The 57,101-nt window shown below is 43.4% G+C and carries 58 protein-coding genes, 2 tRNA genes, 1 other RNA gene and 2 pseudogenes; 35 read left to right on the top strand and 28 right to left on the bottom strand.

The features are described 5' to 3' along the window. Nucleotides 1-157: 157 nt before the first annotated feature. From C6H00_RS04195 to C6H00_RS04250, 12 genes are all read right to left on the bottom strand, one after another. Nucleotides 158-706, bottom strand: a complete 549-nt coding sequence (locus C6H00_RS04195) for a YtfJ family protein (protein ID WP_104749788.1) — start codon at nt 704-706, stop codon at nt 158-160. Between the two features lie 100 nt (nt 707-806). Then, on the bottom strand, nt 807-1,685 hold the full coding sequence (locus C6H00_RS04200) for a DNA adenine methylase (RefSeq protein ID WP_104749789.1): 879 nt from the start codon (nt 1,683-1,685) through the stop codon (nt 807-809). After that, entirely contained in the window at nt 1,666-2,742 is a 1,077-nt protein-coding gene (locus tag C6H00_RS04205) for a DNA adenine methylase (RefSeq protein WP_104749790.1), read from the bottom strand. The genes C6H00_RS04200 and C6H00_RS04205 overlap by 20 nt, the downstream gene beginning before the upstream one ends. After that, complete coding sequence (locus C6H00_RS04210) at nt 2,739-4,685, bottom strand: AlwI family type II restriction endonuclease (RefSeq protein ID WP_104749791.1); 1,947 nt, start codon at nt 4,683-4,685, stop codon at nt 2,739-2,741. Before C6H00_RS04210 ends, C6H00_RS04205 begins: the two co-directional genes overlap by 4 nt. A 28-nt stretch (nt 4,686-4,713) precedes the next feature. Further along, nucleotides 4,714-5,337, bottom strand: a complete 624-nt coding sequence (locus C6H00_RS04215; RefSeq protein WP_104749792.1) for a MotE family protein — start codon at nt 5,335-5,337, stop codon at nt 4,714-4,716. Further along, nucleotides 5,330-5,755 carry a flagellar FliJ family protein gene (locus C6H00_RS04220; RefSeq protein WP_104749793.1) on the bottom strand — a complete coding sequence of 142 codons (426 nt, stop codon included), beginning with the start codon at nt 5,753-5,755 and terminating at the stop codon, nt 5,330-5,332. The genes C6H00_RS04215 and C6H00_RS04220 overlap by 8 nt, the downstream gene beginning before the upstream one ends. Then, nucleotides 5,752-6,963 carry an adenylosuccinate synthase gene (locus C6H00_RS04225; protein ID WP_104749794.1) on the bottom strand — a complete coding sequence of 404 codons (1,212 nt, stop codon included), beginning with the start codon at nt 6,961-6,963 and terminating at the stop codon, nt 5,752-5,754. The genes C6H00_RS04220 and C6H00_RS04225 overlap by 4 nt, the downstream gene beginning before the upstream one ends. 18 nt (nt 6,964-6,981) lie before the next feature. Continuing rightward, complete coding sequence (locus C6H00_RS04230; RefSeq protein WP_104749795.1) at nt 6,982-7,917, bottom strand: ribose-phosphate pyrophosphokinase; 936 nt, start codon at nt 7,915-7,917, stop codon at nt 6,982-6,984. Nucleotides 7,918-7,928: 11 nt separating this feature from the next. Beyond that, nucleotides 7,929-8,420, bottom strand: coding sequence for an HIT family protein (locus C6H00_RS04235; RefSeq protein WP_104749796.1), 492 nt, complete (start codon nt 8,418-8,420; stop codon nt 7,929-7,931). 9 nt (nt 8,421-8,429) lie between these two features. Then, nucleotides 8,430-9,890 carry a Mur ligase family protein gene (locus tag C6H00_RS04240; protein WP_104749797.1) on the bottom strand — a complete coding sequence of 487 codons (1,461 nt, stop codon included), beginning with the start codon at nt 9,888-9,890 and terminating at the stop codon, nt 8,430-8,432. Then, on the bottom strand, nt 9,890-10,609 hold the full coding sequence (locus C6H00_RS04245; protein ID WP_104749798.1) for an alpha/beta fold hydrolase: 720 nt from the start codon (nt 10,607-10,609) through the stop codon (nt 9,890-9,892). Before C6H00_RS04245 ends, C6H00_RS04240 begins: the two co-directional genes overlap by 1 nt. Then, nucleotides 10,609-11,688, bottom strand: coding sequence for a D-alanine--D-alanine ligase (locus C6H00_RS04250; protein ID WP_233704411.1), 1,080 nt, complete (start codon nt 11,686-11,688; stop codon nt 10,609-10,611). Before C6H00_RS04250 ends, C6H00_RS04245 begins: the two co-directional genes overlap by 1 nt. Nucleotides 11,689-11,806: 118 nt before the next feature. Here C6H00_RS04250 and C6H00_RS04255 point away from each other — a divergent pair, with 118 nt between their 5' ends. The 5 genes from C6H00_RS04255 to C6H00_RS04275 are packed head-to-tail and all read left to right on the top strand — an operon-like array spanning nt 11,807 to nt 15,636. Beyond that, complete coding sequence (locus C6H00_RS04255) at nt 11,807-12,673, top strand: class 1 fructose-bisphosphatase (protein WP_104749799.1); 867 nt, start codon at nt 11,807-11,809, stop codon at nt 12,671-12,673. A 3-nt stretch (nt 12,674-12,676) separates the two neighbouring features. After that, complete coding sequence (locus C6H00_RS04260; protein WP_104749800.1) at nt 12,677-12,862, top strand: hypothetical protein; 186 nt, start codon at nt 12,677-12,679, stop codon at nt 12,860-12,862. Then, on the top strand, nt 12,852-13,517 hold the full coding sequence (locus C6H00_RS04265) for an outer membrane protein (RefSeq protein WP_233704412.1): 666 nt from the start codon (nt 12,852-12,854) through the stop codon (nt 13,515-13,517). The genes C6H00_RS04260 and C6H00_RS04265 overlap by 11 nt, the downstream gene beginning before the upstream one ends. A 6-nt stretch (nt 13,518-13,523) precedes the next feature. Further along, nucleotides 13,524-14,450 carry a DMT family transporter gene (locus C6H00_RS04270; protein ID WP_267891993.1) on the top strand — a complete coding sequence of 309 codons (927 nt, stop codon included), beginning with the start codon at nt 13,524-13,526 and terminating at the stop codon, nt 14,448-14,450. A gap of 49 nt (nt 14,451-14,499) precedes the next feature. Then, nucleotides 14,500-15,636, top strand: a complete 1,137-nt coding sequence (locus C6H00_RS04275) for a hypothetical protein (RefSeq protein WP_104749869.1) — start codon at nt 14,500-14,502, stop codon at nt 15,634-15,636. On the opposite strand, the gene prpB is transcribed toward C6H00_RS04275, so the two are convergent. From prpB to C6H00_RS04310, 7 genes are read right to left on the bottom strand one after another with little or no spacing between them, the layout of a single operon-like run. Continuing rightward, a complete protein-coding gene (prpB, locus tag C6H00_RS04280; RefSeq protein WP_104749801.1) occupies nt 15,633-16,505 on the bottom strand; it encodes a methylisocitrate lyase in 873 nt (290 codons plus the stop codon). The genes C6H00_RS04275 and prpB overlap by 4 nt on opposite strands. Before the next feature lie 8 nt (nt 16,506-16,513). Beyond that, nucleotides 16,514-17,980, bottom strand: coding sequence for a 2-methylcitrate dehydratase (prpD, locus tag C6H00_RS04285; protein ID WP_104749802.1), 1,467 nt, complete (start codon nt 17,978-17,980; stop codon nt 16,514-16,516). 45 nt (nt 17,981-18,025) lie between these two features. Next, nucleotides 18,026-18,682, bottom strand: coding sequence for a YggS family pyridoxal phosphate-dependent enzyme (locus C6H00_RS04290; protein ID WP_104749803.1), 657 nt, complete (start codon nt 18,680-18,682; stop codon nt 18,026-18,028). A 1-nt stretch (nt 18,683) separates the two neighbouring features. Beyond that, nucleotides 18,684-20,504, bottom strand: coding sequence for a menaquinone biosynthesis decarboxylase (locus tag C6H00_RS04295; RefSeq protein ID WP_104749804.1), 1,821 nt, complete (start codon nt 20,502-20,504; stop codon nt 18,684-18,686). Further along, nucleotides 20,505-22,082 (bottom strand): phosphoglycerate dehydrogenase, encoded by a 1,578-nt coding sequence (gene serA / locus C6H00_RS04300; RefSeq protein ID WP_104749805.1) that lies wholly within the window; start codon nt 22,080-22,082, stop codon nt 20,505-20,507. A gap of 8 nt (nt 22,083-22,090) precedes the next feature. Beyond that, on the bottom strand, nt 22,091-22,564 hold the full coding sequence (locus C6H00_RS04305) for a hypothetical protein (protein WP_104749806.1): 474 nt from the start codon (nt 22,562-22,564) through the stop codon (nt 22,091-22,093). A 10-nt stretch (nt 22,565-22,574) separates the two neighbouring features. Continuing rightward, on the bottom strand, nt 22,575-24,245 hold the full coding sequence (locus tag C6H00_RS04310) for a 30S ribosomal protein S1 (RefSeq protein ID WP_199769183.1): 1,671 nt from the start codon (nt 24,243-24,245) through the stop codon (nt 22,575-22,577). Between the two features lie 82 nt (nt 24,246-24,327). On the opposite strand from C6H00_RS04310, the gene C6H00_RS04315 reads away from it, so the two are divergent. Then, nucleotides 24,328-25,176: a glycosyltransferase gene (locus tag C6H00_RS04315; protein WP_104749808.1), complete on the top strand. Its 849-nt coding sequence runs from the start codon at nt 24,328-24,330 to the stop codon at nt 25,174-25,176. On the opposite strand, the gene C6H00_RS04320 is transcribed toward C6H00_RS04315, so the two are convergent. Both C6H00_RS04320 and C6H00_RS04325 read right to left on the bottom strand, forming a co-directional pair. Then, on the bottom strand, nt 25,173-26,099 hold the full coding sequence (locus C6H00_RS04320) for an LPP20 family lipoprotein (RefSeq protein ID WP_104749809.1): 927 nt from the start codon (nt 26,097-26,099) through the stop codon (nt 25,173-25,175). The genes C6H00_RS04315 and C6H00_RS04320 overlap by 4 nt on opposite strands. A gap of 34 nt (nt 26,100-26,133) precedes the next feature. Further along, complete coding sequence (locus tag C6H00_RS04325; protein ID WP_233704413.1) at nt 26,134-27,480, bottom strand: COG3014 family protein; 1,347 nt, start codon at nt 27,478-27,480, stop codon at nt 26,134-26,136. Between the two features lie 87 nt (nt 27,481-27,567). Here C6H00_RS04325 and ffs point away from each other — a divergent pair. From ffs to C6H00_RS04450, 26 genes are all read left to right on the top strand, one after another. Then, nucleotides 27,568-27,665: signal recognition particle sRNA small type (gene ffs, locus C6H00_RS04330), an RNA gene on the top strand. Between the two features lie 33 nt (nt 27,666-27,698). Then, the gene (fmt, locus tag C6H00_RS04335) at nt 27,699-28,601 is read left to right on the top strand and encodes a methionyl-tRNA formyltransferase (RefSeq protein WP_104749810.1); all 903 of its coding nucleotides are present in this window, start codon (nt 27,699-27,701) and stop codon (nt 28,599-28,601) included. After that, nucleotides 28,601-29,230 (top strand): biotin--[acetyl-CoA-carboxylase] ligase, encoded by a 630-nt coding sequence (locus tag C6H00_RS04340; protein WP_104749811.1) that lies wholly within the window; start codon nt 28,601-28,603, stop codon nt 29,228-29,230. Before fmt ends, C6H00_RS04340 begins: the two co-directional genes overlap by 1 nt. A gap of 44 nt (nt 29,231-29,274) precedes the next feature. Then, nucleotides 29,275-29,700: a F0F1 ATP synthase subunit B family protein gene (locus tag C6H00_RS04345; RefSeq protein ID WP_104749812.1), complete on the top strand. Its 426-nt coding sequence runs from the start codon at nt 29,275-29,277 to the stop codon at nt 29,698-29,700. A 9-nt stretch (nt 29,701-29,709) separates the two neighbouring features. Next, nucleotides 29,710-30,222, top strand: a complete 513-nt coding sequence (locus C6H00_RS04350) for a F0F1 ATP synthase subunit B family protein (protein WP_104749813.1) — start codon at nt 29,710-29,712, stop codon at nt 30,220-30,222. Beyond that, nucleotides 30,219-30,737: a F0F1 ATP synthase subunit delta gene (locus C6H00_RS04355; protein WP_104749814.1), complete on the top strand. Its 519-nt coding sequence runs from the start codon at nt 30,219-30,221 to the stop codon at nt 30,735-30,737. The genes C6H00_RS04350 and C6H00_RS04355 overlap by 4 nt, the downstream gene beginning before the upstream one ends. A gap of 18 nt (nt 30,738-30,755) precedes the next feature. Further along, nucleotides 30,756-32,261, top strand: coding sequence for a F0F1 ATP synthase subunit alpha (gene atpA / locus C6H00_RS04360; protein ID WP_104749815.1), 1,506 nt, complete (start codon nt 30,756-30,758; stop codon nt 32,259-32,261). Nucleotide 32,262: 1 nt separating this feature from the next. After that, on the top strand, nt 32,263-33,156 hold the full coding sequence (gene atpG / locus C6H00_RS04365; protein WP_104749816.1) for an ATP synthase F1 subunit gamma: 894 nt from the start codon (nt 32,263-32,265) through the stop codon (nt 33,154-33,156). Nucleotides 33,157-33,165: 9 nt separating this feature from the next. Continuing rightward, on the top strand, nt 33,166-34,590 hold the full coding sequence (gene atpD / locus C6H00_RS04370; protein ID WP_104749817.1) for a F0F1 ATP synthase subunit beta: 1,425 nt from the start codon (nt 33,166-33,168) through the stop codon (nt 34,588-34,590). Between the two features lie 9 nt (nt 34,591-34,599). Further along, on the top strand, nt 34,600-34,962 hold the full coding sequence (gene atpC / locus C6H00_RS04375) for an ATP synthase F1 subunit epsilon (protein ID WP_104749818.1): 363 nt from the start codon (nt 34,600-34,602) through the stop codon (nt 34,960-34,962). 2 nt (nt 34,963-34,964) lie between these two features. After that, entirely contained in the window at nt 34,965-35,513 is a 549-nt protein-coding gene (locus tag C6H00_RS04380; protein ID WP_104749819.1) for a MotA/TolQ/ExbB proton channel family protein, read from the top strand. Between the two features lies 1 nt (nt 35,514). Then, nucleotides 35,515-35,916 (top strand): ExbD/TolR family protein, encoded by a 402-nt coding sequence (locus C6H00_RS04385; protein WP_104749820.1) that lies wholly within the window; start codon nt 35,515-35,517, stop codon nt 35,914-35,916. Then, a complete protein-coding gene (locus C6H00_RS04390; protein WP_104749821.1) occupies nt 35,916-36,626 on the top strand; it encodes a TonB C-terminal domain-containing protein in 711 nt (236 codons plus the stop codon). The genes C6H00_RS04385 and C6H00_RS04390 overlap by 1 nt, the downstream gene beginning before the upstream one ends. Then, nucleotides 36,626-37,870, top strand: coding sequence for a Tol-Pal system protein TolB (tolB, locus tag C6H00_RS04395; protein ID WP_104749871.1), 1,245 nt, complete (start codon nt 36,626-36,628; stop codon nt 37,868-37,870). The genes C6H00_RS04390 and tolB overlap by 1 nt, the downstream gene beginning before the upstream one ends. A 67-nt stretch (nt 37,871-37,937) precedes the next feature. Next, nucleotides 37,938-38,579, top strand: coding sequence for an OmpA family protein (locus C6H00_RS04400; protein WP_104749822.1), 642 nt, complete (start codon nt 37,938-37,940; stop codon nt 38,577-38,579). Continuing rightward, nucleotides 38,579-39,544: a tetratricopeptide repeat protein gene (locus C6H00_RS04405; RefSeq protein ID WP_104749823.1), complete on the top strand. Its 966-nt coding sequence runs from the start codon at nt 38,579-38,581 to the stop codon at nt 39,542-39,544. Before C6H00_RS04400 ends, C6H00_RS04405 begins: the two co-directional genes overlap by 1 nt. 2 nt (nt 39,545-39,546) lie before the next feature. After that, complete coding sequence (locus tag C6H00_RS04410; protein ID WP_104749824.1) at nt 39,547-40,044, top strand: FKBP-type peptidyl-prolyl cis-trans isomerase; 498 nt, start codon at nt 39,547-39,549, stop codon at nt 40,042-40,044. A gap of 20 nt (nt 40,045-40,064) precedes the next feature. After that, nucleotides 40,065-41,237: a homoserine dehydrogenase gene (locus C6H00_RS04415; RefSeq protein WP_104749825.1), complete on the top strand. Its 1,173-nt coding sequence runs from the start codon at nt 40,065-40,067 to the stop codon at nt 41,235-41,237. Beyond that, on the top strand, nt 41,227-41,577 hold the full coding sequence (locus C6H00_RS04420) for a YraN family protein (protein ID WP_104749826.1): 351 nt from the start codon (nt 41,227-41,229) through the stop codon (nt 41,575-41,577). Before C6H00_RS04415 ends, C6H00_RS04420 begins: the two co-directional genes overlap by 11 nt. Before the next feature lie 60 nt (nt 41,578-41,637). Next, nucleotides 41,638-41,955, top strand: a complete 318-nt coding sequence (trxA, locus tag C6H00_RS04425) for a thioredoxin (RefSeq protein WP_104749827.1) — start codon at nt 41,638-41,640, stop codon at nt 41,953-41,955. Then, a complete protein-coding gene (gene trxB, locus C6H00_RS04430) occupies nt 41,952-42,890 on the top strand; it encodes a thioredoxin-disulfide reductase (protein WP_104749828.1) in 939 nt (312 codons plus the stop codon). Before trxA ends, trxB begins: the two co-directional genes overlap by 4 nt. Beyond that, nucleotides 42,890-43,660 carry a 4-hydroxy-tetrahydrodipicolinate reductase gene (dapB, locus tag C6H00_RS04435; RefSeq protein ID WP_104749829.1) on the top strand — a complete coding sequence of 257 codons (771 nt, stop codon included), beginning with the start codon at nt 42,890-42,892 and terminating at the stop codon, nt 43,658-43,660. The genes trxB and dapB overlap by 1 nt, the downstream gene beginning before the upstream one ends. A 99-nt stretch (nt 43,661-43,759) precedes the next feature. Next, entirely contained in the window at nt 43,760-46,336 is a 2,577-nt protein-coding gene (locus C6H00_RS04440) for an ATP-dependent Clp protease ATP-binding subunit (RefSeq protein WP_104749830.1), read from the top strand. 9 nt (nt 46,337-46,345) lie between these two features. After that, nucleotides 46,346-47,920, top strand: a complete 1,575-nt coding sequence (locus tag C6H00_RS04445; RefSeq protein WP_324728484.1) for a methyl-accepting chemotaxis protein — start codon at nt 46,346-46,348, stop codon at nt 47,918-47,920. Then, nucleotides 47,880-48,101, top strand: a complete 222-nt coding sequence (locus tag C6H00_RS09070) for a hypothetical protein (RefSeq protein WP_324728486.1) — start codon at nt 47,880-47,882, stop codon at nt 48,099-48,101. Before C6H00_RS04445 ends, C6H00_RS09070 begins: the two co-directional genes overlap by 41 nt. Before the next feature lie 57 nt (nt 48,102-48,158). Continuing rightward, nucleotides 48,159-48,455, top strand: coding sequence for a DUF5666 domain-containing protein (locus tag C6H00_RS04450; protein ID WP_104749831.1), 297 nt, complete (start codon nt 48,159-48,161; stop codon nt 48,453-48,455). An 8-nt stretch (nt 48,456-48,463) separates the two neighbouring features. Here the strand turns inward: C6H00_RS04450 and C6H00_RS04455 are convergent, their stop codons facing one another. Continuing rightward, nucleotides 48,464-49,597 carry a YbfB/YjiJ family MFS transporter gene (locus tag C6H00_RS04455; RefSeq protein ID WP_199769187.1) on the bottom strand — a complete coding sequence of 378 codons (1,134 nt, stop codon included), beginning with the start codon at nt 49,595-49,597 and terminating at the stop codon, nt 48,464-48,466. Nucleotides 49,598-49,790: 193 nt separating this feature from the next. Here C6H00_RS04455 and C6H00_RS09130 point away from each other — a divergent pair, with 193 nt between their 5' ends. After that, nucleotides 49,791-51,131 (top strand): methyl-accepting chemotaxis protein, encoded by a 1,341-nt coding sequence (locus C6H00_RS09130; protein ID WP_104749833.1) that lies wholly within the window; start codon nt 49,791-49,793, stop codon nt 51,129-51,131. A 1,000-nt stretch (nt 51,132-52,131) separates the two neighbouring features. Here the strand turns inward: C6H00_RS09130 and C6H00_RS04470 are convergent. From C6H00_RS04470 to C6H00_RS08780, 3 genes are all read right to left on the bottom strand, one after another. After that, a tRNA-Ala gene (locus C6H00_RS04470) sits at nt 52,132-52,208 on the bottom strand. 20 nt (nt 52,209-52,228) lie between these two features. Next, a tRNA-Ile gene (locus tag C6H00_RS04475) sits at nt 52,229-52,305 on the bottom strand. Beyond that, the gene (locus C6H00_RS08780) at nt 52,306-52,455 is read right to left on the bottom strand and encodes a hypothetical protein (protein WP_233704414.1); all 150 of its coding nucleotides are present in this window, start codon (nt 52,453-52,455) and stop codon (nt 52,306-52,308) included. Nucleotides 52,456-53,037: 582 nt separating this feature from the next. Here C6H00_RS08780 and tnpA point away from each other — a divergent pair. Beyond that, on the top strand, nt 53,038-53,517 hold the full coding sequence (tnpA, locus tag C6H00_RS04480; protein ID WP_104749835.1) for an IS200/IS605 family transposase: 480 nt from the start codon (nt 53,038-53,040) through the stop codon (nt 53,515-53,517). Beyond that, nucleotides 53,471-54,494: pseudogene (locus tag C6H00_RS04485) on the top strand (RNA-guided endonuclease InsQ/TnpB family protein). Before tnpA ends, C6H00_RS04485 begins: the two are co-directional and overlap by 47 nt. A 54-nt stretch (nt 54,495-54,548) precedes the next feature. Here the strand turns inward: C6H00_RS04485 and C6H00_RS04490 are convergent. From C6H00_RS04490 to C6H00_RS04500, 3 genes and pseudogenes are all read right to left on the bottom strand, one after another. Further along, the gene (locus C6H00_RS04490) at nt 54,549-54,905 is read right to left on the bottom strand and encodes a hypothetical protein (RefSeq protein WP_104749836.1); all 357 of its coding nucleotides are present in this window, start codon (nt 54,903-54,905) and stop codon (nt 54,549-54,551) included. Then, the gene (gene dcm / locus C6H00_RS04495) at nt 54,889-55,803 is read right to left on the bottom strand and encodes a DNA (cytosine-5-)-methyltransferase (protein ID WP_104749837.1); all 915 of its coding nucleotides are present in this window, start codon (nt 55,801-55,803) and stop codon (nt 54,889-54,891) included. Before dcm ends, C6H00_RS04490 begins: the two co-directional genes overlap by 17 nt. Nucleotides 55,804-55,844: 41 nt before the next feature. Then, nucleotides 55,845-56,135: pseudogene (locus C6H00_RS04500) on the bottom strand (hypothetical protein); the annotation flags it as partial. Between the last annotated feature and the right edge of the window lie 966 nt (nt 56,136-57,101).

Genomic DNA, 57,101 nt, shown 5'->3' on the forward strand with positions numbered 1-57,101 from the left:
ATTTGAACCAGCTTAAAGCACCAAGCACTAGAGGCGGGATTTTCTGTCCTTTTAGGTAGAGTTTTAAATTTCATACCCCCTCACCCTCCACCCCCCAGCAACCCAAAACCTAAAGGTAAACATTGCTTGTAATGAGGTAGGGGATAGGTGTGTGGCCTTATTCTTGCTGTAATTTTTTGACTAAATCGATCACTTCTTGTATTTGTGTATTATTAAGTTTGCCTTCATGCACGAATCGCACCTTGCCTGCTTTATCTAGCACGACAATTAAACTTTCTTGCTTTTTTAAATCCCAAGCTTTTTGCACCACGCCGTCATTATCCATCACCACTTGGCTTTTTGGATGCTCTCTCTTAGCCTTTTTGGTTTCTCCGCGCACAAAAAGTCCTGTACCCATAATGGCATCATCTACATTAATGATGTTGGTTGTTTGATATTTATTTTCGTCAAAATGTTCTGCAACAATGCGATCCATAAGAGGTTGATTTTCTGCCTTCACTCTTTTGCGACCAGCTATGTGTTGGACGATGCGCACTTTTCCTAACAAATTTTTGCTATTCCACACCCTGTATTGTATGGAATCTCCATTCAAAACAAGCTCACCCTTATCTTGCACCACTACACCTGCTAAGGGTTGATTGAGCGCGATATTGCTCCCGTGCACCATGCCTAATGTTAATAACAGGCTTCCTACTATCTTTTTCAAAACACCTACCTTAAATCAGAGTTCCGGGAATTATACTATTTTTAAGCGTAAAGGAAGCGAATTTTATACAAGTCATCATTTTAATCTATAAAAATTAACTTCAGTAATTCGTAACCAACACTTCTTGGCTGGGAGCGTGTTTGTGCTTGGTTTGGTAGCTGGAATTGGCGTAGCTGTATGTCAAGGGGTGGATATGCCACCTTTGTGCTCTGCACCATTCTAAGAGCAAACCATGCTCTGCCCCCTTATGCTCGATCACATTAGAGAGGGCAAATTGAATGCCCCTATGGCTAGCTCTCTCTAAAAAGTGCAACAAGTCTAGCTCATCGCCCACAGACCACCCCCCATTTTCGTTATAGCTCGCACAGCCCAAGAGATAGGGCGGATCAAGATAGAGAAAATCCTTGGCACTCAAGGCGTTTAAATCTATCTCTCTAAAGTCCATGCATAAAAAAGAACTCTCTTGAATCCTTGCTTGAAAAAGCTCTAACTTGCGTCTAAGCCTTGCATTGAAATCTCGCTTGCCTACGGGCAAATTAAAGTCCCCCTTAGCGTTAAAACGCATTTGGTTATTAAAGGCAAAGATCAGCAACACCAGCAAGAATATGGGCTCTTTGTTTTGGTTATAACTCTCTCTCAGCCTTAAAAACGCGGGCTTATTGTGTGTGCTTAAACCCGCGTTAGAGGTGGTGTTGTAGTGGCTATAGCCCCACAGATGCGATTGGCTAAGCCCATGCGTGGCGATGATCTGATCGATGTGTTGTTCTAAATTGGGGGTGCTTTGGATGTATGCTAGTAGCTCAATCAAGGCGGGGTTTTTATCCACGCCCACGACTTGATGTGCCTTGATATTTGCCCCCACATTAAACCCCCCACAAAAGATGTCGTAAAAGGTGTGGATATTGGGTGGGAACTTGGGGAGTATTTGGGGCAAGAGCCGAAATTTACCCCCCGTGTAATTAAGGGGTGATTGGATCAAGTGTTGCCCTAGCTTGTGTTTTTCTTAAACTAGCCTTAAGTTTATGAGGATGGACTGCACAGAAAAACAGCCGTTCTTGGTGGTTGGCGATGGCGGACTTGCCCGCACTAAAGGGGGTGCAATCCTTGCCAAAAACCGAAACCACGCCCTTTTGCCCTAAAATCTCTAAGATGTCGGCATCGCTAATCTTAGTGTTGGAGCGTGGGTTTGCACTCTTAGTGTTATTGTAAGAAAAGAGAATATAGCGGGCTTGCAAGCTGTCTATGAGTTCTTTAAAATGCTCTTTGGCATTTTTTAGGCAATACTGGCTTCTTAGTGCGCTCAAGTCCATTTTGCCCGCACTGCCAAAAACGGGGGGCTTTTTGTTGCGGGCAATGTTCTCTAAGAAGTGGTAGGCGTTGGCGTATTGGCGTGAGTTGTAGGGGGGGTCTAAATAAACAATGTCGACTGATAGGCACTTAGCGAGCACATTAGCATCCATGTTAAAAATTTGGTTATGGGTGTTGTAAGTATCGGCAATGATGGGCATACGCAACTCTAGGGGTCTTTCTAACTCCCCATTTTTGCGGTAGGCATCGTAATGCCCCACGGTGTTGGCGATCCGATCAATGGCGTAAATGAGAGAAGTTACCAAGATAGAATACTCCCGCTCATTTACTTCTTTTTTTTTAAGCTTTTCATCGAGATCATCGCGAATCCATCCCACTAGCTTAAGATTTTTGGCACTTAAGTAGGTGTTGGCGAAGGTTTGGCTGTAATAGTTGTCGGTTAGGTCAGTGGCTTGATTGTAGTGGGTAATTAGGTGCAAAATCAAGCCCCTATCGTAGGGCTGATGTGAGAAAAAGCACACATAGGCGTGGTGGTTGCACGCTAAAAGATCATTAACCACGATGTCAAAGCTTGGGTTGAAGTGGTGGGCAACCACACCCGTGCCCGCAAAGAGATCGGCAAAGCTCTTGCACCCCTGCGTGTGCTGGCGTATCACTTGTGCGATCAGGTCTAGCATGTGTGCCTTGCCCCCCAAATAACGGCGGTTAGAGATGTTAAAAGTTTTCATGGGGCACATAGAGCTTGCACCGCCTGCCAAACTTCTTTGTGCCAAGTGTGGGCGATGGGCTTGGGGTTGTGATAGCTATAGTCTTTAAAAATCGTGGCGATCAACGCCTTAAAATCGGGCTTTTTCTCTAAGAGGTAGCTGAGTTGTTTGGTGTCCAAAGCAAAGATTTTAACCCCCTGTGTACTGAACTTATGTCGTGTGTGCTGAAGTTGTGTGTAGGCACTCGCTCTAAAAAGATTGATGACATTGGCATCAAGTTTGTCAGCGATGAAAAAGACATAAGAGTTTCGATTGTGCTGATCGTTTTGGGCACTTAGGTTTGTTCCATGCCTGATGACGGGCTCTAACTCCCCCCGCTTTTGGGCGTTTTGATCCATCAGAGTAACTTCTAGCATGATGTCAAATGTGGCATGGCGTGCGATGATGTCGCCATCCCCACCCGGGGCATGCGACAAGGGCAAGCCATCGGCATCTAGGCTTAGTTTCATGCTATCTCGCAAGTTAAAGTCCTTGCCACTGATCCTATGCCACACAAGGGCACTGATGCATTCAAAGATAGTCGGCACGCTGGCGTTGTCTGTAACTTCTTTTTGGATTTGGGGGTGTTGCTTTTTATCGCCAAACAGCTCTAAGAGGGCGCAAAGCTGGCTGTCTGTGTAACGATTCTCAAGCTTGGCTTCAAATTGGCGGTCGTCTTTGTTTTTTAAAAAATCTTTGGTAGAAATTTGGGGCGCAATTTGGCACTTAGCCCTAATACGCTTTTCAAGGCTCTCTAGGGCGTTTTGGTCTAGGTTTAGTATTTCTATCAAGGTTAGGTCTTGCTGAAGGCCGGTGGCCATTCTAGGGGGCAAAGATTGCGTATGCAAGATGATTCGACTTTCAGGGCTAAAAATTTCTTGGATCACTTCTCTTTGCTTAAGGCTCACCAAACCATTGCTAAAGCTGATGATCCCTGTAACCCTAAAGACACGGATCAACACATCGCTATACTCTTGCACAAGGTCGTGGTGCTTAGAGTGGCGATACATCTCGTAGAATCGGCGATTAAATTCTTGTAGATTGGGTGCGTTAAACAGGGCGTTTTCTTTGCTAATGAGCGACTCTATGAAAAAGGGCTTGCCAAACCCAAAGGCTTTAATAACAGCTGGATCAGAGCCAATGGCGTGCAAACTCTCTAGGTTTTGGGGGTTTTTGGCGTGGTAAAAGTCTAGGCAAGCTTGGTAGAATTGCCCGTAGAGAGCTGTTACTTTTTTGCTTTTGCGGTTTTTAAAGTGGGTGTAAAATTGTGTATTTTTGATGGGGGCGTTTGCAAAATGCACTTCTTGGCTATCTGTGCATAGCGCGTTGATAAAAACATCGATGTCTTGCTTGTTCTCTACAACCCTTTGATAGCCATCAAAGATGCTTGTCAGTTGTTCTGCATGTTGTGTGGGCTCTAAGCTTAATAAAATCTTACAAAAGTGATCTTGGGGAATTTGTGGGTGTCTTAGCAAGAGTGCAAGGGCTATGCGGTAAATGTAAAGGGCACATTCACCCTGATATACCCCTAATTTGAAAAGTTGCCGTAAAAAGGCAAGGTTATCTGCTCTTAAGCCTAGCAAGTTTTCTAAAAAATCTGGCTCAATTTTATTCTGCAAAAAGGCTAAACCTGCTGGGGTCAATGCCCGTTTTTCGTCTATAAAGCCTATTTTAACAAGTGCATTGCTGTAGGTTCTTGCCCGCTTGGCTTGTTCTGCTGGAGCGATGTCTTTTTCTGGTGGCTTGATGAGAGCACTCTCTAGCACATAGCGGTAAAACAGCTCTTGCGAGCCGTTGTATATGTCCCACTTTAGGGGCAAATCTTGCAAACCCTGAAGCAGGATTTTGTAGTCGCTGGCAATCTCTTTGCGCCTAAAGCCGGTATCTCTAAGATTGATGGGGGAGTTTGGTTTTTTGGTGATCATTTAGAGTTATCCTGTGGGTTTGGTTGGTTTATTCCTCATCATCTGGATTTTTAGGTGGGGGTGGGGGTGGGGGTTTGGGGGGGTCTTTGAAGGGGGGGCCTTTTTGGAGCATCTCAGTGAGCATAGCAGCCTTTTGGGGATCCATTTTGGCTAGGATTTTACCCATGTCCTTAGCCTCTAGGGTAGAGAGGATTTGCGCGGCTTGGCTGGGGGGGAGATCTTGTAAAATGGGGGCGGCTTTAGAATCTTTCATCTTAGCGTAGGTGCTAGAGAGTTTGCTCTGGCTGGCTTCCTTGATCTCTTTAAGCAATTCCTCATTTTTAGCGATCAAATTTTTTAGCTTTTTTTCATTCTCTTCTTGGGTGGTTTTGAGCTGTGCCTCCTTGCCCTCAAGTTCTTTAAGTTTAGCACTCAGAGCCTTTTCGCGCTCGTTCACCTTTGCGCTGCGTTGATCTAGCAAGTGCTGGGTTTCATTTTGTAAGGTTTGTAGAGTAAGGGCGCGCTGTTGGAGCATTTGAAGCTGTTGATCGATCTCTGCCTTTCTAGATTCAAAAATGGCGTTGCATTGCAAAAACTGATCGGCGGCTTTTTGTTCTGTTTGTGCGCCGCACACACAAAAGACTAAACAAGTCAATGAGAAAATTCTACGCATGGAGATTTCTTTTTTGATAGAACGCGCGCGCGCTGATCGCATCCATTTGTTTTTGTTCTAGCTGTTTGAGACGCGCTAATTCCTTTTGAGTTTGCAAAGTGTCCAAGTAGGTGATTTTTTCATGTTCGATCATGGACTCCTTATATTCTGCTTGGAGTTGCAACCCCTTTTGCTGGAGCAAATCAATCTCGTGGTTGAGGCGATCGATTTCATAGCGGTAATTTTGTTTGAGAGCGTTAAGTTGGGCAAAATTGCCAAACCCTCCCTCAGAGGGCAGATTGAGCGCATAAAACTCTTGGATTAAGGCTTGAAGAGCTTTTTGTTTGCCCACGATTTTAGCCTGATTATTAGCGATGGTAATCTCACACCGCTGCACAACTTGGTGCTTGATCTTTAATAAGGCTTTAAATTGGCTCATCTTAATATCATTTCCTCACGCTTAGGGCTAGTAGAGATCATGCTAATGCGCACCCCCACTAACTCCTCAAGGGCTAGAATATACTCTTGGGCTTGCTTGGGCAGATCGCCAAAGCTTTTTGCCCCCGCGCTACACTTCCAGCCTTTAAAACTCTGATAAACCGGTTGCACTCCCTCTAGGCAATCAGGCATGCTAGAGAGAGTTTGCCCCTGCCTGCTATAGCCCACACTCACTAAGATTTCTTCTAATCCATCCAAAACATCTAATTTCATCAAGGCTAACTCCGTGCATCCATTCAGACGGCAGGCATATTTCATTGCTAAACTATCAAAATACCCACAACGGCGCGCGCGATTGGTAGTCGTGCCAAATTCATGCCCTCTTTGGCGTAAAAATTCCCCCACCTCTGCACATTCCTCTGTGGGAAAAGGACCATTGCCCACCCGCGTGCAATAGGCCTTAGCCACGCCAATCACTTTATCAATGTCCTTAATACTGAGTCCGCTCCCACTACAAGCTCCTGCGACAATGGTGGTTGAGCTTGTAACAAAGGGATAAGTTCCAAAATCAATATCTAGCATACTCCCCTGTGCGCCTTCTAGTAGGATTTTTTTTCCAGCGTCCATACCCTCCCATAAAAGTTCTGTTGTGTCGGCAATATAGGGCAAAATAAGAGGAGTGTAACGATCTAGGTAATCGTTGATGGCTTGCCTGTCTATATTAGTTTGCATTTGGGTTAGATGATCTTCTAGACGATCTTTTAAATAGCTAGGATGGCGCAAATCCCCCACGCGTAACCCCAAACGACCGATCTTATCTTGGTAAGCAGGACCAATTCCCTTACGCGTGGTGCCTATGGCATTTTTAGATTCTTGGCGTGTTTCTAGCATCTGATGGTAGGGCAAAATCAAATGCGCGCGGCTGCTCACAAAGAGGCGACCCTTTAAGTCTGAAAATTGCGCGATCTCAGAGGCAAGCGCGTCCAAAGCTACAACAACACCATTGCCAATGACATTTTTACACTGAGGATAAAGCACGCCTGAGGGGATGAGATGGAGGGCGTAAGTGTGATCATTGGCTACAATGGTATGCCCCGCATTATGCCCGCCTTGAAAACGCACAATAAAATCATAGTCCCCGGCTAAGCGATCCACCAATTTACCCTTACCCTCATCTCCCCACTGCACCCCCACAACCACATCTGCCATTTTTATCCTTTTGTCAAATTACACAAAGAGAGATTGCACACTCTCATTGTGATAGATGCGCCGAATCACCTCTGCAAACAAGGGTGCAACACTCAAAATCGTGATTTTGGGGTGAGTCCCTTTAAGGGGGATAGAATTACTCACAATCACCTCATCTAGCGCGCTTTCTTGAATGCGCTTTTTGGCATTCCCGCTCAAAACTGCATGCGTGCCAATAGCCATCACCGAGCGCGCTCCTCTTTCTTTGAGCATGCTTGCTGCCTTGCAGATGGTCCCGGCAGTGTCCACCATGTCATCAACTAAAATAATGTCTTTTCCCTGCACTTCCCCGATAATATTCATCACCTCTGATTCATTGGCCCTTTCACGCCGTTTATCCACAATCACTAAATCCATGCCTAGCTGGCTAGCAAAATAGCGCGCACGCGCCACACCGCCAATATCTGGGCTGGCCACCACCGGGTTTTTAAAATCTTTAGAGCAAATATAGTCTCTAAAGATGATCGAGCCGTAAAGATTGTCTACTGGAATGTTAAAAAATCCTTGAATTTGCCCGGCGTGTAAATCCATGGTGATCAAGCGATCGATGCGCACGGTTTGCATCAAATCGGCTACAAGTTTGGCACTAATGGGCACTCTAGGGGCAGCCTTGCGATCCTGTCTAGCATAACCAAAATAAGGCACTACAGCCGTGATCGAATTAGCAGAGCTGCGGCGCAAAGCGTCCACCATGACCAATAACTCCATTAAATTATCATTTACAGGCGCGCAGGTGGGTTGGACGATGTAGACATCCCTCCCTCGCACCGACTCGCTAATTTGCACATTGATCTCACCATCGCTAAAACGGCCTAAAACGACTTTAGAAAGCCCCACGCCTAGATGTTTAGCAACCTCCTTACCAAAACCCGGATGTGCGCTCCCGCTAAAAATTTTAAAACTCCGTGTCCGCATACACTTTCCTTTTAAGTGGTAAAATAGGATTTGCCTTTTTCCTTGAGATTTTGATAAATGGCTTCAAAATCCACACCATATACTCGTGTATCTCCAATCACACTGATAAAATTAGTATCTTTGGCAAAGCGAGGCACTAAATGTCCATGCAAATGTGCAGCAATCCCAGCCCCACCAGCGTCCTTGAGATTGAAGCCTATGTTGATTCCCGATGCGTCAAAATCATAGAGAAGTTGTACACCCTCATAAATGCGCTTTTGCAAATGTTGCCAATCTTGCAGGCTTAAAAGCTCGGGGCTATCTACATGTTGGTGGGGAATCACCATAAAGTGCCCGGGATTATAAGGGTAGCGATTCATCAATACTAAGACTTGTGCGTCTCTATGCAAAACATGGTTTGTAGTGTCTAAATGAGGGGCTTTACTAATGGCACAAAATACACAGCCTTGGGAATCTATTTCTTGTAAATAAGGGCTACGCCAAGGTGCATAGAGCCGTTGCATCATTGTCCTTTAAATGTAATTGGGGGCATCGTTGGCAAATAAGATTAAATCTTTGGCAAGAGTAACGCTTTGTAGAAGTTGCTCTAGTTGGGCTTTATCTTTTAAGAAAATCTTTTGAGGTCTACTAATTGCCTTGCCTAGTGTGGTAGCGTTAAGTTCGCCCGTGATGATCACAATATCAAAAACTTGATCGATAGCCTTAGCTAGAGTGGCGTTAGATTCTTCATCGCTCTCTATGAGTCCGGGTGTTACGATGATCTTGCGCCCTACATACAAGCTAGAGAGGCGCACTGCTTCAAGCATACCCTTTAAATTCCCATTAAAACCATCATCAATAATTATTTTATCATTGAGGCGAAGAATCTGTAGGCGGTGTGGGACAGGATTGAGTTTGGCAACCAATCTTTGTAATTGCTCAATGGGAATGCCAAAATAAAACCCTACCATGACTGCTAAGGTGATGTTTTCCACATTAAAAGCTCCCAAAATCTTGCTCTCAAAGCGTGCCCATTGTTCTCCTAATAAAAGTTCAAAACTTGTGCCCTCTAAGGTGGCTTGAACGCGCCTGACTTGCCCGGGATAAAAAGTGATCTTGTCTTTTTGTGAGATTAATTCTTCTAAGGCTTCGTTATGGTGGCAAAAGGCATGCTCTAAACGAGACGATTCTAAAAGCTCGGCTTTAGTTTTGATTACATTATCTAAGGTTTTAAAGTACTCAATGTGTTGTGCGCCCACTTCTGTGATGATGGCGTAGTGGTGGTTGAGAAGTTTGCTAATGGCTGCGATGTCTCCGGGCTGGCGTGCGCCCGCTTCAGCAATGTAAAGCGTGGCGTTTTCTGGGAGATTTTGATTGATGTCTTGACTAAGACCTAATAGAGTATTGGTGCTCCCCAAAGAGCTATAAACAATGTGTTTGCTTTGGAGCATTTGATAGAGATAGTTTTTGACGCTGGTTTTTCCAAAACTTCCCGTAATAGCAAGAATTTTAAGATTCTTCATGCCTAAAATTTTATCTTTAGCCAGTTGCACATAGCCCCGTGCACAAAATTTTTCAAAGCCCAGTGCTGCCATCTGAGCAAGCACCACCAACAAAAGAATGCGCCAAAAGCTTGCATGTCCGCTAAAATGCCACAAAAGCGCATCGGCTAATAAGAAGAGTAGAAGTAAGGCAAAAGAACGCCCTACACGAGGCGTAAACACGAGTTTTTTATCCAGTTTTGAAGTCCACAAAAATAGCCATGGAATCTGCACGACTCCTACAAAGACATAAAAGGCGATTTGCAAATGCTCAAGATGAGCGATTACAAAAATTCCTAGAGGCAATAACAGATGATAAAAATGCCAACGCCATTTATGGTGTTTAGTGAACACCCGCCAAGGGCTATAGTGATACCATTGCAAGAGAGTCATAAAATAGTAATGCAGACCTAACACAAAAACCCACACTGCCCCCAATTCCAAAACGCTCATCAAGCCCCTTTAAAATATGCGCAACTATAACGATCCACTAGCGCGCCCTGCTTTAAAAAAAAGAAGTGATCGCCCTCTAGCACTTCAAATTGATTATTAGCAATCAAACTAGCCACGCGCTCCCCTGCTAGCAGAGGCGTGGCGCGATCTTGTTTGCCCCATAAAATCAAAGTTTTTTTAGTACACGCACTAAAGGCGGGGCTAAAATCTTCTTGCACACTGAATTTAAGAATCTCATACATCACCGGGCTTAAATCCCGCGCATCCGCACTTCTAAGCGCATTGAAGCGAATCCCCAAAGCTTTACAACATTTAGCAAGCTTGATTTTAAGACGGGTTTTTAGGGGTTTGGGGAGTAAAATCCCTGCCGTGCTCAACAAAATGAGATTTTGGCTTTGGCATAGAGTGGCCACCTTGCCCCCAAAACTATGCCCTAGAGCTATACAAGGCTCAATACTCCAAGATTCAAAAAAAGCATCCACAATGTGCGCATAATCCTCTGGGGTAAGAAAAATACGATTTGGGCTTTTCCCAAATCCGGGCAAATCCAAGTAAAAATGTTTATAATCTGTAAAGCAAGTTTTAAACGCGCCCTGCATCAATTCTTTAGAGCTCCCCCAGCCATGCAAAAAGACTATACTTTTTGTAAATTCTTTGTTGTGCACATCGTAGGCGATTTCAAAATCCTGCCCCTTGTAGGAAACATGGCGTTTGGGCATCACTTGGCTTTTTGGATTTTATTGATGTAATGGTAAGTAATAGGAATGGGTTGAGAAGTTGGTAATAGCACGCTTTCAAGCACATGGCTAAAATTTTCAAATAAATAATGCGCTAGACTTCCGGGTATAGGGTTGATTTCATTGAGATAAATCTCATTGTCAATCGCAAAGAAGTCGCAACGAATCAATGCACCAATAAAAAATGGATCATAGAGCCGCTTGAACAATTCTTGCATTTGGAGCTCTAAAGTGGGCTCAATCGCCGCTTTGACAATCTTTTGCGTGCGCCCAAAGTCTAAATACTTTTCCTCAAACCCCAATAATTCCTTTTTAGCAGGCTCTTCGATCATAGAAAAAATAAATTCCCCATTTTGCCCCATGCACCCGGCTAAATTGTATTCTTTTACTCCGGCTTTAAAAGGCTCTATAATCGCCTGAGAATCAAATTCAAACACCTCATCTAATCCATAAGCGACATCCTTAGGTTCTTGGATCACACTAATGCCTATGGAGCTGCCCAAATGATTAGGCTTGGCAATGAGAGGGTAATTTAGATTTTCTAGCGCGCTACTATCACGGCTATTTAAAAACACATAGGGGAGGACATTAACCCCTTTCTCTTTAGCAAACATTTTTGTAAAATATTTATTCATGCTCAGAGTACAAGCCTCTACTCTAGGACCAATAAAGGGCACGCCAAAAAACTCCAGCATAGAAGCCAATTTGCCATCTTCACCATCGCCCCCATGCACTAAATTAATCAACATGGCAAAACTGAGCTGTTTCTCCCCTAAAAACCCCTGTGTGTAAAAACCATTTTGCCTTAAAATAAGCTTAGGGCACTTCTTATACTGCCCTTTGGCAAAAAAATTAGAACGCATATCTTTTGGTGAGATGAGGTAAAAATTCCGCGTCGCGTCTAAAAAGATAAAATGTTCAATTTTAGCCCCCAACACCTCTTTAAGCGCGACTGCGCTCACAATACTAATCTCATGTTCATAACTCACCCCGCCAAACAAAACCCCATAAACCAAGCGTATCCTTTGACTCACAATACCGGTCATTATAACTAAATCCATTTTAAAGATATAAAAAAAGTTTTCTACAAAGTGCGCAGACTGGTTTTGTAGTTTTTGCATCAAAAAATCTTGGCACTTTCATGCTAGAATGGGGGTTTAAATCCCATCAAGGATCGCTATGGACTCCCAAATACAACATGCCTTTTTAGAGGCTTTACAAAACATAGGCGTAGCGGTGTATCAAAGTATCAAAAGTAGCGATGCGCACTACACTCAAAACACCAACCCCACCGCAGATTTACAACTAGATTTAGATGTAAAAGTGGATCGTCTGATCTTTGATCATCTCTTGCAACTTGCTCCTGTGGGTGGGGTGATGAGTGAGGAAAGAGAGCAGGCACATTATAAAGAGAACGGGGATTTTCTAGTCGCCTTTGATCCCCTAGATGGTTCTAGTGTGGTGGGAGCTAATTTTTTGGTGGGGAGTATTTTTGGTATCTATGAGGCTAGGGATTTTACAGACTCCAAAATCGCGCAAAAAATCCAAATGGGCGCGTATATCCTCTATGGCGCAAAATTAGAATTAGTGTTGGCTGTGGCTGGCAAAGCGACGCATTATTCTTATGATGAGATCAACCACTTATGGAAACAAAAAGATGTGTTGCGTCTCAAAGATAAGGGCAAAAACATCGCCCCCGGGGGGAGTTGGGAGTTTTTTGATACTTCCTACAAGGCATTTTTAGAGGGCTTTTTCAAACAGGGGTATCGTTTGCGCTATAGTGGGAGCATGGTAGCTGATGTGCACCATTTATTGAGCAAACAAGGGGGGATTTTCTGCTACCCTGCAACTAAGGACGCACCTCAGGGCAAGTTGCGCAAACTCTTTGAAGTGTATCCTCTAGCCTTTGTGATCGAGCAGGCTGGGGGAGTGGGCTTGGTGGGGACTAACCAACAAAGGCTTTTAGATACAGAGTTAGAGAGTTTGCATGCTAAAAGCCCTTGTTTTTTAGGTTCAAAAGTAGAAATGCAGACTCTCAAGGCGTAAAGAATGGAAACTGATTTTGAAGAAGCGTTAGCGCAATGGCGCAAAAAGATACAAGATTGTCAAGAGCGCAAAGGTGTTGGGTCGTGTTTGAAATGCAGCTTAGTTTTGGAATGCAAAGATCGTCAAGCTTTTGTGCAAAGTGTCTATGCCAGCATGAATAAGGGACAACAGGGTAGCTTTGATTTCTAAAATTCTTAAAATTCTTGGATTTTTCTGTTGTATTTTGGGGGGTCTACAGGCGGAGAAAAATGGCATCTTTTTGGCTACGGGGTTTCAATACAGCTTTTTAAAAACCACGCTCACGGGGAGTTTTCCTCTGCCTGATGGATTGCACATCACCCCCGGACAAAGCAGTATGTATGGTGTGGCTCTGCGTTTTGGCTATAAACATTTCTTTCGCGCGCAAAGGCGCAATGGATTGCGCGTTTATGCCTTTTATAACTACGGCTATGCTAGCCCCACTTTTACTGGCTTAGAGCTCAATAATAACGCCTATGGAGCGGGGATTGATTATCTCTATAATTTCTTAGACAGCGTCAAAGTTCAGGCGGGGATTTTTGCCGGCTTTGCTCTTGGGGGGAGTTCATGGAGCAGTAATCAAGATCGGGTTTTTAAAAATCTTGTTGCCAACTACCCTAATACTGCGGTCAACTTTAGTTATTTTCAATTACCCTTGCAATGGGGTTTTAGAGTCAATATGAACCGCCACAATGGCATGGAGATGGGGGTAAGAATCCCTCTTTTACATAACTATTATTTTAAAGACATTGTTGGTGGCAAGACAAGCGGGATCACTTTCCAAAGAAGTGTTATTTTATATGTACACTATGTCTTTACCTTTTAGGTGTTTTTGGAGATTGCTTTGGACACGCCTACTTCTTCTCTGCGCTTAGGTATTTTTTATATGGCTCTGGGGGCTTTGGGCTTTGGATTGCTCAATGCTCTTATTAAAGTGCTGGGTTCTTATTATTCGCCAATGGAGAGCGTTTTTTACCGCTCTTTTTTCATGCTCTTTTTTCTAGGCATTCTTTATTACATCAAACCTTTTTCTTTTAAAGCCCATAAACCCGGTGGGCTAGGCTTGCTAATTTCGCGCGTACTGATTGGTCAAGCGGGCATGATTTTAATCTTTTATAACATCGCTCGCATGCCACTAGGCACAGCCATTGCCTTTAGCCAAACCGCCCCCATTTATGCCATTGTGATCGCATGGCTAGTGCTTCAAGAAAAGGTAGGTTGGAAACTCATTGTTGCAGCTCTACTAGGGATTTTGGGCGTGGGATTGGTGGCTAATCCTAGTACAAGCGGGCTTACTTGGGGGTTGGTGCTCTCTGGGGTGTTAAGTGGAGTGATGGTGTCTTGTGCCTATGTCAGCCTCAACAAGCTTAAAGAATATTATGATGGTGGCTTTGTGATTGTCATCTTTTCTTTATCATTAACTCTCATAGGTTTTGTGGGCATGTTTGTGCACATCCCTCCCTTTGCCTCAGGTTACCACCCCATGCGCTTTGAGGGGGCTTGGTGGCATTGGGATTTGTGGTTATTGATTGCTACGGGCTTGAGTGGTGCGCTAGGCCAGTGCTGCATTACCAAAGCATATATGATTGCCCCAGCTGGACTCATCTCTCCAGTGGATTATAGCCGCATTCTCTGGGCAGTCATTTTTGGAATGTTGCTAGGCGACCCATATATCCATACAGCACAATTTTTTGGCATGATTTTGATCGTATTCTCTGGCGTGTTTATTGTGCTGGAGAGCAAAAAAGCGCAAGGTTAATCCCATATCTACTTCCAAACCCCTCTACCCTGCTCTCTTAGCTTTTTTTATGATTGCAGATTTATTGCTAGGGATTTATCAAAGCTCAGAAATATCAGTGAGTTATAAAGAAGCCCTCTTTTACTTCAGTACACCAAATTACCTAGCCGATCGTCTGTTTTTGCAGGCTCTGCATGCTCTTGTGGATTTTTCTTCGGCATGGATTTCTAAGGACATCGCCCTAAGACTTCCTAATCTGCTCTTGCATGTCCTCAATGTTTTTTTGATTTATCTGCTCAGTTGCAGATTGCAGTCCAAATACCCTTATGACCCTCTATTGAGCGCACTCACCTTCGCGCTCTTACCCGGCGTGCAATTAGGAACGATTCTCTTAGGCAAGGTAAGTTTACTTTTAAATATGGCTTTATGGGCGATTTTGGTCTTTAATACGCGCTATTTTTATGCACTGGTGGTTTTATTTGCTTGGGGAGATTCAAGTTGCATGGTGCTCCTAAGTGCTTTTTTGCTCCACACCCTCAAACACAAATCTTATCAAAAAGCTCTCATTATAAGCGTGGCATTGTTATTCAATCTGCTTTATTTTAAACCTATTTTTGGCATGCCTCAAGGCTTTTTTTTAAACACGATCTTTGTGATGTTGCTGCTTTATTCTCCCTGCCTTTGTCTTTACTACCCCTATGCTCTTTATACTCAAGTTGTTAAAAAACATAGGCAAGACAGCTTAATAGGTCTAGTGGGGGCCACGGGGTTTTGTTTACCCTTAATTCTTTCCTTGCGTCAAGAGCTTTATGCACAATTTTTAGCCTATGGAATGCTAGGCATCCCCATTCTTTTAAAACAAGCCCTCTCAAGTATCCGCGTGCATCTGCCCATTTTTAGAACCCATTATCGTATCCGCTATAGTCTTATCTTTGGCACTCTCATTTTAGAGAGTTTCTTTTTATGGGGAGGGTATAACCCTATGGTGCGCACACACTTTATTGTCAAAGAATTAGCCACAACCCTGCAAGAGAGGGGGATCAAAGAGATACGCACCTTTTCGCCTAAAATGGCTCTTAGACTGCGCTTTTATGACATCAAAGAGGGGGGGAGAATCTTTTTAATCGAGTCCAATAAGCCCGCTGACATCAACATCTCTTATAAACACAAGATTGTAGCCAGCTACACTCTAGTCTACAAACCCTAAGAGCGTTTTAATAACGCGTCTATCTGCGCCTCATAGCTGTAATAATCTAGGGTTTCATACAATTCTTGTCGGGTTTGCATGCGCGCGATTTGTCCTTGCTGTGTGCCCTTGATCTTTAAATCCTCATACACCTCTAGGGCGGCTTTATTCATCGCTCTAAACGCGCTCAAAGGGTAGAGCACCATTTCTACTCCCGCGCTTTTTAACTCCTCTACATTAAAAAGAGGCGTGCGTCCAAACTCGGTAATGTTAGCTAAAATGGGCACTTTGAGGGCCTGTACAAAGGCTTTATATTCCTCTAAGCTTTGCAAAGCTTCGGCAAAAATGGCATCCGCGCCCGCCTTGATGTAAGCCTGCGCGCGCGCAATAGTAGCCTCTAAACCCTCTTTAGCATACGCGTCTGTGCGCGCGATGAGATAAAAACTTGGATCAAGTTTTCTAGCCTCACTAGCCATGTAGAGGCGATCGCACATCTCAGAGGTGTCCACACACTCTTTATTAGGGCGGTGTCCGCAACGCTTGGCACTGACCTGATCTTCGATATGTGCCCCTGCTGCCCCGCTTTTAATGAGCTGAGTGATTGTCCTAGCTACATTGAAAGCAGGTCCAAAGCCCGTATCAGCATCCACGATCAAAGGGAGATCGCACGCCCCGCAAATACGGCGCACATCTATACACACTTCTTCTAAGCCTGTGATACCCAAATCTGGCAAACCATAGGAAGCGTTGGCTACTCCTGCTCCAGAAAGATAGAGGGCATGGTGTCCTACCTTGCGGGCTTGCAAAGCTTGATAGGCGTTGATCGTGCCCACAATCTGCAAGGGGGAGTGTGCTTTTAAAGCTTCTCTAAATCGTTCTCCTGCGCGCATAAACCCCCCTAAAAAGCAAACAGATCAGAAAAGCTGTCAAAATCCATTTGTAACAAGGCTTCTTCATGAAAAATGATCTCTTCAATTTGGGTAGCTCGTTTAGAGGCATAAACGCCACGCACAGCCTGTTTAAATTTGTCATAAAGTAAGGGAGTGCCCTCATCACGGCGTTTTTTATGCCCAATGGGGTAGTGGACATCAACCTTTTGCGTACAACTCCCATCTTTAAAGTAAATTTGCACGGCATTAGCGATGGATCGTTTAGTGGGGTCTAAATATTCCCTGCTATATCGATCGTCTACCTTGACCTCGCAGAGTTCTCTTAGGGTATCGATGCGCGGATTAGCTGCACATGTATCGCTGTAAGCTTGTGCGTCCAGTTTTCCATGAATGAGCGCATAAACTACCATGTATTGGATACAATGATCCCGATCGGCGTAGTTATGCAGGGGACCGGTTTTATTAATGATACGATGACCCGACTCTTGAGTGGTGATTTCAATTTTGGCGATCTCTTCTAGGCGATCTTTGATTTCTGGATAGAGTTTTAGGGCGCATTCTACCGCCGTTTGGGCGTGAAACTCTGCTGGGAAAGAGATTTTAAAGAGCACATTCTCCATCACATAGCTCCCCAAATCCTGAGCAAGATGTAAAACCTCTCCGCGCTCATTTTGTGTTTTCATATACACATCTTGGTAACCCCAATAAGCCGCGCTTAAAACAGAGGGATAACCCATCTCCCCACTGAGAGCCTTGAGGGCTAAATCCACGCCTCGACTACTCGCATCTCCAGCCGCCCAAGACTTCCTAGAACCCGCATTAGGGGCATGGCGGTAACAACGCAAACTACCCCCATCTACAAAGGCATTTGAGATCGCATTGCGCACCTCTTCAAAGCTCCCACCTAGCATTCCTGTAGCTACAGCTGTGCTAGCAATGCGCACCAAGAGGACATGATCTAGTCCTTCTACATTAAAACAATTTCCCAGAGCTAGGACACCTTGTATTTCATGCGCTTTGATCATGGCAGTTAAAATATTTTTAACTTTTAGGGGAGCTTTGTCTTGGGTGCGGTGTAGACGGCTTAAATAGTCTCCTAAAGCCCAAATTGCCCCTAAATTGTCTGAAGGGTGTCCCCACTCTTTGGCTAACCAAGTGTCATTAAAATCTAACCAGCGCACCATACAACCCACATTGAAAGCAGCGCGCACTGGCTCAAGCTGGTAAGAAGTGCCGGGCACTTTGCTCCCCAAGGGTTTAAAATCTGCTCCGGGCACGCTAGGGCCTAGTAATTTAGTGCACTCAGGGTGCTTGAGGGCTAATAACATGCAGGCAATCGAATCGATAAAACTTAGGCGCGCGCTTTGATAAGCCAAAGGCGAAGCAATCTCATAATCTAGCACGAAGCGTGCAAGAGTAGAGAGAAGAGGATCGAAATCTGGTTTAGCGTTCTCCAAAGTGCCCATATTTGACATTGCATATCCTTGAGATTGAGATAGGAGTATTATAGTTTAGCAATTTTAACACGCAAAGAGCGCGCTCCCCACACGCACTAAATTTGCTCCATAGGCAATGGCGATTTCAAAATCCGCGCTCATGCCCATAGAGAGAGTTTTAGCATTAGGGAGTTGATCAAAGAGTTCTCTAGCGCGCTGAAAAACCTGTTCGATTTGGCGGGTGTCCTCGCTATGTGGTCCGATGACCATTATACCTTGTAAATGGATTTGTGGGCAGGTTTGCATGATGTCATGGTAGGTTTGTAGGGCTAGCTCAGGGTTCAGCCCACTTTTTTGGGCTTCTTTTGTAATATTGACTTGCAAGAGGGCTTTAAGGGGCTCTTTAGCGCGCTCATTAATGGCTTGGGCTAGAGATAGAGAATGCAGACTATGCAAGAGGGCGGGCTTGAGTTCTAAAAGCTTATTGATTTTATTGCTTTGCAGAGGACCTAACATATGCCACTCTAGGGGCAAAGCTTGCAAGCTGTGGGCTTTGGTGTAGTAGTCCTGCACCCTATTTTCTCCAAAGGCGCGTTGTCCGCAGGCATAAAGGGCTTGGATTTGCTCACAGGTAGCGTTCTTTGAGACGGCCACTAAGCGCACGACATGGTGGCGGCTATAGGCTAGGCGGGCTTTTTCAATTTTAGATATTAAAGTGTCTAAGCGTTTTTTAAAATCCATGTCAGCCTTTCGCAGAGGTGTAAATGTGGTAGTGCTTGTATAAAGGGTCGCTTAAAGGGGGGATTAGGTTTTGATTAGCTAGATTTTCTAATACCTCCAAAGAACAATCCGTTTCTAGGGGCCACTCTCTGTGGTGCTGGTCTTGGGCGTTTTTATCGGTGGCATCAATGCAGATCAAAGACTTATCCAGCCAAATATCTCGTTGCGCGTCTATATTGTTCACAACGCGCCACACAAGCATGTAAGGATTTTTAAGATCATTTTTAAACGCGTCTACAAAAATAAGCGCGCTAATGTGCGGGGATAGAGAGCTTAGACTAGGAAATAAGGGCGTGAGGGGGCGTTTTTTATTCACCCCTGCGATACAAATGGGGTTTTTGGTGTGTGTGCCATATTGTTGCAGAGTGGTAACTTCGCTCAAAAGAGCTTGGAGGCGATCTAAAAGAGTGGTATCTGCTAGGGGGGTTTTGGGGTGAGGGGTGGGCTCTATAGCCTCTATGCCAAGCTTGCCACCAAAGGCGTAAGAGGGGCTGGCGTGATCGAGCGCGTCGCATATGCCCTGACTTAGCAAAGTCTTAGAGAGATCAAGATGGTTTAAAATATGCTCGCTGATGGCTAGATAGTTGGTGAGTTTGGGCGCATTGGGACCTACAAAAATGGCGTGTTTAACAAAACTCATCTGTCCCGTGCCCCAAAAGTGGTGCATAATTTGGCTAGAGTGCCCCGGATAGCTGGGCTGTATTTGGGCGAGTATGAGATTATGAAAAACCCCATTTTCAGGCATGTGGTAATCTAGCAAGCCATGCGCGCTCTTTTGCAAAAGAGGTAAAAATAGCCTCTCAGTGAAATACCCCATGTATTTATCTTCTAGGGGGGGTTTACCTACCACACTGGCTAAGTAAATGGGTTTTTCTACAAGAGCAATCGCGCTCACTTCAAGCACGGGGTAGGGTTCTTGGGGCGTGTAAAAACCGGTGTGATCGCCAAAAGGTCCTTCTAGGCGCGTTGTGTTCACATCAACCCAGCCTTCTATAATGATGTCCACATCTATAGGGACACAAAGAGGGTTAGTTTTGCAAGGGGTGAGCTGGGCGCGCTTGCCCTTAAGCAGACCATAAAGAGCTAGTTCAAACACCCCATAAGGCAAGGGGGCTTGCCCACACCAAGTATAAAGCGCATCCCCGCCAACACACACACTCACGGGCATTTTGACACCAGCCCTTTTATAGGCATGGAAAAAATGATTCGCGTCTTTATGGATTTGCCAGTGCAAACCTAAATGGTTTTGATCATACACTTGCAAGCGGTAAAGCCCTAGATTGCGATGTTTGCCATCTAAGCTTTGGGTGTAAACCTGCCCCATTGTGATGAAGGGAGCGGCATCCCTCTCCCAAGTAGTGAGGATGGGTAGATCGTATAAATTTACTTGATCACCGGTTGTGTAGTGGTGTGGAGCGGGCTTTTTGGAGATTTTAGGTAAAGCGTGCCTGAGCGCGCTCAAATCGCGCAAACAATGCCATAACCCCTTTAAACCCTTAGGTTTTTGGAGATTGAGCAATTTTTGTAATTGTTCTTGGCATGCTTCAATGGGTCTGCCGATGATGAGCTCTAGGCGTTCTTGTGAGCCAAAGACATTCATCAAAACCGGAATATCAAAAATGCGCTTGGTACTCTTGGGCTTTGTGAATAAAAGGGCTTGCCCCCCATGGGGTTTTTTGGCTTCGATGTAGGCGATATGGGGGATTTGGCGATCGATGTCTAGGGTAGTGTCAATAATCCGCAGAGCATGACGGCTTTTAAGTTGGGCGATGAGATCGTGCAACTAGATGGACACCAAAGACACGCCCAAGCAGTGGGGGATTTGTTGCAAGGCGTGTAAAATTTCTGAATTAATGGGGGTGTCCACAAGGATCACGGCTAGGGCTTGGGCTTTGGCGTTGCGCCCTAGACGGAAGTCGGCAATATTGATATTGTGCTTAGCCAAAGTCTGCCCCACATTGCCAACCACTCCGGGTTTATCGGTGTTTTTAAATAAAATCATGTGCCCCTGCGGGCTAATATCCATCTCAAAGCCGTTGATATTGGTAATTTTGAGCAAGTCGTTGGCAAAGACGGTGCCACTCACTTGAGTGATTTGAGTGGGGGTGTTTATCTGCAAGCTGATTAAATTGGTATAGGGCGTGGCATCCTCTAGGGTTTTTGTGCTTAATGTGATGTGGCGTTCTTTGGCAATAAAAGGAGCGTTGACATAGTTTACCTCATCGCCTAAAGTAGGCTTGAGCAACCCCATCAAAGTAAAAGTGAGTAGGGATTCTGCATACTCTTGGATAGGGCCAGATAAGGTCAATTCTAAATGCGTGCAAGCATCCTTATTGATTTGTGAGCAGAGAAAGCCTAGTTTTTGGGTGAGTTGCAAATAGGGTTTGGCATAAGAAGCCATGTTTTCTTGAATGGGGATATTGAGCGCGTTGGGGTAAGCACTCCCCCTTAGAGCTTGAATCACGGCTTGGGCAGCTTGCAAGGCGATTTGTTCTTGGGATTCTAAAGTGTTCGCCCCAATATGGGGGGTAACATAGACATTTTCTAAATCCAGCAGTGGGTTAGAGGTCCCGGGCTCTTTGCTAAAAACATCTATGCCTAGCCAGCGCACTTTCTTAGAGCGCAGAGCTTCATAAAGGGCGTTTTCGTTATAAAGCCCACCCCTAGCGCAATTAATCAAGATCACGCCCTCTTTCATTTGGGCGATTTCTTGCTGATCGATGATATTGATGGTTTCTTGATTTTTGGGAGTGTGGATTGTAATAATATCACAGGCTAAAATATCTGCAAAATTTTTAGTATAAATCGCGCCCAAATCGGCGACTTTAGATTTATGGATGTAAGGGTCGTAAGCAAAAACCTCCATTCCAAAGGCTAGAGCGCGCACACCCACCCGCGAGCCAATATTGCCAAAACCAATAATGCCCAGCTTTTTGCCACAAAGTTCTGTGCCATACCAATCCTCACGCCTCCATAGCCTTTCGTGCTTGAGTTGAGCATTGGCTCCGGGAAAATTACGCACGGCATTTAACATGTGTGTCATTGTGAGCTCTACAGCAGCGATAGTATTAGCTGTAGGGACATTCATCACAACAATACCCCGTTGTGAGCAGTGAGGTATATCTACATTATCCACTCCAACTCCAGCACGCACAATCACCTTAAGTTCTTGAGCTTGTGCTAACATGGAAGCATTGATGGGAGTCATGCTACGGGTGATGAGAGCATGGGCATTCTTGAGCATGCTAGGGAGCTCGTCTTTGGGTGTTGTGCAGAGATCAAGAACCTCTAAGTGAGATTGAGCAAGCAGGCGTGCAAGCCCGGCGGGATGGATAGGATCACAAAGAATAACTTGAGGCATGGTTTTCCTTAGTCAAAATGGTAGGGAATTTGGTAATAGCGCAAATCGTCTAAAAAAGCTTGGCGCACAGGCGACCTTGGAAGATAGATAATAAGAGTAATGGAGTGGCCTTTTTTGTCCGTAGCAAAATCAATACGCCTTGTCTTAAGAATTTCATTCAAACAGAAGAGCTGGTAGCTATCCAAATTTTGAACCCGCAACCTCTGCACGGGAGGGTAGCTACGAAATTCCAAAGTGAAACGGCGTTCCAGTGTGGGATAATCAAAATCAGGAGCTTCTTTTGACTTGTTAGATTGGGTATGGGAAGGACCCGGAGAGATCGGTTGCATTAGACCCAAACCAAGCTGATCGAGGTCTTGAGTTCTAGGAGGGGCAGATTTAAGATGATTGAGGTAAACTTTGCGTCCAATATCAACCATCACTAAAAACACCACCCCCACTATAGCAAGAAAAACTACAAATCTGAAATATCGTTTTTTCATTGCTCATATACTAGAATTTACCGCTAAGTTTATCTCCTAATGTCATTCTTCCTCCAGTGGCATTAAAGGCTTGCAGTTGCTCGCGTTCACGCTTGTGCTCCAAACGACGCACAGAGGCGCACACTCTATTTGTAGCTTTATCAACGGCAATCAGTACACCACTCACATCTTGTCCCATTTGAATTTCTTCTTTTTTTAAAGGGCCAAGGTCTTCGGTTTTAATGAGTACATCGATATTGTCTACACGCACAAAGATTCCAAAATCTTTAATGCTCACTACATTACCTTGGATGGTGTCGCCGATCTTATGTTGTTTGTTAAAAACCTCCACAGGCGAGGGTTGCTTAAATTTGGTTTCTAAAGAGATTTTCTCATCTTCCTTGTTGATACGAGCAATCTTAGCTTGCACGACATCGCCCACCTTGAAATGATCTACGCACTTCTTGTTTGCCTCCCAAAATGCGTCTTTGTTATGCAAGAGACCATCCACACCCCCCAAGTTCACAAAAGCTCCAAAATCTGTTAGGCTAACCACTTTGCCCTCAACAAGATCCCCAATACGATGTTTTGAAACAAATTCGTTAAAAGGCTTATCAGAAAGCTGTTTGAGTGAAACCCTAAGACGGCGGTTTTTGCTATCGATCTCAATAATTTTCACATCAATCTCTTGATCTATGGAAAGGTAATCTCCCGGATGTTTGACATCTTTATTCCAAGAAATTTCAGAGATATGCAAAAAGCCCTCTATATCGTTGCCAATATCCACAAAGACACCATAATTTTCAATACTGCTCACAACAACTTTAATGGCATAGCCCACCTTGAGCTTACTTTGAATCTCATCCCAAGGATCTTCCATAGTCGCTTTGATGGACAAAGAGAGTCTTTTTTTCTCTGGATCATAAGCGATGGCTTTGACTTGCACCTCATCGCCCTCTTTAAAGTGTTTTGCTGGGTTAGTCGACCCTCTGTGGGTGATCTCGCTGTAATGCACCAAGCCTTCCACCCCATTTACCTCTACAAAAACCCCAAAGCCTGTTACACTCTTCACAATACCCGTGTAAACAGCCTGAGACTCCATGAGCTTCTGTGCTCCCTCATGCCGTTGTCTGTCATGAACATCAAAAAAACGCTTCCTAGATACCACAATAGAGCCAGTTTCAGGATCGATATTTGTAACACACGCTTTAATATGTTTGCCAATGGGCTTACTATCACGGCGTAAGGAAGAGTGGGATTTGGGTAAAATATATTCTGCCCCTTCCTTATCAACAAGGATATAATTTCTTTTGTTATCGCGCACCACCCTGCCCTCAATGACCTTATCTTTATAATCTTGGCCTAGTTGGGAAATTTTAGCCTGTACTTTTTCAAAAACTAAGGCACGCTTGTAAGAAACATGAGGCCTTTCCCCTCTTTGAGATACATAAACGCGAATAGGGCTATCCACGCCAAAAAGAAGCCTACCCTCATCATCTCTAATTTCTTCTAGAGCAAGCCGCCCCTCTGTCTTGCCTCCAACACTGACCATGGCGTAGTTTTCAGCCTCATTAATGGAAACAACCACGCCTTCTTTAAGCACGCCCTTGAGATCTGCTTCGCTTTCCTCATGCATGTAGGCATCCATGTATCTTTTAAACTCTTCAGATTCGCTACTCCCTAAAGATTCCAACTCTTCCATACCAACCTTTTCAAAAATAACATTCAGCCCATTATAGCCTTTTTTCCTTATAATTGGCGATCATTTTAGAAAGGTAATAAGCGTGGATGCGCCTCTAGCGTTCAAGAAGACTTATTTTCACTCTGTGGCACTTGTGATCACCACCTATAACCAAGAAGCACGCTTATCAATGGTGCTAGATTCTGTGCTTGGGTTGGCGTGTTTGCCAAATGAAGTATTGATTGCTGATGATGGAAGCACGGAGTCAACCCGTGTTTTGATTCAAAATTATCAACCTCTCTTCCAAGAAAAATTCTTGTCTTTAAAGCATGTTTGGCAAGAGGATTTAGGATTTAGGGCTGCCAAGAGTCGTAATAATGCGATTAAACAAGTGTGTTCAGAATATGTAATCATTATCGACACAGACATGATTCTCTCCCCCATGTTCATTTACGATCATCTTTATTTTGCTCGCCCTAAACTTTTGTTGCAGGGCACTCGAATCACTCTCAATGCTCAAGAGAGCACCACTCTTCTTGAGTGCATGGATTTTACACTCGCTTACAACAAACGCTCATGGAAAAATTCCCGTTCGCTTTTTCTTGCTAGGTTAGTCGCTTGTCGGACACACCAACGCAAGTTGTTAGACAAAGCTGAAATTTGGCGCGATGGGATCAAATGGGTAAGAAGCGCGAATATGAGTTTTAGCAAGGCAGACTTTGATGCCATAGAAGGATTCCATGAGGGTTTTGTCGGTTGGGGTGGTGAAGATAGCGAATTTGTAGCGCGCTTTCTCTTTAATGGGGGAGAGGCTAAAAAGTTGCGCTTTTGCGCGCTAGCTTACCACATCCACCATCAAGAAAACAGCCGTCATAACGCTCACGCCAACCACATTCTTCACACCAAGACCCTATTGGGCAAAAAAATCAGTTGGAAAGACCCCCCTGTTTAAAAATCGATTTGATCGGAATTAACATCGGCTGTACCCGCGCCTACACCTTGTTGGTAGTTTCTAAGTTGTTTAAATACCTGCGCTTTAATGCGTTCAATGGCCGCACTACGACTGGACTGATCGGCACTAAGCTGTTTAGAATAGATAATATTGCCCTGACAATTCTTGATATTTAAATTGAGCCCAATGTGGAACTGCCCATTGGCACTGCTTTGATAAATTTTATTCTCTATGCTATAGAGACCAGAACCTTCATCTTGTTGGACAAAGCGCGCATACTGGCCTGTGAGTGCATCAGCAATCTCTTCATCAGAACCGGGGGCGTAGACGATACGCGCTTTTGGGTGCGGGCTATTTTCTTTGAGAAGATTTTGATAGGGAGTCAAAGATGCAACGCTAAGACCATAAGCATTGAGCAACTCTTGTAAGGGGAGAGCTTTATTGATACCGGTTATGAGCTTTTGCATCTCTTTGAGGAAAATGCCTCTGCAACCTTCGAGGGGATGCAATGCACTCAGACCATTGTACAGATTGTTGTAACGCTTTGTTAGCGTGTTAAGAAACATGTTTTTATCGAGTTTTAAGCGCGTGTAGCAGAGATGGTGTGTACATTCCTGTTTGTCTACCTTCACATTGACAAACTTAATAGAATCAACCACTAAGTTGATATTCTGAGAAGAACGCTTGTCCAAGGTCTTGTTCATGCGAGTCGTATTGCTAGTTGTTGTGGAAGAAACATTAACAACAATGCTGCTTGCTAAATCATTGAGAGCCTTTTCTTTGGCTATCTGTTTGTTTTCACCTGAGCCATATCCATAAAAATACGCCGGATTGCCATTAAAATTCTGATACCAGTCCGGAGGCGTAGCACCAAGCAAGAGAGGGGCAAATATCAAAGAAAGTCGCATACTTCTAACTAACATAAAAACTCCTTTTTAGTAGATTTTAGCATATTCTCTACCAAAGCACATTGACCACATTGTTGTAATAAAAACTCCGCATATAGAGAATGTTGTGCTTGTTAGAACAAAGTGTATTGGGAGGAAGTGGCGCATTGGGGTGGCAGAATCGAAAAGTAAAGTTAAAAAGGTCTTGCCCTTGAGACTGGATATGCACAGATTCATTGACAACATTGTTAAGGCGTGTGAAATAAATTCTGCGAGGAAACACGCTAGGCATTCTAATGTCTGCTGAGGTGCTTGCTACAGCATAAATGGAAGAAAAAAGCCCTCCAAAAACGCCTAAAAATTGATTAGAGACAGCCTCTAAGCCCATTTTTAATACTGCTGAAGTGATAGCACGCGTGAGCACATAGGGAAGCTGTTTTTTAAACTCGCTTCCAATAAGTCCGTCTATCATCACCAGCTGTTCGAATCTCTTATGATGTCTTCCTGCATGCAAGGAAAAACTGGAATGAAAATCCACTCCATCTACAAGTTGTGGCAATGCTAAACTCACAGCGTATACGCCATTTGGAAGGGGAACAGGAAGACTAATTTTAAATTCCTGTTTGCTGGCTTGCTTGCCATCCTCTATAAAAATCCAAGTGAATTTTTGATCGGTGGGGTTTTGGAAAAATAAGATATCCTCACCTATCATGGTGGAATGACTCATGCCATAAGCTTCTTTGAGGTAATCGATACCCTTAGAAGGATCGTTGTTCAAAGAAAAAAACAATCCAGAAAGATAGGATACAGCGGGATTAATCAAGTTGTTGTAAGCTGTAAAACGAGCTAGGTTAGAGTAATTTTCACTTAAAACCTCATTAACCTTAGATGCTGAGGTGTCTGCGCTCAATTTTGAAGAGCCTTCATTGCGCATTCTCTCCACTGCTTTTTCAATCTGTTTATGGTAGAACTCTTTGGCGCGTCTTTGTCTGTCATTAGCGCGGTTAAATTCTACCCATGCGTCTTTCCTATCTTGCAAAATGAGATAGTCAATAGCCTTATAATAGTTCATTAACACGCTTTCATAGATGTTACCGGTATAAGTCTTGACATTGTCATTCACCAACACCGCCCCCACATTCCCTACAGATTTTGTAAAAAGATTGATGTAGCGGTCAAATTTCTTTTCGGCCAGATTGAGTGCCTTAATAGAATTTTGATACTGCCCTAACATCAGCGCACTCACGCCTTTTTGCAAATCCCATAAAGACCCGTCCTTGCGATCTTTAAGACTCATTTTATTGGCAAAATCATAGGCATTTTGCATTTCCAAAGGGGTATAATAAGCCTTGGTGAAATACTCAAACTCGGAACGATGCCCCGTACAACCTATGCCCAAAAAAATGACAACGGACAAGTATATAAAATGCAGTGCTCTCACAAAATCTCCTCTGCGCCATTTTATCAGAATGTAAGAAAAATTCCACTAAAGTTATCAGGCCTCTTCTTAGACCTATGCAATGAGATGTTAGGACAACGCTTCAGGGTGGGAACACAGCAGAGTAGCCTAGCTTTTTGTGTGCCTTAGTCATCTGAGAGGAGGTTATCCTCTTTAAGCTTTAGTTAAGAAGTTGCATGCGTTTAGTGTTTATGGGAACTCCCCCTTTTGCTCGGATTGTTTTAGATCATTTGCTAAAAGAGAATTTTGAAATTCTCGCCCTTTGTACCCAGCCTAGTAAGCCTTTTGGTCGTCAAAAAATCCTCAAGCACGCTGCTACTAAAGAATTTTTGCAACATGTCCGCCCCGATATTCCTATCTTTGAGCCTGCAAAATTAGACGATTCTATGTGCCAGATTCTTCATTCTCTTAAGCCGGATGCTATTGTTGTAGTGGCTTATGGCAAGATTTTGCCCCAATCTTTTCTTGATCTAGCTCCATGTCTGAATTTACATGGATCGCTCCTGCCTCAATTCAGGGGCGCATCGCCTATGCAAGAGATGATTTTAAATGACTTGCCCACCTTTGGAGTAAGTGTGATCAGGATGGACGCTCAAATGGATGCGGGGGATATTTTAGGTTCAGCATGCCTGCCAAGAGATCGTTATGTCAATGCTCAAGAATTAGGGTCTATGTTAGCCCCTTTGGGAGCTAAATTGCTCGCAGACATTTTACGCCACCCTTTAAAACCTACTCCCCAAGATCATGCTCAAGCCACCTATTGCACCAAAATCACCAAACAAGCAGGCTTAGTAGATTTTACAACAGCTAAGGCGATTTTTTTGAAATCTTTAGCCTACTACCCGTGGCCGGGGATTTTTCTAGCCAGCGGTCTTAAATTATTGGATATAGAACTCATAGAAACAGAGAAAACCCACACACCGGGCTGTATTTTAGATTTTGATGAAGAAGCGATACTTGTGGGTTGTGCTCAAGGCACTTTAAAAATTACAAGCTTGCAGGCACCCGGAAAGGCGCGTCTGAGTGCCAAGGCTTATTTGAGTGGGAAGCGTTTAAAACCCGGGGCTATCCTTAACTGATGCAAGTTGTAACTTTTGAAACCCTCCCTTCCACACAACTATACCTAGTAGAACAAGTCAAACATGGGCTTGTGGATTTGCCTTTGTGTGTGGTGGCTGAAAAGCAAAGTGCTGGGGTGGGGAGTCGGGGTTGCACATGGGATTGCGTGCAAGATGGCTTAACTTTTTCTTTTGGTGTTGCTTTGAGTGCGCTTGCAAGCGATGTGCCTAGACAAAGTTGGAGTATCTATTTTGGATTTCTCTTTAAACAAAGTTTACAAGCTTTAGGCCAAGAAGTGTGGCTCAAATGGCCCAACGATCTTTACAAGGGAGTGTGCAAGGTGGGGGGGATTATGAGTCAGATTGTGCAAGAAAACTTGATTTGTGGCATTGGTCTTAATCTTCAAGATACCCGCTATGGCGCGTTGGGGGTTTTGGATAAAAATTTGCTCTTAGAAGCGTTTTTAGCACAGACAGAAGCGCGTTTAAGCTGGCAAGAGATCATTGAAGCGTATCGCTTAGAATTTAAAGCGCACCATCAGGGGCACTCCTTTCATCATAATGGAGTCAAAGTGTCTTTGGATCAAGCGCAGGTGTTAGAAGATGGGGGACTACAAATTGGAGATAGAGTTTATTACGAGGCTAGGTGATTTAAGCTAAGCTTTGTTAAGATAGCGATTTTCAAGGGAGGCGTATGGATATTTCCATCAATGTGTACCTAATGTTGGTTGTTTTTGTGAGTTTTTTGATCCTGATGTGGCTCTCTCATATGTGGATTTACAAGCCCATTTTAGCAAACATGGATGCGCGCAAAAAGGCTATGGATCAAGATGGTTCTTTTGTGGATCAAACGAGTCGCGAAATTGTTGTTTTGCAAGAGGAGGCTAAAACACAGCTCAAACAAGCCCGTGCCCAGGCGCATAAAATTCTCCAAGAAGCTCTGCACAAAGCCAAAAGCGATTATGAGAGTGTTGTTACTCAAAAAGAGGAAGCTTTGAATAAGGAGTTGGAGGTTTTCATTCAAGGTTTGAAAAATAGTAGAGGTGAGCTTGCTTTAGAATTGTCTCAAAATTTGCCACTACTGGAAGCGTCTTTGAAACAAAAAATAACTCAGATTTAGGATAACCTGATGCGATTACTCTTATTTGGTTTTTTATTCGTGGGAGCGTGTTGGGGGGCCGGGACACATGGGATTGCGCATACAGACATTGTGCTCAGGAGTGTCAATTTTCTTTTATTTTTGGGGATAGTGTGGTACGCCATTAGCAGTCCTCTAAAGCGACTATTAGAAGATAGGCGTGCAAAAATTGCAGGCAGTCTCAACGCTCTGCAAGAACAACTTCAGACAATTAAAAGTGAAAAGGAAAATGCGATCAAAGCCCTAGAAATGGCTAAACAAGAGGCTAGTCAGATTGTTTCCAATGCCAAGCAAGAAGCTTTCTTGCTTACACAAAAATATGAACAGCAAACTAAGAACGCGATTGAGAAGTTGCTTAAAGAACAGCAAGATAGGAAAGATAAGGAAGCTTTGAAAACCCAGCAGGCTGTTATAGATGAAGTACTTGAGAAGCTTTTTGCCTCCGATCAAGTCAGCTTTGAAACCCCCACTTATGTGCATCTCTTAGAAAAGGCTGCAGGATGAGTCTTGTTGCTAAAAAATATGCCCGTGCTCTTAGGGAGAGCTTTGTAAACAATGTAGAGTACATCCTTGAGGTTTTGGAGAACTTAAAGTCTCTTTATACCTGCACTGATTTTGTAGAGTTTTTAGAATCTCCTTATTACCCTAGTAGCTGTAAACAGGCTTTTTTGTGTGAGAGGTTGGAAGATAAAGATGAGCGTTTGGTGCGTTTTTTAGAAGTGCTCAGCGAACATAAGCGACTGATGATCATTCCTGATATTTATCAGGAAATTTACGCATGGGTGCAACACCAACGCAATATCTACAAAGGCTATCTTTACTGCAATCAAGTGATAGAAGCCCTAGAACCCCTAGAAAGACAAGTGGCAAGATATCTGAATATTACCTTAAAGCTAGAGGGTGTACTTGTGCAACAAGAAGGCATCAGGTTGGAGATTCCTGATTTAGGTGTAGAGGTGGCCTTTTATAAAGAGCATTTTTTTCGCCAACTCAAACGCCACATTATGGAAGCGGTTTAACATTATAAAGGAGAGCGCATGTTGAAATTAAAACCTGAAGAAATTAGTAGTATTATTAAAGAGAGGATTGAAAATTTTGCTCCCGACATCAATATTGCTCAGGTGGGTCGAGTTATCGCTTATGCTGATGGCGTGGCTAAGGTTTATGGACTTAAAGATGTGATGTCTTATGAGGTTGTAGAATTTGAAACCGGCGACAAGGGTTTAGCCTCCAACTTAGAAGAGGGCAGTATTGGAGTAATTGTACTTGGAGGGGGTAAAAATATTAAAGAGGGTACTTCGGTTAAGCGCACTAAACAGCTGATGAAAGTGCCAGTGGGCGATGGCGTGATGGGGCGCGTGATCAACACTTTGGGCGAACCTATTGATGGCAAGGGAGCTATTCGGGCTGATGAATTTAAATTTGTTGAACAAAAAGCTCCCGGAATTATGGATCGTAAATCCGTCCATGAACCTTTGCAAACGGGTATTAAAGCCATTGATGCGCTTGTGCCTATTGGTCGTGGGCAAAGAGAATTGATTATTGGGGATAAACAAACTGGAAAAACTACCGTGGCAATTGATACCATTATCAACCAAAAAGGCCAAGATGTTATCTGTATTTATGTTGCCATTGGACAAAAAGAATCCACCGTGGCGCAGGTAGTACGCAAACTGGAGGAATACGGCGCGATGGAATATAGTGTGGTTGTCAATGCGCCCGCTTCAACTTCTCCAGCGATGCAATATCTTGCCCCCTATACTGGAGTAACTATTGGAGAATACTTCCGCGATCATGGCCGTCATGCTCTCATTATTTATGATGATCTAAGCAAGCATGCTGTAGCTTATCGAGAGATTTCTTTGATTTTAAGACGACCGCCCGGACGCGAAGCTTTCCCCGGGGATGTATTTTACATTCACTCAAGATTACTGGAACGCGCAGCAAAAATGAGTGATGAGAAGGGTGCGGGCTCTCTGACTGCTCTACCCATCATTGAAACCCAAGCAGGCGATGTTTCTGCATACATTCCTACCAATGTCATTTCCATCACAGATGGGCAGATTTTCTTAGAAACTGACCTTTTTTACTCCGGTATTCGCCCAGCTATCAATGTTGGACTATCTGTTTCTAGGGTAGGTGGGGCAGCCCAAATCAAGGGCACAAAACAAGTTGCGGGCACTTTACGCTTAGATTTAGCTCAATACCGCGAATTGCAAGCCTTTTCTCAGTTTGCCTCTGATTTAGATGAGGCGAGTCGTAAGCAACTAGAACGCGGACAACGCATGGTGGAGGTGTTAAAACAACCTCCCTACTCCCCCCTGCCTATTGAAAAGCAGATTGTGATGATCTATGCGGGGGTTAAAGGCTTTTTGGATGATGTGGCAGCTAACAAGGTGGTCTCTTTTGAAGAGAGGTTGTATCCCTTTTTAGAGTCTAAATATCCTAATATCCTGGAAGATATCCGCACGAAAAAAGCCCTAGATAAAGATTTAGAAGCAATGCTCAAAACAGCTATTGAAGAATTTAAGCTAGGTTTTTAAGATGGGCGCGAGTCTTAAGGATATTCGTAAGAAGATTGCCAGCGTTAAGAACACTCAAAAAACAACGCGAGCTATGAAATTGGTTTCCACTTCTAAGCTTAAAAAAACCGAAGAAGTGGCTAAACGATCTCGAGTCTTTGCCCAAAAACTTAATGAGGTGGTGAGTGATATTTGTGCCAAGATTAAAGCCCGTCATATTAAGGGTATTGAGAGTAAATATTTTGCGAACCTTGAACGCAATGCCATTCAAAAAATTGATATTATTTTTGTAACTGCTGACAAAGGTCTTTGTGGGGGGTTTAACATGACCACCATCAAAGAGGTGTTACGCCATATTAATCTCTACCGCACACAAGGAATCAAGGTGCGTCTGCGCGGGATTGGAAAAAAAGGTGTGGCTTATTTTACTTATAATGGCATCGATCTTTTAGACAAAGCCACAGATTTAAGTTCAGCACCCGATTATGAAAGGGCGAGTGCATTTATTGATAGAGCCGTGCAGGACTATTTAAATGGCCTTACAGATAGCGTTCTCATTGTACACAACGGCTTTAAAAATATGATCTCTCAAGAGTTGCGCGTACAACAAGTCTTGCCCCTAGATTTTACACAAGTAACCACTCAGGAACAAGAGGGTATTGTTGTTGAACCCGATGATGAAGAAGGGATCATTCTCGATGCGTTGGCAAAAAAATTCATTGACTTCAACATGTATTATGCTCTTTTGGATTCTTTGGCGGCTGAACATAGTGCGAGAATGCAAGCGATGGATACAGCTACCAATAATGCCGCTGATTTAGTCCGCACTCTTACGATTTCTTACAATAAAGCCCGTCAAGAGGCGATCACAACTGAGCTTGTTGAGATCAATGCCGGCGTGGAAGCGATCAAATAAAGGAGAACTATGGAAGGAAAGATTGTACAAATTATGGGACCTGTGGTGGATGTGGAGTTTGAAGACTACCTACCCGCCATTTATGAGGCTTTAGATATAGCTTATGAATTTGATGGGGAGGCTAAAAATCTTGTCTTAGAAGTGGCTGCTCACTTGGGGGATAATCGTGTGCGTACCATTGCGATGGACATGACAGAGGGGCTCACACGGGGGCAAAAAGTGGTTGCTCGGGGTAAAATGATCGAAGTGCCTGTAGGTGAGGAAGTTTTAGGGCGTATCTTTAATGTTGTAGGAGAGGTGATTGACAATCAAGAACCTCTCAAAGCTCCTAAGACCTGGCCTATCCACCGCGCTGCCCCTTCTTTTGAACAACAGAGCACCAAAACAGAGATGTTTGAAACCGGTATTAAGGTGGTTGACTTGCTAGCTCCCTATTCTAAAGGGGGAAAAGTGGGGCTCTTTGGGGGTGCTGGGGTTGGTAAAACCGTGATCATTATGGAGTTGATCCACAATGTCGCCTATAAACACAGCGGTTACTCCGTTTTTGCGGGTGTGGGTGAGCGCACCAGAGAGGGTAATGACCTTTACCACGAGATGAAAGAGGGGGGCGTTCTAGATAAAGTCGCCCTATGCTATGGACAAATGAATGAACCCCCAGGAGCGAGAAATCGCATCGCCTTTACGGGTCTGACTATGGCAGAGTATTTTCGCGATGAAAAAGGCTTAGACATCTTAATGTTTATTGATAACATCTTTAGATATGCCCAATCAGGTGCTGAGATGTCTGCCCTTTTAGGGCGTATCCCTTCAGCGGTGGGCTATCAACCCACCTTAGCAAGTGAGATGGGGAAACTTCAAGAGCGCATCACTTCAACCAAGAGTGGTTCGATCACCTCTGTGCAAGCGGTGTATGTGCCTGCTGATGACTTGACAGACCCCGCCCCCGCATCAGTTTTTGCCCATTTGGACGCGACCACCGTTCTTAATCGTAAAATTGCTGAAAAGGGGATCTATCCAGCTGTAGACCCCCTAGATTCAACTTCTAGGATTTTAGACCCTCAAGTGATTGGGGATGAACATTACAGAGTGGCAACCGGGATTCAACAGATTTTGCAAAAATATAAAGATTTGCAGGATATTATCGCCATTCTAGGGATGGATGAGCTCTCTGAAGAGGATAAAAAGATTGTGGAGCGCGCCCGTAAGGTAGAAAAGTTCCTCTCTCAGCCTTTCTTTGTGGCCGAGGTGTTTACAGGCAGTCCGGGCAAGTATGTAACCCTTCAAGAAACTTTAGAGGGGTTTGGAGGAATCTTAGAAGGCAAATATGACGAGATTCCAGAAAATGCTTTCTATATGGTGGGCAATATTCAAGAAGTCTTAGAAAAATACGAGAAAATGAAGGGCGAAAATAAGGATAAGAAAAACGCCTCTTAAAGGGAAAATATGGGATTACTTGTCAGTATTGTAGTGCCTCAGGGGTCAATTTTTTCTGGGAGTGTAGATCGCCTCACTTTGCCCGGGGTTGAGGGGGAATTTGGAGTTTTGGAAGGGCATAGCAATATGGTTTCCTTGCTCAAAAGTGGGGTGATTGAGATTGAGCGCAATCATGAAAGTAGTTTAATCGCTATTAGTTGGGGCTATGTCGAGGTGAGACATACTAGCGTGGATATTTTAGCAGATGGAGCAGTTTTCATTAAGGGAGATGATGAAGTTTATAAGGCTAAAAAACTCTTAGAAGATGCGACTTCCGATCGCCTCGCGATTTCTAGCGTGATCGCGCGAATCGAAACACGAGGTTTGAGGTAAGCGTGGGTTCTTTACAAAACTTCATTTCTGAGAGCGGGCCGGTTACTTTGGCTGTTCTGGCCCTTCTTTCCCTGTATTTCATCCTCACTTTGTGGGTGTTTTTCTACAAGTATGTCTCTATAAAAACTAATATTCTTAAAGAGCAACATGCCTTAGAAGCCCTCATGGCAGGTAATCAGAGCATGTTGACTATGAAGCTTTTTGAAAGTACGGGGCGTTTTTCTAAAGAACTTCTTTTGATATGGAAGAGTCAAGTCCTTCAAAGTAACACAACCGGGCTCGTGTTACTCAGTATTATTGCTTCTACAGCCCCCTTCATTGGCCTTTTTGGAACAGTGGTAGAGATTTTAGATGCTTTTGGGCGTTTGGGTGCGCAGGTTTCTTTTGATGTCATCGCTCCGGTCATCTCTAAGGCTTTGGTAGCCACAGCTGGGGGTATTTTAACTGCTATCCCTGCTTACTCTTTCTTTTTAATTCTTAAACGCAAGGTTTACGATCTTTCAGTGTGTGTTCAAATGCAAATCGATTTTCTGATTGCTAAGGAAAGCTAGAATGCATGAGGTGGAGTATTGGGACACCGACAAGCCTGAACTCAATATCACCCCTCTTGTAGATATTATGCTCGTTTTGCTGGCGATTTTGATGGTCGCTACCCCTACCATTACCTATCAAGAGAAAATTAGTCTTCCAAAAGGTTCTAAAAATACTCGTGTTTCTAAGGAGAAAGTTCTAGAGATCCGGATGGACATTAACCATAAAATCTATATTCTCGATCGCCATTATGACTATGAGAGTTTCCGTACGGCCTTCCCTCTTTTGGTTCGCACTTATGCCAAGAATACTGCAGTCTATATTCGTGCAGACAAACGCTTGCCCTATGAGAGCATCATCTTTTTGCTTAAAACCATTAGGGAGGCAGGCTTTTCTAAGGTTTCTCTTATTACCAGTGCGTGATGGAAAATAAGGCACTTGGAATTGGAGCAGGAGCATTAGCCTGCGCCTGCTATGCCGTACTTTTGGGTTTACTGCTCAGTAAACAAAACTATGACATCGCCGTGATGCCTGAAGAAAGCATCGATGTAGATTTTATTGCCAACTCCCCTCCCATGCCAAAATCTATCCCTACATCCCCAGCACCTATTCCCTTTAAAGATCCGGGTATCAGCGATATTTTTTCTTCTGTTGCAGAGCCTAGCAAGCCACAAAAATCTACCAATGTCCAGCAAAGACGGGATATGCAAGAAGTCCAAAACTTGCTAAAGACGATGGAATTTAGCCAGCACCAACAAGCTTTCAAGGATATACAAAGTAGCTTGAGTGCCATGAAAGAAAAGTTACAAACCCTGCAACATAAAAACATCGATCTGCAAGTCCCCAAAGAAGAGAAAAAGGCGACGCAGGAGTATCAAGCTTGGTTTCAAAATCTCTATGCAATTTTGTATGGGCATTGGAAATTAGGGTTTAAGCAACCTGCCTCTGTGCGTGCTCTTATCACGATTTCTGCAACTGGGCAGTTTAGCTATGCCCTAATCAACTATTCTCCCTTTCCTCAATACAATCAAGAAATCGAGAATCTTTTAAGTGCGTTGCAAGGGCAAAAATTCACTCCCTATCCTAAGGGCTCTATTACATTAGCGGTAAATTTCACAACAAGGGATCAATGATGCGTTTTTTATGGTTCTTCGTATTGGGTTGGCAGATTTTATGGGGTGCGGATGCCACTTTAGACATTATTAAAAATATTGAAAAACTCCCCAGTGTGGCCGTGCGTTACCTAAAGGCCTCTCAAGAACCCTACCTAGCTAAAATTTATACCATGTTGCTTGCTGATCTTAAAATCAGCAACCATGTTAAGACGATTGATTTGGGCGCACAGACAGAACAAATTGACTATGCTGCATTGCAAGCCAAGCAAGCTACCCTATTGGTGAGTTTGCGTGTGGATAAATTAGGACAGGTGAATGTGCGTTTTTATGATGTAGCCCATCAAAGCGTCTTGGGTATAAAAGACTATACCTTTAACAAAAAACCCCTTTATCCCTTCATTGCGCATCGTGTAGCCATTGACATTAATGACGCTCTCAAAGCCCCCTCGATTGCCTGGATGGCTCGCTTTGTCGTTTTTGCCAAATATATAAAACCCGGGGTAACCAAAATTTCTGTCGCCGATTATACTCTCACATACAGGCAAGACATTATAGATAATGGCATGCTCAATGTTTTTCCCAAATGGGCTAATACCGATCAAAACGCGTTCTATTACACTCAGTACCTACACCACCCCACTATTATCAAATACAACCTGCGCGATGGAACAAGTGAGGTCATTGCAGAAAGTGAAGGTATGGCCGCTGTGTCTAGCGTAAGTCGCAATGGCCATAAACTTCTTTTGACACTGGCCCCTAATGGTCAAAGTGATATTTATCTCTACGACACGATTAAAAAGAATAGTATTCGTCTCACAAAGTATCAAGGAATTGATGTTTTAGGTAATTTTGTTGCTCATGAAAAAGGAATGGTGTTTGTTTCAGATAGAGCAGGTTATCCCAATGTTTATTTTAAAAAGCTCCAACCAGATGCACCTATCGAACAAGTAGTTTTTTACTCTAAAAATAACGACTCGGTGGCTGCTTCAGGGAACAACATTGTTTATGTGAGCCGTGAAAATCGCGATGAAAATGGCCAAATTAGTTTTAATCTACATTTTATCACTTTGAAGAGCGATTATGTACGCCGTCTTACGGCTAGTGGTATTAATCAGATGCCTCGTTTTTCTCAAGATGGCAAAGTAGTTATGTATCTTAAAAAAGCTTCTCAGCAAAGTGCTTTAGGCGTAATCTTGCTTGACTATAATCAAAGCTACCTTTTTCCTTTAGAGGGCGTACAGATTCAGTCTTTTGATTGGTGATTGTCATAATATTAATAAAATTTAGGGTAAAATCAAGGTTTACCCCAGCAATTAGATAAGGAGAGTTATGAATAAGTGGTTGGCAGCAGGGGCTTTAGTGGCTTTGTTGGTGGCAACGGGTTGTGGTTCAAAGGGTGCTAAACCAGCCCCCCAATCCCCCAAAGGCCAAAGTGCAGAGAATCCACAAGAGCAACCGGTGAATAATGCGACTCTACATCCAGAAGGAGTCCAAGAGAATACCCCACCAAAATCTCAAACCAAAGAAGGGCAATCGGATACAACCCCCACCTCAGATGCACAGAATGCCCAAAAAAATGCTACTAACACGCCAGAAGCAGCTCCTTCTCAAGAGCCACAGGCCGAGCAATTTAAAAATGGGGAGATAGTAGGGCAAGTCTATTTTGATTTTGATAAATATAATGTGCGTCCCGATATGCAAGATGCAGTCGATCAGGGGGCACAAAAGATTCAAGATTCCAAAATGAAAGTACTTTTAGAGGGCAATACCGATGAATTTGGCACAGGTGAATATAATTTTGCTTTGGGGAATAAAAGAGCATTAAGTGTCAAAGAAGCCCTAGTGGTTAAAGGCATCGCACAAGATAGTATCCGCACGGTAAGCTTTGGAGAAAGCAAGCCTATCTGCTTAGAAAAAACTAGAGAATGCTATCAAAAAAATAGAAGGGTTGACATTAAAGTCGTGCAATAATGCGTTTTTTGGCTTTAGTTATATGTGGAGTTTTGTGGCTAGAGGCCGAGCCTTCGGCTTTTGACCTGCAAAGTGGCGCAACCAAAGAGGAACTCAGCACTCTTAAGTCAAGCAATAAAAATCTGAGTAATGTGCTTGCCACTCTTAAAGGTCAGGCAAGTAGTTTAGCCCAAAATCAAGAAGGGCTTAGAAGTCTTTTTGAAGGTCAAGGGAATAAGATCAGGCAACTTGCAGATGTCCTTGCAACACATGATAGCACTCTCAAGGCCATTAAAGCCACTCAGGACATGCAGGAGAATTTGCTCAAGCAACAAGGCAGCTTGATCGAAGCTCTTAAAACTCAAATAGATGTTAATAAAAGTGCTATCGCCCAACTCGATCAAAAAATCAATGACATGAATGCTGTTCTTACAAAAATGAACACCGATTTTGCAACCAAGTTAGAGGAGATTCAAGGCGTTATCCAAGCACAAGCCAACAGTAACGCCGAAAAACTTAAAGACCTTGCGCGTCTCCAAGCTAAGATGCTTGAAAAAACCCAAGAAGCTCCTCAAGAAAAATCAGAAGATTTAGATTTTAAAAAGGACCTATCTAGGAAACCCAAAATCTTTCGAGAAGCCCTGAGTTTATATCGTCAAAAGCATTTTAAGCAAGCTCAAACCCGTTTAGTATGGTTAGGAGATAATGGCTTTAGGGTTGCCTATAGCTACTATATGGCTGGTGAAGCGGCTTATGCGCAAAAAAACTATAAAGAAGCCATTGTTCTTTATAAAAAGAGCGCGCTTGTCAAAGAAAAGGCGGAATACATGCCTATTTTGCTTTGGCACACCGCTTGGTCTTTTCGATTCTTGGGCGACCAAAATACTTATTTGAAGTTCTTGCGTTCTCTTTCTAATCTTTATCCAGAAAGTGAGCAGGGTAAAAAAGCCCTCCCTTTGCTGGGCAAATCTTCATCTAAAGGATAACGATGCAGGCAAAGCAAGTCGCTATCATTGAATACGAGGTACTTGATCCACAAACACAAGAAATACTCGATTCTAATTTAGGCAAACAGCCTTTGGAGTTTATCATAGGCGCAGGGCAGGTGATTGCAGGTGTAGAAAAAGCACTTGAAAAGGCTGTGATTGGCGAGGTGATGGTTTTGCACATTCCTCCTGAGGACGCTTATGGCGTATATCGTACGGATTATCTGCAAGAAGTGCCCAGGGATCAATTTGAAGGTATTGAGCTTAAAAGAGGTATGACTCTTTTTGGCCAAAGCGAAAATCAAGAAAGTGTGCAGGTGAGTGTAAAGGATTTTAGCGACCAGATGGTGATGTTGGATTATAATCACCCTTTAGCCGGTAAAGAGCTTCTTTTTCGTCTGAAGCTTTTGGGTTTTAGAGAGGCTTCCCCTCAAGAGATAGCCATATCCAAACACGCCAACCAGGGATGTTGTGGGGGTGGATGTGGGTGCAAACATTAGTTTAGTTTGAGCTTATCTTTATGCGCACTTTGAATATTGGAATTATTGGGCTTGGCAGTGTGGGAATGAGCGTTGTGGATATCCTGCAAAAAAGCCAAGAAAGCATTTCTAGGCGTTGTGGGGTGCGTTTGCAAGTGTGTAAGGGGGTTGTGCGCGATCTATCCAAGCCACGAAAAGTAAATTTTGCCCTTAGCAATCAAGCCACAGATATTTTAGATGATCCTAAGATCGATATTGTAGTGGAATTGATTGGTGGTATGCAAGAAGCTTTTGAGATCGCTCAACAGGCTCTTAAAAAACAAAAACTTTTTGTAACGGCCAATAAAGCTATGCTTGCGGTGCACTATTTAACTTTGCAAAATTTGGCAACAAAGGCGATAGGCTTTGAGGCCAGTGTAGGGGGAGGATTACCTATTGTCAATGTACTTAAAGATGGATTGGCAAGTAGTGGGATTCTTCGCCTATCAGGCATTCTCAATGGCACAAGTAATTTTATTTTAAGTCAAATGGAACAAGGGCAGAGTTTTGAAAAAGCCCTTAAGGAAGCCCAAGAATTAGGCTATGCCGAAGCCGATCCTACCCTAGATATTAGCGGTGAAGATAGCGCGCATAAACTCGTTATTTTGTCTACTTTAGCCTTTCAAACGAGGCCAAAAGTTGACTTCATTTCAGGCATTGAGAACCTCAGCAATATTGATCTTGAGCATGCGCAATCTTTGGGCTATCGCATTAAATTGCTCGCTCATGCCCAGTGGCAAGATCACAATTTGAGCTTGAGAGTATGCCCTACTTGCATTCCCCAAGCGCACTTTCTTGCTCAAGTGAATGGGGTGATGAATGGAGTGGCAATCAAGGGAGATTATGTGGGTGAAACTTTTTATTATGGTCCTGGTGCAGGGGGGTTAGCTAGCGCGAGTGCAGTTGTGAGCGATTTAATAGCTCTAGCTAAAAATCCCACTCCACCTCCACCCATTCACCCCATTTCCTACACCCCTGTAGACTTCCCCACTTCCTATTATCTGCGCTTGCAAAACTCTAACTCTCTTTTTTGCCTGCAAGAGTTGGGTATTCTTAGCTATCATTGTGATAAAGACAGGGTGATTTGTATCACCAAACCCACCACTCAAGAGAAAATCCAAGCACTTTTTTCAGCGCGCCAGCTAGATTGTGCATTACCCATTTATGAGTCGTAAAAAAGGTCTGTTGGCCGAAGATTTAGCCTGTATTTATCTAAAAAATATGAGCTATGAGATTGTAGGGCGCAATTTTTGTTGTCGTTTTGGAGAGATTGATGTTATTGCCTTCAAGGAAGGAGTTTTACATTTTATAGAGGTTAAGCAACGCCGTATGGGTGATCCCGCTTTAACTATTACACCTGTTAAATTAGAGAAATTATCTAAAAGCATTGGGATTTATTTTCAGAAACACCCCCAACATGTCCCTTACCCTTATTGCTTAGATGCTTTGCTAATATATGGAAGTTTACAAAACCACACAATCGAATGGATTGAAAATCTAAGTGCATTGAGTTAAAGGTGAACTTTATCTTTGAAAATGTAATATCTTGACCTAATATAAATTTGAGGAGTATATATGGCAGACTATATTGAATTGACCCATGAAAATTTTGATAGCATAACGGGTAGTGGTGTTGTCGTGGTAGATTTTTGGGCTCCCTGGTGTGGACCTTGCAAAATGCTTTCCCCCATCATTGATGAATTGGCAGGGGAATATAAAGGTAAGGCTAAAATTTGTAAAGTGAATACAGATGAACAAGACGAATTGGCAGCCAAGTTTGGTATTAGGAGCATTCCCACCGTGCTTTACATGAAAGACGGCGAGGTAAAAAACCAGACCGTTGGCGCGCTCTCCAAACAAGACCTCAAGAAAAATATCGACGCGTTGCTATGATCGATTTGGCTATCATTGGTGGGGGACCGGCTGGGTTGAGTGCGGGATTGTACGCGACACGAGGCGGGCTTAAAAGCGTTGTGCTCTTTGAGAAAGGCATGCCCGGAGGGCAGATTACTCAAAGTAGCGAGATTGAGAATTACCCTGGAGTGAAAGAGATTGTCAGCGGTTTGGACTTCATGCAACCTTGGCAGGAGCAGTGTTTTCGCTTTGGTCTCAAACATGAGATGATCGCGGTAGTGCGTCTAAGTGTAGAGGGTGAATATTACCGCGTCCACTTAGAAGATGGCAATTCTTTAGAGACAAAAGCCGTCATTTTGTGCACAGGTGGGCGACCTAAACGGACAGGTATTAAGGGCGAAACAGAGTTTTGGGGCAAAGGCGTGAGTACTTGTGCTACTTGTGATGGTTTTTTTTACAAAAATAAAGAGGTGGCAGTTTTAGGAGGCGGAGATACTGCTTTAGAGGAGGCGATCTACCTTACTAAGATGTGTTCTAAGGTACACTTGATCCATAGGCGGGAGAGTTTCCGCGCTGCACCTGTTACTCTTGAGCATGCAAAAGAAAACCCCAAGATTGAATTTATTACCCCAGCGGTGGTAGAAGAGATCAAGGGAGATGTTGGGGGCGTGAGTGCTCTAAGTATTAAGGATCTAAAGACAGGTGCGATGCGCGAATTGAGCGTGCCTGGGTTGTTTATCTTTGTGGGCTATGAGGTCAATAATGAGATACTCAAACAAGAGGATGGGAGCATGCTTTGTGCTTGTGATTCCTATGGCTCTGTTTTAGTGGACCTCTCTATGAAGACGAATTTGAAGGGTCTCTTTGCTGCTGGAGATGTGCGCACTCAAGCTCCTAAACAGGTTGTTTGCGCTGCTGGAGATGGTGCGACAGCAGCCCTTTCAGCTATCGCCTATTTGGATGCACACGCCTAATGGATATTGGAGTTTTTGGAGCGAGTGGTAAAGTAGGAAGACTTCTTATCCAAGAGATTAAGAAGACTGCCGATCTCAATCTCTCCAGTGTTTTTGTTCGTAAGAATCTCACCCCTGCTTTGGTCCAGATTCTTCCCGAGAGCGCGTTTGTTACCAATAATTTGGAGCAATTTGTACAACATTGCCAACTCGTAATTGACTTTTCTCTCTCTAATGCTCTCTCTTCTCTCTTAGACATTTTAAGCCAACACCCTTTGCCTTTAGTTTCAGGCACAACAGGTTTAGATATGCAAAGTTGGGATAAATTACAAAATTTAGCCAAGCATGTTCCCGTATTGCACACCTCTAACATGTCTCTTGGAATGGCTGTACTCAATAAGGTTGTGGCTTCAGTGGCCAAGAATCTTAAGGAGGCAGATATTGAAATTATAGAAACTCACCACCGCTACAAAAAGGACGCGCCCAGCGGGAGTGCCCTGACCTTGGGTAAAACCTGTGCACAAGCCCGTAATTTAGAGTTTCAAGAGATATATGCGCCCAAAAGAGACGCGCAACGACAAGAGAAGGAAATTGGTTTTGCCAGTGTGCGCGGAGGTGATGTAGTTGGAAAACATGTAGTTGGTTTTTACTTGGATGGAGAGTATTTAGAATTAACCCATGTGGTTACTGAGAGAAGCATCTTTGCAAAGGGTGCGTTAGAAGTGGCAAGGTGGCTTGTTTCTCAGCCTCCGGGTTTTTATAGTATCGAAAATCTCTATGCTAAGGGATAGTTTATCGCCCTTGTCCCTAGTGGCAATTTTCTTTTTTGCGCCTTTGCGATTAACTAAAATTCCATATAATTGCGCTACCACCTATGTTCAAGGATGTCCATGCACGGCTCTAGTATCTTTGAAAAACTCACCCATTCTTTTCAAGAAAGTTTAGATCAAGCCCTCTCGCTTGCCTTGCATGCTCATAATCAGGAAGTGCATCCGCTTCATTTGATTTGGGCATTGTTGAGCAACACTCAATCTCTCCTAAATCAGGCATTGATGAAAATGGGGGTGGATAGATCTGCCTTAGAATTGCAGGCTAAAAGTTTGGTAGATAAGCTCCCCAAGAGCTCCCAAGTGAGCGCGCAGGGTTTGCAGTTGAGCAAAGAATTTTTAGATGCCCTGCACAAGGCTCAGGGTTTGAGTGTGCAACAGGGAGATAGCTATGTGGCTGTCGACACTTTTTTAATCGCTAATAGCACTCTCTTTAAGGAAAATTTTGCTGGACTTATGGACTCGCTTGAGCTTGTCAAAACCCTAGAGAGTATGCGTAAGGGGGTTAAAATCAACCAACCCCATGACGATGCCAATTTTGAAGCTTTAGAAAAATATGGCATCAATCTTACGGCTAAGGCACTAGAGGGCGCGCTCGATCCTGTGATTGGGCGCGATGAAGAAATCTTGCGCATGATGCAAATTCTCATCCGCAAAAGTAAGAATAATCCCATTTTGCTAGGAGAGCCCGGGGTAGGCAAAACGGCGGTTGTGGAAGGCCTAGCCCAGCGCATTGTAAAAAAAGAAGTCCCTCTTTCTTTGCAGCATAAACAAGTGGTGGCACTGGATTTAAGCTTGCTCATCGCCGGGGCAAAGTATCGGGGCGAGTTTGAAGAGCGACTCAAGAAGGTCGTTGAGGAAGTGAAGCGCTCGGGGAATGTGATTCTTTTCATTGATGAAATCCATACCATTGTAGGTGCGGGGGCGAGTGAGGGGAGTATGGACGCAGCTAACATTCTAAAACCCGCGCTTTCTAGGGGCGAGTTGCACACTATTGGCGCAACCACTCTGAAGGAATACCGCAAATATTTTGAGAAAGATAGCGCGCTTGTGCGCCGTTTCCAGCCTATCAATATTGATGAGCCTAGTGTGCATCAAACTTTACAAATCCTCAGAGGTCTTAAAGAAAGTTTAGAGGCACACCATAATGTGAGTATCACCGATGGCGCGCTAGTGGCCAGTGCTAAACTCTCTCAACGCTACATCCCCCAACGCTTTTTGCCCGATAAGGCGATCGATCTCATCGATGAGGCTGCTGCTGAATTGAAGATGCAAATCGAATCGGAACCCTACGCGCTCTCTAGCATTAAACGCCAAATCCAAAATCTCGCCATAGAAGAACAAGCTCTTTTGATGGAAGAGAGCGCGCAGAACAAGCAACGCTTAGAGGAAGTCAAAAAGGAATTAGAGAGCGTTAAAGAAGAATCTCAACGCCTAGAGGCGCAGTTTGAAAACGAAAAGGGTGTTTTTAAATCTATTGCTCAAGCCAAAACGCAATTAGAACAACTTAAAAGAGAATCTGAGAGGGCGCGTGCAATGGCAGATTTTGAGCGCGCAGCCAAGCTAGATCATGGTGAGATTCCCAACCTCACCCAAGAGATTCAAAACCTAGAAGCCAAATGGGGAGATTTACAAAAAAATGGTTCTCTTTTACAACATGCCGTTACTAAGGATCACATCGCGCGCGTGATCAGCCAGTGGACACAAATCCCCGTGTCTAAAATGCTCCAAGAGGAAAGAGAGCGGGTTTTACACATTGAAGAGGAACTTAGAAAAAGTGTGGTGGGTCAAGAAAACGCCATCTTGGCGATTGCTAAAGCGATCAAGCGCAACAAGGCAGGGCTAGATGATAGCACAAGACCCATTGGGAGTTTTTTATTCTTAGGTCCTACAGGTGTGGGGAAAACACAGAGTGCCAAGACGCTGGCCAAATTCCTTTTTGATAGTCAAAAAAATCTTATCCGCTTGGACATGAGCGAATACATGGAAAAGCATGCGGCAAGCCGTCTTGTGGGCGCGCCTCCGGGTTATGTGGGTTATGAGGAGGGGGGGCAGTTGAGCGAGTGGGTGCGGCGTAGCCCCTATAGCGTGATTCTCTTTGATGAAGTGGAAAAGGCACATCCAGATGTCTTCAATCTTCTCTTGCAGGTTTTAGATGAGGGACATTTGACAGATAACAAAGGGGTCAAGGTAGATTTTAAAAACACCATCATCATTTTAACAAGCAATATTGGAAGTGAAAAAATCATTGAAATCTCCGATCCCACCTTGCAAAAAAAGGCCGTCCAAGAGAGTTTGCGCGCCTATTTTAAACCCGAGTTTTTAAACCGCTTAGATGATATTGTGATTTTTGAGCCATTAGCTCAAGCAGAGATTACTAAAATTGTGGGGCTTCTTTTTGCAGAAATTCAAAAAAAAGTTGCCGAAAAAAATATTGTTTTAGAACTGACACCACAAGCTCAAGAATATATCGCAAAAGTTGGCTTTGATCCCATCTATGGAGCTAGACCGCTCAAGCGTGCCTTAGCCGAACTTGTAGAAGATCAATTAGCCACTCTCATTTTAGAAGGCACACTAGAAGAGGGGCGCGTGATCTTCGATCTTCAAGGAGATAGCGTAGTGGCAAATATTATCTCTTAAGGGGTGGCTATGCGTTCTTTTTCCTTGGGCAAGCAGGTTGTGGCTTTGTGGGTATTAACAACTATTGCGGTGATAGCAATTTTGCTTCTTTTTGCGCAGAATAATAGGGCTTCTGTAAAACAGATGAATAAACTTGTCAACGAGGATTTGCAAAAGCTTTTAGCCGAAAAAATCCAGTTATCTACAGATGTGCTAGCGCACACCATTGCCCAATCTCTCAAAGAGAGTCGAGGTTCTGAAGAAGAAAAGAAAAAACTCATCGCTGCAGCATTGCACGGATTTCGTTTTGAAGAGGATCGGTCGGGGTATTTTTTCGTGTGGGATGAGTATAAACCTATTTATACTGGCAATTCCTCATATAAAATAGGCAAAGACCTCAGAAATACCACCGACATCAACGGCGTTCACTATATTCAAGATCTGTACAAGGCGGCTATGAAAGGGGGAGGTTTAGTTTATTATGTTTCCCCAAAACCTTTGCCCAATGGACAAACGCGTCTCACCAATAAGGTCTCTTATGCTCAAAAGATTGAAGGCACAAATCATTGGTGGATTGGTGTTGGGCTCTACATGGATAATATAGCCCAACGCACCCAAACTATCACCCAAACACTTGAAAATAGTCTAATGCGTAAATTTTATCTGAGCGTCTTCGTTGTTATTATCTTTTTTGCACTGGTAGTTGTGCCTCTTTATTACCTCTTTTATCGCAGAATTACAGGCAACATTAGTGCGCTCAACAGCGGTCTTAAAGATTTTTTTGCCTTCATCAACTATAAAAATCAAAATGCGCCCAAAGTCATTGCATTGCGATCTAAAGATGAATTAGGAGAGATGGCTCAAGCTCTTAATCAAAATATGCAAGAGGCTTCTACTTATTTGCAAGCTGACCGCCATTTTTCTAAAGAGGCTCTCATGGTACTCAATGGCGCGCGTACCGGAGATTTTACTCAAGATATTCGATCGGCAGCAACTAATCCTGAACTCCAACACTTGGGGAGCAACCTCAATGCTTTTTTGAGTTTTCTTAACACAATCTTTCAAAATATTTCCAACGCTATCCAAACCTATTCGCAGAATGATTTTAGGGTTTTGATAGACACTAGCAATTTGCAAGGTAGGTTTTTAAACCTCGCTAATAATATCAATACGCTCCAAAGTAGTATTGTAAACTCTCTGAAGCATTCCCTAAACATTGCCAATGCCCTTTATCAAGAAACAAATACCCTCAATGAAGCCACCCATGCTCTCCAAGATGCTTCTAAACAACAAACCACTTCTTTGGAAAAAACCGCTAACGCCATCGATCGCATCAACGAGTCTATGCAAGATGCAAACACTAAAAGCAAGGACATTATCGAACAATCTGAAGGGATTAAAAATATTGTCGTGATCATTGCTGAAATTGCCGATCAAATCAATCTTTTAGCACTCAATGCCGCCATAGAAGCCGCCCGTGCTGGTGAACATGGACGCGGGTTTGCGGTGGTGGCTGATGAAGTACGCAAACTTGCGGAGCGCACCCAAAAATCTTTAGGCGAAATTGAGGGCAACACGCAAGCACTCACGCCAGAGTATCAATGAAGTTGCTGGTGCTATCGAGATTCAAACTCAAAGCATTGCAGAGATCAGCACGGCTATGAGTGCTTTGGAAGAGACAATGGCGCACAATGCCAAGATCGCCACCACCTCATCATCAATTAGCGAAAATGTACAGCGGATCGCCCAAAATATTTTAGATGAGGCACATGGTAAGAAATTTTAACTTATTTACTTTTGCTATGTATACTCATTTTTATAATTATTATGAGAAAGGTTATCGGTGAGAAAAGTAATATTAAGTCTGTGTGCTCTTGGCGCGCTTCATGCTTCTGATTTTAAAGGCATCATTGAGGATATTAACTACGCTAATAAAACTATTTCCATTGGGGGCATGGTTGTTGGTGTTATGCCCTACACAAAAATTGAACAAGATTCCTGTGGTATGGGTTGGGATAGTGCTAAGCGTTTTGCAGACCTTAAAAAGGGGGATTTAGTGAAAGTAGATTTGATCCACAACCGCGACACACCGGTTGCTGAGGAAATCGAAATCAAGTGCATGAAGCACCGGGCATATTAGGCAGAGGTTTAAGACCTAAAGAGTGTTTTAGGAAGGGGGAGAAGAATTAAAAAACTTATCACAAGACAGATTCCGCAAAATTCAAACATAGCATTCAAACTCACTTGACCTAGAGACCAAGTAAAAATGAGAGAAAAGAGAGCCTGAAAGATCGCAAAACTTAAGACGATCATGCTGGAGGCTCGCACAAAGTGCTTTTGTCCCATGATGTGTAAGGCCATATTGCTGGTGAGTACCATATTCCCGGTTGTGCCAAGACCCATTAAAAAAATGGAAAGGTTGAGCCAGTAGAGGTTGGTTGAAACAATGACAATCAAACAAGAAAATGACTTGAGGACTAAAACAACGATGGAAGCATTTTTAAGCCCCATTCTTTGTGCTAAAGACGCGCTAAAGATAGTTCCAATTGTAGCCCCAAAACCAAAGAATGCCCAAGAAGCCCCCGCACTCTCTTTGCTAAAATGCAAAGAGCGCACTAAATAATCTACCCAAAAAAGAGTGTGTGGTAAATAACCAATAGCATTAAGCACGACAGATAGAAGCAAGATAGCAAAGAAAAAAGGTATTTTGAAGCTGGAAGATTTTTGCTCAGGCATGACAAGACGGCGCTTTTTGAAAGCCAAGCAAGAGATCAAAAATGCGAGTAGGCTTACCGCGCCCAAAAAAAGCCAAGCATTGCGGATAGCATGGGCGAAGTGGGGCAAAACAAACCCAGAAAAAACCACACCAACACCAATCCCACTAAAAACCAAGCCGTTGACCAAAGGGCGTGATCGTTCCCGCACAAAAGGAAGACAAAGAGGTGCAGAAAGCACTACCAGCAGTGCTGAAGCAATGCCAGCTAGAAAACGCCAAATCCAAGCCCATGCAAAGGGCAAATTATCAAAGTAACAAGCAAAAAAACTAAGCGCGATCACCAAGAAGCTTAATTTAGTAATGTTTTCCAAAGATAAGTATTTTTGCAAGACGCTAAGCACAACGCTTCCAAAAATATAACCCACCATCACTGCGATACCTAGCTGAATGCTTTGGTGCTCATTGAGTTGTCCTGAGAGAATCAAAAATGGGATGAGCACGACATAGCCAAAGCGTGCCAAGCCATTAGCAATAAAAGTGGCTAAAAAACATGCAAAAACGCGCAAGAACATTTTTAACCTCCTAAAACTCTCTATTATACCCCTGAATAAAAAACGATCCATGCCTTTTATGCGCAATTTGCAATACGCTTTGGGTTAAACATGTACTTTAAAATCTCTGCATAAAGGTTTTTGATAAATAGGCTAGTTTTTGGTATCATCTAGGCCATTTGAATCATTTTTAAAGGTAATCCACCCAATGTTTGCTACCCCCTATAAACGATTTTTAGATAATCTCATCACTATTATGTCTCAAATCAAATGGGAAGAATCCAAAACACTAAACACAACTCGTACTAAACTTGAAGCCTTAAAAGATTTTCCTTGTAATCAAGCCAGCCACTTGGTGCACGCTCTTGTGCAATTTACACAAGTTATGGATCGGCAACTAGAAATCCAAGCCAGCCTAACCCAAGAAATACAAGCTCTGCGAAAAGCCCACAAAGAGCTAGAAGAGCAACATTTTATCAGTCAAAGTATGGTGGATACGAGTCTGAGCGGTCAATGGTATATGCCCTACCCTGCTAATGGTCAGGTAGATGGCAACACGCCTTTTCTTTGCTCAAAACGCTTCCGCCAAATGCTAGGTTTTCAGAACGAACAAGAATTTCCCAGTGTCCTATCTTCATGGGCAGATCGCATCCATCCTGATGATGTTGAAAATGTGCTTAAAGTGCGCAATGCTGCCATCCATGACAAAAGTGGTAAAACACCCTATTCTCCCACCTATCGCCTCAAAAACAAGGCTGGGGAGTATCGCTATTACCACGCACATGGCAATATCACCCGTGATGCGCAGGGTAATCCTATTTTTATGGCAGGCTCTTGTGAAGATATTGATAATGAGGTGCGCCATAAAATGGAGCTAGATAATATTGTAGAACGCTTCAATCTAGCACTCTCGCTCATCTCCGATCGTATTTTTGATTTGCGCTTGATAGAAGAGGATATCTTTTCTTCGCGCAATCTGTGCTGGTTTTCCCCACGCCTGCACCACAATATTGTGCGCGCCAATCAGGCATCCATACAAGCATTGCTAGAGTGCGTAACTCCAGAGAGTAAACCACATTTCTTAGGTGTGTTAGAAAAGCTCACTCAAGAGCTCAAACAGGATCAATCCATTAAGCCTCTAGAGTTAGAGATTGCGCTTAGAGCCTCTGGTACACAAGAAGTGCATATCTACAAATTCCAAGCAACCGCGCTTAAAAACAAGAGCAATAATATTATTACAAAGCGCATTGTGGGTGTGCTCACCGACATAGATGCACAGAAAAAACAAGAAGAGTTTTTAGCCAAAGAAGAGGAATTTAATCGTCAAACTAAACAAAATTTAGACAACATTGCGGGTATCATTAGTAAGATTGATGGTATCGCCAAGCAGACCAATTTACTTGCCTTGAACGCTGCTATAGAAGCTGCGCGTGCAGGCGAACATGGACGCGGTTTTGCGGTGGTGGCTGATGAAGTGAGCAAATTAGCCAGCAAAACCAGCGAAGCCACTAATGAAATTGGAACGCTCTTAAACTCAGGACACCCGTAATGCTGGTTTTGTAGCATGTGCGATCATTGCTACCATCATTCATATCTTGCTCAAAGGATAACTCCCTTCTATGGTGGTGTGACTTTGTCACTCCTTTGTCAAGCGACATTCATCTAGTAAACACACCTATACACTTGGAATAGATGCAGTCTAAATTAAGCGGGCTTACCAAGTTGAATCCTTAAATTTACATATTACTTTGGACATGCACTCAAGATAGAATTAGCTAAACTCTACTATTCTCTGATTTATAGGACTTGTCATTATTATTCCTAGTCGTAGTTAACTTTTTGGGGCGGTTTTTAGATTTTTTGATGCTCCCATAAATCTTTGATGGATTGGCATAGATTATCAACTTTGAGTGTGGAGGCTAGATTGCATTGTGCCTTTAGTTTGTGACTTGTGAAATCAATACAATGTAGAAACTGCAACAAGGGTTGGTGTTCATGGGGGACGATAAGGCACATGCCAGACTTGTGAAAAGTAGCATTGGATAACACGATAAAGGTTTTATAGCCACGCAATAGCGGATGTTTGTGCGTCATCTCAATCATATCTGCAAATACCACTTTAGATGTCTGTGTACAAGGTTTATGTTGCAAGATAGCGTATTACAAAAATTTCTCAGTCATTTGTTTTTCTCCTCTAAGTTTGTGCAGTATTTAAGATCGCCTAACTGGAAAGCTAACGAACCCATAGGTTAAGATGCTCTGAATTTGTTCTTTACTAAATAGTTGCAGCTGATCGAGTATAATCTTGCTTCCATTAATGAGAGGATTTTTATGAGAGGAGTAGCCTTTTTTTCGTTTAGGTCGTGTCGTTTCTGGAAAAGCCAACATAAAATTCTTCTCTTCATAGATAACAAAGTAAGGACGCATCTTGTGGTGTTCATGCCCTATACTATAGCGATTAGAGATACAGTGCGCTTTTTACTCCCCAATTTTTCTTAGAAAAAAACCAGTCAAGAAGATATGAAATACTAAGAAGCGAATAATGTTAATGGTGGAGGATAGCGGGCTCGAACCGCTGACCTCCTGCGTGCAAAGCAGGCGCTCTCCCAAACTGAGCTAATCCCCCCAAAAGAGAGTTAAATAAGATGGTGGGCTTAAGAGGACTCGAACCTCTGACCTCACCCTTATCAGGGGTGCGCTCTAACCACCTGAGCTATAAGCCCTTAACCTACAGGTAATTCAAAAAACAGACAACTCATCCAAAGAATGCGTTGTAAAGGGCGGATTGTAGCAAGATTTTCCTTAAATATAACTTGATGTAGTAAATGGGTTTGCCCGCGCTCTAAGATGATATTTAACACATCAGCGGGCAACTGGTTACCATGGTAGTAGGCTCGAGCTTGTTTAAACTCTAAAATAGAGTTTTAGGCGGCTTGATAATCTTGTCTAAATTCTAAGCTTAATTGATTGAGGTCTTTCAAGGGAAAACCTTAAGGCGTTGGCTGGGTAGCCAACACACAAAGAGCATTTATCAAGGCGAGGGCATTATAGAGTTTCTAGCCCAAATAAACAAGGGTTAACGATAGGGGTTATCTTACAGAAAAACCCTAACGATTATCTTACAGACACGCGTTGCGTGGTGCTAAAGTAGAGCCCCTTCAAACCAAGAGAGCTAAACTAAATTAAGGCTAGAGGCGCAGCCTCTAGCTCCTTTTGCGCTCTGCTTTCAAACAATCATGGCCGTTTAAAGCTCAGCAAACCCATTTAACGCGTGCTTTCACCAAATCATGGCATGTTATCTTACAAAACAACCAAGTAGAACTAAACTAAAGTAAGGCAAAAGCTAAAGGCTTTTGCAACTTACCCACTCGCGCCATAAGGCGCATGCTCTTTAGAGCATAATAAAATATCCACTTTAAAGTATTAGTTAATATTGTATTTGTATAATACATTGCATGCAAACCATCAAATACAAGAGCAACAACAATATTGTCTATTCTTGCAAATACCATATTGTGTGGTGTCCCAAATATAGACGAAAAGTCCTTGTAGATCAGGTAGAGGTAAGGCTCAAACAAATCATTTTGGAAGTGGCACAAGAGCTAGAAGTGGAGATTTTAGAAATGGAAACAGATAAGGATCATATCCACATTTTGGCAGAAGTTGATCCAAGCTTTGGAGTGATGAAGTTTATTAGAACAGCTAAGGGTAGAAGTAGTCGGCTTTTAAGACAAGAGTTTGCGCATTTAAGAACTAGATTGCCTACACTATGGACCAACTCTTGTTTTATTTCTTCTGTAGGGGGTGCACCTTTGGAGGTAATCAAGCAATACATCGCCAACCAGCAAAACTCTGAAAGACCCAAGCAGAAAAACAAGTGGAAAGACTATGTTAATCGCCTACAAGCAGAAACTCTACAATTCAAGCAAAAATAAGCACATCGGCAAACTTCTGCGCCTTTATGGCATTTGTTATAACCATTGTATTGCTTTGCATAAGCGGTATTATAGACTCTACAAGAAACACTTAAAGCTCTATACTCTGCAAAGACACATCACCAAACTAAAGAAAACAACACGCTTTGCCTTTTTAAAAACCCTAGGCTCTCAAACTTTGCAGGAGTTAGTAGAGAGGATAGACAAGGCTTATAAGAAGTTTTTTAAAAAGCAGGGCAGACCTCCTAGATTTAAAAAGGTGGTTAACTACCAATCTTTCACATTTAAGGGGAAGACAGGTTATAAAATCCAAGGATTATTTCTTGTGCTTGGTGTGTGAAAAAGAGGACGAGCCGGCGAAAGCAGAATGCTTGAAGCCGTTTGCGAGCGAGCCCGCATGCGGTAACAGCGTGGGGCTGGATTTTGGCTTAAAAACTTTTCTCACCGCCTCTAATGGCACACAAATAGCATCGCCTTTATTTTTCTCTAAATTCTTGCCTTTAATCTGTGCTTGCTCTCGCTCTCTATCTAAAAAGAAAAAGGGAAGCCATAACCGCTTAAAGGCTAGGCTAAGGCTTGCTAGATTGCACCGCAAAGTGGCTCATCTTAGAAAAGACTTTTTCCACAAACTCGCCAATAATCTAGCCCAACAATATAGCCGTATTTTCATAGAGGATTTAAACCTAAAGGGTATGGTTAAACTTTGGGGGCGTAAAGTCAGTGATTTAGCCTTTAGCGAATTTGTGGCGATTTTGGCGCAAAAAACCCAAGTGGTTAAGATTGACCGCTTTTATCCCAGCTCTAAGACCTGCTCTAGCTGTGGAGCAGTTAAAAAAGATTTGAGCCTAAAAGATAGGGTTTTTTCTTGCCACTCTTGTGGTTTTTCTTTGGATAGAGATTTGAACGCAAGCATGAATATTCATAGAGTGGGGGCATCCACTCTTGGAGTAGAGGCTAAGACCCGCCCAGCGGGCTAGCCTTGTTGATACCAGAATCCCCTAGCTTTGAGCGCGGGGAGTATGTCAAAGATGTTAATCAAAGCCTGGCCAGTTTGGTCTAAATTTTCTTGGCATTTGGTAGGAATACAAAGGGCTAGCGCGCCCAATAATCAGGCGTGCCATTTCCAGCTTAAAGGGGGCTTTAGCTTTGATAGTTTTCGCGCTATAGCCAATGCCTCCATGCTCTAAATCCAGCAAACCCAAAGGGGAGAGGCGTATATCGCTCTTAAAAGCCCCTCCTAAAGCGCGCACAAAATCATCTCCGCTAATCTCTCTTTTGAGCGCGATCCAATAGATCAAATGCGCGCCTAATTCTACAATGAAGCTTTTAGAAAAGGTGTTTAGCTCCCTTTTGGGGCGGGCATCTCTGAGTTTAGGCGCATTTGGCATTGAGCAAACCCACTAAACGCCTAGCTAGTGCGCTAATTAAGGGCACACACACAGAGTTACCACACTGGGCGCGCAGGTGGCTAGGGCTGACCACGATTTTAAAGTCTTTAGGAAAACCCATTAAATTTAAAAGCTCCCTAGGGGTGAAGTGGCGCATACCATCAACTAGCTGGTAATTATGCGAGGCGTTTGCCCTAAGCGCGCAGGCGTGATCTAAAATGCTGATATTCCCGCTCTTGTTTTCATGCCAAATCGAGGGGCTAAAAATTTTCTTATTTTGCACGCTGGCTAATCTCTTAGCGCGGATATATGCGGAGGCTAGGGCAGAGTTAGGGGGGCTTAGCTCTAAGATAGAGTGCAAACTATAGGGGATTTTAGCAAAATCAAAACTAAAAGCTTGGGCTAGGTGCGGGTCTAAAAAGCCGATTAAAATTAGCCGTTCGCGCTTTTGGGGGATACCAAAGTCTAGGGCGTTTAAGACCTTGTAACGCACGCAGTAGCCTAAATCTTGCAAACTTTGCAAAATCACCCCTAGTGTGCGCCCTTGGCGGTGGGTGGCTAATTGTTTGACATTCTCTAGCAAAAAGGCGCGGGGTTTGTGGGCTTTGAGCACGCGCACAATCTCAAAAAAGAGCGCACCGCGTGGGTCGTCTAAGCCCCCTTGAGCCCCCATAATGCTAAAAGCTTGGCAGGGAAAACCCGCACACAGAATATCAAAGGGGGGGATGTTGTGGGCACTTATTTGGGTAATGTCCCCCGCGGGGGTGTCTTTAAAGTTAGCCTTGTAAGTTTCCCTAGCATGCGGATCAATCTCAGAAGAAAACACACAATGAGCTCCAGCCTGCTCAAAAGCTAGTCTAATACCTCCAATTCCAGCGAACAGATCAATAAAACGCATGGGCGCATTTTAACAAAATCTTTAAAGAAAAGCAAAAGCCCTCAAATCCTCCATGTCCTTTTATGCGTGCCTCTGTAGGTGGGGGTTTGGGGCTGTGTGTAGGGGGGTTTGGCCTCGGGGTGGTTGATGCATGAGGCTAAAGCGTCAATACAATCATCTTGTTTATAGGGCCTGTCCGGATTGAAGCTAAAAAGTTCTTTTTTAAGCTGTTTGAGGTTTTGGCAGGCGTGGGAAAAGAGCAAAAAACCCGTATTGTAAAAGGGGCGCAGGGCCTTAATTTTCTCCACTTTGGAGACTTTGCGGCTAGGGGTGTAACAAAAGATAGAATCGTTTGGGAAGGCTTGTTGCGGAGGCATTGCCCATGGGAACTAAGACGTGCATCTTTGTTTCTGTGATTTCTCTAATCCATTCTTGTAAGTTTTTTCTAAATTATGAGTGCAACCTATAGATTTGGGGAATTTTGTAATAGGTGCTGTGTCTTGCGCTTTGTTTTTTTGGTCTATCCACTCTACCTATGTTGTTAAAACATTTTCTAGACTCTCAATACATTTTTGATGCATTTTGCAAACCCTGTTTAAGATCGAGGTAGATGATCTTAAGCGCAAATCTCTCTAGTCACAATAAGATTTGTGGAATACTTTAAGGATTTAATCGCCTCTACTGAAGTATTAAGGCCTCCATCTCATCACCCTTATCCCAAATACCTCATTTTCTGAGATAATGACGACAATTTCTTTCAAAACTTCTACTTTTGGATAAATAATTTTTCGAGGATTTTCTACATTTTGTAACTCTAAAATTATCAAAGTAACCAAACCATCTCTTAGGTTTTTTAGTTACTTATAAAGTGGGTATTTTTGTCCATTTCCTGACCTTTTCACTACGCAGAATCCGTAGACCTTATCACATCTGCAAAGTAAAATGAGAGTAAACCTCTGCTACTGATTGTGCTTTTTCATTTAGCCTTTAAGGCTAGACTTTTGTCTATTTTAATAAAATTTTAAAAAAGGCTGATAATGCAATTTATAGTCAAAAATCCCTCGGTATCTAGAATCTAGATTGTGGCACTGTCAAAGTTTGCTTGCCTACGTTCCGGAGTATATTAACTTTGAAGGCGAGTTACATGAACATCTCGTTTTTGAGTTTGAACTTTTGGAGGTGTAAATGTTTCCAATCATCTAAAAATGCACATTCTGTTGTTGCAACGCCACTAAGGACTGATAGATTTCTAGCATAGACAAAAAACGATTCCAAATTAGCTTGGGGAGTGCTGATGGCTTGGTATTTACCCACCCTGT

It is taken from the genome of Helicobacter cynogastricus (genome assembly GCF_900197855.1).
Lineage (GTDB): Bacteria > Campylobacterota > Campylobacteria > Campylobacterales > Helicobacteraceae > Helicobacter > Helicobacter cynogastricus.

Excerpts from the sequence above, each read along its gene's own strand:
- atpA (WP_104749815.1), top strand. The coding sequence starts at position 30,756 with ATGTTGAAATTAAAACCTGAAGAAATTAGTAGTATTATTAAAGAGAGG.
- trxA (WP_104749827.1), top strand. The coding sequence starts at position 41,638 with ATGGCAGACTATATTGAATTGACCCATGAAAATTTTGATAGCATAACG.
- C6H00_RS04350 (WP_104749813.1), top strand. The coding sequence starts at position 29,710 with ATGCGATTACTCTTATTTGGTTTTTTATTCGTGGGAGCGTGTTGGGGG.
- C6H00_RS04385 (WP_104749820.1), top strand. The coding sequence starts at position 35,515 with ATGCATGAGGTGGAGTATTGGGACACCGACAAGCCTGAACTCAATATC.
- C6H00_RS04205 (WP_104749790.1), bottom strand. The coding sequence starts at position 2,742 with ATGAAAACTTTTAACATCTCTAACCGCCGTTATTTGGGGGGCAAGGCA.
- C6H00_RS04290 (WP_104749803.1), bottom strand. The coding sequence starts at position 18,682 with ATGGATTTTAAAAAACGCTTAGACACTTTAATATCTAAAATTGAAAAA.
- C6H00_RS04210 (WP_104749791.1), bottom strand. The coding sequence starts at position 4,685 with ATGATCACCAAAAAACCAAACTCCCCCATCAATCTTAGAGATACCGGC.
- C6H00_RS04250 (WP_233704411.1), bottom strand. The coding sequence starts at position 11,688 with ATGGATTTAGTTATAATGACCGGTATTGTGAGTCAAAGGATACGCTTG.
- C6H00_RS04305 (WP_104749806.1), bottom strand. The coding sequence starts at position 22,564 with ATGAAAAAACGATATTTCAGATTTGTAGTTTTTCTTGCTATAGTGGGG.
- C6H00_RS04390 (WP_104749821.1), top strand. The coding sequence starts at position 35,916 with ATGGAAAATAAGGCACTTGGAATTGGAGCAGGAGCATTAGCCTGCGCC.
- C6H00_RS04320 (WP_104749809.1), bottom strand. The coding sequence starts at position 26,099 with ATGTTAGTTAGAAGTATGCGACTTTCTTTGATATTTGCCCCTCTCTTG.
- C6H00_RS04400 (WP_104749822.1), top strand. The coding sequence starts at position 37,938 with ATGAATAAGTGGTTGGCAGCAGGGGCTTTAGTGGCTTTGTTGGTGGCA.
- C6H00_RS04230 (WP_104749795.1), bottom strand. The coding sequence starts at position 7,917 with ATGCGGACACGGAGTTTTAAAATTTTTAGCGGGAGCGCACATCCGGGT.
- C6H00_RS04260 (WP_104749800.1), top strand. The coding sequence starts at position 12,677 with ATGGAAACTGATTTTGAAGAAGCGTTAGCGCAATGGCGCAAAAAGATA.
- C6H00_RS04225 (WP_104749794.1), bottom strand. The coding sequence starts at position 6,963 with ATGGCAGATGTGGTTGTGGGGGTGCAGTGGGGAGATGAGGGTAAGGGT.
- C6H00_RS04490 (WP_104749836.1), bottom strand. The coding sequence starts at position 54,905 with ATGCCAAATGCGCCTAAACTCAGAGATGCCCGCCCCAAAAGGGAGCTA.
- C6H00_RS04440 (WP_104749830.1), top strand. The coding sequence starts at position 43,760 with ATGCACGGCTCTAGTATCTTTGAAAAACTCACCCATTCTTTTCAAGAA.
- C6H00_RS04310 (WP_199769183.1), bottom strand. The coding sequence starts at position 24,245 with ATGGAAGAGTTGGAATCTTTAGGGAGTAGCGAATCTGAAGAGTTTAAA.
- C6H00_RS04405 (WP_104749823.1), top strand. The coding sequence starts at position 38,579 with ATGCGTTTTTTGGCTTTAGTTATATGTGGAGTTTTGTGGCTAGAGGCC.
- C6H00_RS04255 (WP_104749799.1), top strand. The coding sequence starts at position 11,807 with ATGGACTCCCAAATACAACATGCCTTTTTAGAGGCTTTACAAAACATA.
- atpG (WP_104749816.1), top strand. The coding sequence starts at position 32,263 with ATGGGCGCGAGTCTTAAGGATATTCGTAAGAAGATTGCCAGCGTTAAG.
- fmt (WP_104749810.1), top strand. The coding sequence starts at position 27,699 with ATGCGTTTAGTGTTTATGGGAACTCCCCCTTTTGCTCGGATTGTTTTA.
- C6H00_RS04235 (WP_104749796.1), bottom strand. The coding sequence starts at position 8,420 with ATGCAACGGCTCTATGCACCTTGGCGTAGCCCTTATTTACAAGAAATA.
- C6H00_RS04220 (WP_104749793.1), bottom strand. The coding sequence starts at position 5,755 with ATGAGCCAATTTAAAGCCTTATTAAAGATCAAGCACCAAGTTGTGCAG.
- atpC (WP_104749818.1), top strand. The coding sequence starts at position 34,600 with ATGGGATTACTTGTCAGTATTGTAGTGCCTCAGGGGTCAATTTTTTCT.
- C6H00_RS04345 (WP_104749812.1), top strand. The coding sequence starts at position 29,275 with ATGGATATTTCCATCAATGTGTACCTAATGTTGGTTGTTTTTGTGAGT.
- C6H00_RS04215 (WP_104749792.1), bottom strand. The coding sequence starts at position 5,337 with ATGCGTAGAATTTTCTCATTGACTTGTTTAGTCTTTTGTGTGTGCGGC.
- tolB (WP_104749871.1), top strand. The coding sequence starts at position 36,626 with ATGCGTTTTTTATGGTTCTTCGTATTGGGTTGGCAGATTTTATGGGGT.
- C6H00_RS09130 (WP_104749833.1), top strand. The coding sequence starts at position 49,791 with ATGTTTGCTACCCCCTATAAACGATTTTTAGATAATCTCATCACTATT.
- C6H00_RS04445 (WP_324728484.1), top strand. The coding sequence starts at position 46,346 with ATGCGTTCTTTTTCCTTGGGCAAGCAGGTTGTGGCTTTGTGGGTATTA.
- serA (WP_104749805.1), bottom strand. The coding sequence starts at position 22,082 with ATGCCTCAAGTTATTCTTTGTGATCCTATCCATCCCGCCGGGCTTGCA.
- dcm (WP_104749837.1), bottom strand. The coding sequence starts at position 55,803 with ATGCGTTTTATTGATCTGTTCGCTGGAATTGGAGGTATTAGACTAGCT.
- prpB (WP_104749801.1), bottom strand. The coding sequence starts at position 16,505 with ATGCGCGCAGGAGAACGATTTAGAGAAGCTTTAAAAGCACACTCCCCC.
- C6H00_RS04410 (WP_104749824.1), top strand. The coding sequence starts at position 39,547 with ATGCAGGCAAAGCAAGTCGCTATCATTGAATACGAGGTACTTGATCCA.
- C6H00_RS04340 (WP_104749811.1), top strand. The coding sequence starts at position 28,601 with ATGCAAGTTGTAACTTTTGAAACCCTCCCTTCCACACAACTATACCTA.
- tnpA (WP_104749835.1), top strand. The coding sequence starts at position 53,038 with ATGCAAACCATCAAATACAAGAGCAACAACAATATTGTCTATTCTTGC.
- C6H00_RS04275 (WP_104749869.1), top strand. The coding sequence starts at position 14,500 with ATGATTGCAGATTTATTGCTAGGGATTTATCAAAGCTCAGAAATATCA.
- trxB (WP_104749828.1), top strand. The coding sequence starts at position 41,952 with ATGATCGATTTGGCTATCATTGGTGGGGGACCGGCTGGGTTGAGTGCG.
- C6H00_RS04245 (WP_104749798.1), bottom strand. The coding sequence starts at position 10,609 with ATGCCCAAACGCCATGTTTCCTACAAGGGGCAGGATTTTGAAATCGCC.
- C6H00_RS04355 (WP_104749814.1), top strand. The coding sequence starts at position 30,219 with ATGAGTCTTGTTGCTAAAAAATATGCCCGTGCTCTTAGGGAGAGCTTT.
- prpD (WP_104749802.1), bottom strand. The coding sequence starts at position 17,980 with ATGTCAAATATGGGCACTTTGGAGAACGCTAAACCAGATTTCGATCCT.
- C6H00_RS04240 (WP_104749797.1), bottom strand. The coding sequence starts at position 9,890 with ATGAGCGTTTTGGAATTGGGGGCAGTGTGGGTTTTTGTGTTAGGTCTG.
- atpD (WP_104749817.1), top strand. The coding sequence starts at position 33,166 with ATGGAAGGAAAGATTGTACAAATTATGGGACCTGTGGTGGATGTGGAG.
- C6H00_RS04420 (WP_104749826.1), top strand. The coding sequence starts at position 41,227 with ATGAGTCGTAAAAAAGGTCTGTTGGCCGAAGATTTAGCCTGTATTTAT.
- dapB (WP_104749829.1), top strand. The coding sequence starts at position 42,890 with ATGGATATTGGAGTTTTTGGAGCGAGTGGTAAAGTAGGAAGACTTCTT.
- C6H00_RS04415 (WP_104749825.1), top strand. The coding sequence starts at position 40,065 with ATGCGCACTTTGAATATTGGAATTATTGGGCTTGGCAGTGTGGGAATG.